Below are 40864 nucleotides of genomic sequence, written 5' to 3' on the forward strand. Positions count from 1 at the left end.
CTCTTCCCCCTCTTCCCCCTCTTCCCCTTCTTCCCCTTCTTCCCTCCTTCATCAAGAATTTATCACGAGGAGAAGTAAGAGAGCCAAGTTTATCGGAAAAATCAAGATTGAGTTTGTCTTTTCAATGACAAAATAGAGTTATGATTGCATAAGTTCGATTTATGAAAAACGCAAGTTAAGGATAAATGATTTATGGCAAATATCTATCAACTATCTAATACTACCTTGACGAAACAAAGAGTTTTAAAAGATTGTATTTTAGGTGCGATCGACATTGGTACAAACTCAATTCACATGGTAGTAGTACAGATTAACGCTCAGATTCCCTCTTTTAGTATCATCGCTAAAGAAAAGGATACCGTAAGATTGGGCGATCGAGATCCAGAAACAGGAAATTTGACGAAAGAAGCCATAAATCGCTCTTTAGCAGCGCTCAAACGTTGTAAAAATTTGGCTCAAGCAATGAAAGCCGATCAAATTATTGCAGTAGCCACAAGTGCCACAAGAGAAGCCCCCAACGGGCAAGAATTTTTAAGACGCATAGAAGATGAATTAGGCATTGTAGTTGACTTAATTTCTGGACAGGAAGAAGCCCGAAGAATTTATTTAGGAGTATTATCGGGCATGGATTTTGGCGGTAAAGTTCACTCTCTGATTGACATTGGCGGAGGCTCAACGGAGATAGTATTAGGTGACAGTCAAGAGATGAGATGTTTGAGTAGCACTAAAGTAGGGGCGGTTCGTCTTACTCAAGATTTTATTCATACTGATCCCATCAATCCCAAAGAATTTATAGCTTTACAGGCTTATGTGAGGGGAGTATTAGAGCGCCCCGTGGAAGAGTTCAAAAACGCCTTGAAAATAGGGGAAAAACCGATATTTGTGGGTACTTCTGGCACGGCGGAAACCATTGCCTTAATTCACTCCTCCGAAACTCTAGGAAATGAGCCTTTAACCCTCAATGGCTATCAAATTCCTCGAAAAGATATTGAGGCTATTTTACAGCGTCTGGTATCTATGAATTATAACCAACGATCGACCTTAGCAGGGATGTCTGAGCGCCGTGCAGAAATTATCATTGCTGGAGTCGTTATCTTAGTGGAAGCCATGAAAATGCTGAATATCGACACTCTTACTATTTGTGAAAGGGCATTGAGAGAAGGGGTTATTGTGGACTGGATGTTGCAAAATGGATACATTGAAGATCGTCTTGCCTTTCAAGGAGAAGTGCGCCCTCGTAATGTCTATAAAATCGCCCATAAATACCAAGTGGACTTATCTCATGCGGAAAAAATAGCCGATTTTGCCCTCAATATTTTCGATCGAACCCGTTATCAATTACACTATTGGGGGGAATTAGAAAGAGAATATCTTTGGTCAGCTACGATACTTCATAATTCGGGTTTATACATATCTCATTCAGCGCATCATAAACATTCCTACTATTTAATTCGCAATGCGGAGTTATTAGGATTTAGTGAAATAGAGATAGAGTTAATCGCCCAAATAGCCCGTTATCACCGCAAAAGTAAGCCCAAACGCAAACATGAAACCTACGCTACTCTTTCAGACAATCATCGTAAAATGATTAAACAATTAAGCGCTATTCTGCGGTTAGCCATCGCGCTCGATCGAAGACAAATAGGGGCTATAAAAGAGTTAGAATGTCAGTATGATAGTGAGTATCGTCAGTTGCATTTACATTTAACTCCAGCTCAATCAGGGGATGATTGCTCATTGGAATTATGGAATTTAGACTATAAAAAACCTATTTTTGAACAGGAATTTCAAGTTAAAGTATTAGCGACATTACATATCGGCGTATAGTCTTTGATTACTAACGGTAAACTATACTCTATGATTTGATGTTGAGTTTTTTCCGAAGGCATCTTGCACTTTTTAAATTTATTTGCTATAATAAAAAATGTGATTAAGGGCGATTAGCTCAGTGGTAGAGCGCCTGCCTTACAAGCAGGACGTCACTGGTTCAAATCCAGTATCGCCCATTTATTCTTTTTTTATTGTTTTAACAATAGATTCAATGAAGCTAATATTAAAACTTTCAACATCTGGGATATTTTCCAAGTTTTATCAATGACTAAATAGGGTTTGCTGAATAAATCAAAAGGTTATTAAAATCAATGGTTTAGGCACACTATATTCATAAAAAAGTGCGAATTTTTGGCAATTTTTACTCAAAAACAGGGCATTTTAAATCTAATTATTCACAATACACCTGTGTATTTGTTGAAGAGATAACGCTTCAACACCTTGATTTTTCATTCTTTAACCTGACACCTGACACCTGATACCTGATACCTGATACCTACCCTCATCAAAATACTTTTTCAGCAGACCCTAAATAAATCACTTATATAGTAAACTTAAATACAAATTAGTTTGTTATTTTTTGTTGAAGATAATTATACCAGTCCTCCATACCTTCGCTCGATCGAGACGACACTAGGAAAATTTTAGCATGGGGGACAATTTTTTTGATATTTTCTAAGGCTAAATCTTGATTAAATTCCACCACTTCAGCAATATCCATTTTATTGATAATTACCACATTTGCTGATTTAAAAAGAGTAGGATATTTTAAGGGTTTATCTTCTCCTTCGGTGACGGATAATAATGCAATTCTTTCATGTTCTCCTAAGTCGTAAGCACTAGGACATACTAAGTTACCGACATTTTCAATAATTAATAATTGGCAATTATCTAAGTCTATTTGAGCAAGAGAATTATTGATCATTTCTGCCTCTAAATGGCATATATCCCCCGTAGTTATTTGCACGACTTGGGCTTGACTTCGGCGTAATCTTTGGGCATCGTTATCGGTAGCTAAATCTCCCACAATTACGGCACTTTTATAGGTAGAATTTAAGTCCGTTAAAGTTTTTTCAATAAAGGTTGTTTTTCCCGAACCGGGAGAGGATAAAATGTTAAAAACATAGATATTTTTTTCCCTGAATAATTCTCGATTATGATAGGCTAAATGATCATTTTTTGCTAAGATCGATCGATGAATGTCAAGAGTTTGATGATCATGATGAGAATGATGTTTTTCATGGTGATGATGGCTATGAATAGTAACATTTTGAGGGGTAACGCTACAACCGCAATTAGTACACATAATTTATTGATGATGTATAAAGATTTAACTTTATTATAGAAAATTTCTCAGTTTTTCCATCTTCTCTTATTTCATTCAACCATATTTAAAACTTGAGGAGGGTTGAATATTATTCAACCCCTACAAAACCATAAAAAATTTATTGCAACATTTTAAATTTCATCCCAGCCACCTACACCAGAAGACATCATATAACTGGTGACACTGGCTTCAAAAAAGTTCGCCTTCGTGTTACCTTCTTTTTTGGTGTCCGAAAATTTCTCTAAATGAGTGTAAGGACTTTTGCTATACTGAGGATCAGTGTAAAGTGGATCAAGTCCGATGGCTCGTAAACGACTATTGGCAAGGTATTTAGTATAACGCTCAGTGCTAGATTTTGTGATACCTAAAATGTTGTCACCGACAATGTGATTAGTCCATTTACACTCATGCTCTACCGCAGTATCAAACATTTCATAAATTTGCTCAAGGGAATAATTAAAAGTCTGCATGGCTTCGGGGATAAGTTTTTGATACAATCTCACATGGCTTAATTCATCCCGATTAATCATTTTAAATATATCAGCCGAACCCGGCATTAACATTCTAGCGGCTAAATTATAGAAATAAATAAACCCGTTATAAAAGTATAAACCTTCTAATAAATAGTCACTTAAAAGGGCAATAAAATAATTTTCTTTGGTGGGATTATCAATATATTTTTGATAGAATCCTGCAATAAATTCACACCTAGCAGATAAGACTTTATCTGTGCGCCAAAAGTCGTAAACTTGATCTCTTTTATCACTAGGAATAATTGTCTCAATCATATACTGATAGGCGTGGTTGTGCATTCCTTCTTGGGATATTTGTTCCGCCATACAAAGGCTTATTTCTGGGGCGGTAATAGTGCTTTTTAAGTGGGGAATATTGCAGGTTTGAACGGAGTCTAAAAAGGTTAAATAGGATAAAATTCCATCGAAGGCACGGCGCTCATCATTAGTTAAATTCCAATAGTCTGTAACGTCTTGGGTTATATCTAATTTCTGAGGAATCCAGAAGTTTTCTCGCATTTGTTGATACAGTCCGATCGCCCATGTATAACGAACGTCATTTAACTGCATCAAATTAGTTGTATTACCAAACCAGATGGTTCTGTTTTCAATTCGATCGTCTCCCAAGGGGTTGAAAATGGGAGTTAGGGGCATTTTTTGATTAGTTCCGTTGAATATTGCTACCATGATATTTGTCTATAATTTATAATGACACGATCGAGATTAGAGGTTCGATCAAATTTGATAAGATAAATAAAATATTTGGCTCATTATCATTAAAAAATATTAACACATTTTCAGATTTGTTTTAAAAGTAATTAACTGATACTTTTTTACTATTTAAAAAATCTAAATATAGATGAGTATTTTTGACCTAAAGCCTAATACCTAAAGCCTAACACCTGTTGTCATCAAAAAACTTTTTTCTCAATCTCTAGTTAATAGTAATTGTGCCTTTCATTCCAGCTTCTTTATGTCCTTTAATAGAGCAATATAGTTCGTAAACTCCTCGCTTTTCTGGGATAAAAACCCATTCTGCAACCCCTTCGGGCTTTAATTCTAATTCGTGAATTGCACCTTTTACCTCAACTTTTCCTGCTTGTACTTTTTGAGTCCAACTAGCATCGGCAAAATCTTTTGCTGTAAAATAGTGTTTTTCTGGACTAGGATTATCTAACACTAATTTATATTTTTGTCCTGCTGAAAACTTTAATTCATTGGGAGTAAATATTAATTGTCCTTGCTGATTTCCTAAGCTAACATTAATAATTTCAAAATCTATATTTGCCGTCACAGGAGAGATAAAGTTAAAGTAAAAAATTAGGGTAATAGAAAGAATAATTAGTAATTTTTTCATGTTTTTTATTATGGTAATTGTGGATAATCAAGATTTAGGAGATTGCTTCGTTACCTCGCAATGACATAATTAGACTTTAGGTATTAGACAAAAGATGTACAAATAAAGATTTTAAAGATATTTAGTAAGAATGGCGTTTAATTTTTCTTTTGTCTCAGGAGAAACTTTCTCTAAGGGAGTGAGAATCGCTGTTTGTAAGGCAGAATGGGCATCGCTGATGAAGGGATTTTCTGCTATCAGTTTGACGGTTTCTCGAATGACTTTTTGAGCATTGATAGCGTTTTGATGGAGATTCTGGATAACGGTTTCTACAGTAACATGATCATGTTCGGGATTCCAACAGTCATAATCGGTGACTAAGGCAAGGGTTGCGTAAGCTATTTCCGCTTCTCTGGCAAGTTTGGCTTCGGTTAAGTTTGTCATGCCAATAATGCTTCCTCCCCAACTGCGATATAAGTTTGACTCGGCAATGGTGGAAAATGCGGGTCCTTCCATACAGATATAAGTACCCCCTTCGTGTAAACTAACATCGGGAAGGTTTAAGTTTTTCATGGCTTGGGCGATGACATTACCTAATTTACCACAGACGGGATGTCCGAAGGCAATATGCGCCACGATTCCTTCTCCAAAAAATGTGGCTTGACGGTTTTTAGTTCGATCGATAAACTGATCAGGTATAACAAAGTCTAAGGGTTTAATTTCTTTTTGTAATGAGCCGACTGCTGAAGCGGAAAGAATATACTTAACCCCTAGTTGTTTTAAGGCGTAAATATTTGCCTGAAAAGGCAATTCAGAAGGTAAAAGATGGTGATTTCTACCGTGACGGGGTAAAAAGACAACTCTCGTATTATCTAAAGTTCCTGTAATAAAACTATCGGAGGGTGAGCCAAAGGGAGTTTCGAGGGTTACTTCTTTTATATCTTGTAAGGCTTCCATTTTATATAACCCACTACCGCCAATAATTCCGATCGTAATTGCTTCCATCTTTGTTGTGATCCTCTAAAATTAACTCTTATCTATTCTACCGAAGTTAGACAGAAAAAGTTTATCTCTCAAAAAAATGATCATAATTACAATGAAAAATGAGTCTTAATACTGAAGGAAGGCGAAGTCTGAATTAACCTTCAAAACCATTATTTAGCAAAATTAAATATAAATTTAAGCTAGATTTTCACAGGCTATACCATCTTTATCTCTATCTAATTTATAGGGATCATTAGGAAAAGCGTCAAACACTTTTTGAGCTTCTTCTTGAGTAGAAAAATCTTTACAATTACAGTCAGTATTGATACAAGGGGGAAATTTCTCTACTTTTTTTTGAGAATAGCTAGATGCATTCTCTTGTTTAGAGTTATAACTTTTCTGTGTATCTCGATCGTTTGTTTTAGCAAAGGCTGGATTATTTACACTGAGAAAATATAAACAAATAATAATGGTTAAACAAATAATTAGTGTGATTTTTTTCTTCATATTTTATCAATTTTTGTAAAACATATTTTCGCAATTCATCTAAATTCATCTCTTCAAAATTTATTTTTGTCATGGTTCGTAGCCTCCAGATTTTTTTATTTCAAAATCCAAACCATGGCGTATCAACCACTGCCCGTAGGAAAATCCCACGAGCCCCATTCAAATCCCCCTATTTATACAAGTTTAAGTCAGTGACAGCACCTAAACTACTAGAAGATACTAATTTGGCATATTTGCCTAAGACTCCTCTACGGTAGCGAGGTTGGCGAGGTTGCCATGATTTTCTCCGTTGGGCTAATTCTTCTTCTGATACATTGATTTGTAATAGCTTTTTATGGGCATCGATCGAAATACTATCACCTTCTTGCACTAAAGCAATATTACCACCAACCGCCGCTTCTGGTGCAACATGACCAACTACTAAGCCATAAGTACCGCCAGAAAAACGTCCATCGGTAATTAAGCCAACTTTATCTCCTAAACCTGCACCAATAATGGCTGAGGTAGGGGCTAACATTTCACGCATACCCGGTCCGCCCACAGGTCCTTCATAACGTACAATGACAACATCACCCTCTTTAATTTTTCCTGCTAAGATAGCGTCTAAACATTCTTCCTCTGACTCAAACACTCTAGCAGGTCCTGTTATGGTAGGATTTTTTACACCGCTAATTTTGGCAACTGCACCTTCGGAGGCTAAGTTTCCTTTTAAGATAGCTAAATGTCCTTCTTGATATAAAGGATTACCCCATTGACGGATTACGTCTTGATTTTCGGGAGGATTTTCGGGAATATCTGCTAATACTTCCGCTACAGTTTGCCCACTGATAGTTAATGCGTCTCCATGTAATAAGCCATTAACTAACAACATTTTCATTACTTGAGGAATACCTCCAGCTTTGTGTAAGTCCACAGTCACATAACGTCCTGATGGTTTTAAGTCACAAATGACGGGTACTTTTTGACGAATAGCCTCAAAGTCATCGAGGGTTAAGGGTACACCAATAGTATTAGCGATCGCAAGTAAATGCAATACTGAATTAGTTGAGCCTCCCACTGCCATAATCACAGCGATGGCATTTTCAAAGGCTTTACGGGTAAGAATGTCACGGGGTAAAATTTGTTTGCGGATGGCTTCCACTAAAACTTCGGCGGATTTGCCTGTACTTTCTAGCTTCTCTTGATCTTCGGCTGCCATAGTGGAAGAATAGGGTAAACTAATGCCCATGGCTTCAAAGGCAGAAGACATAGTATTAGCTGTAAACATTCCACCACACGAACCTGCCCCCGGACAGGCTTTTTTCTCAATGGCAAGTAATTCTTCTTCGTCAATTTTTCCTGCACTATATTGCCCAACGGCTTCAAAGGCACTAACTACCGTTAAATCTTTACCATTGTGATGCCCCGGTTTGATTGTACCACCATAGACGAAAATAGCGGGAATATTCATACGAGCGATGGCAATCATTGCCCCCGGCATATTTTTATCGCAACCACCAATGGCGATTACCGCATCCATACTTTCTCCAGTACAAGCGGTTTCGATCGAATCCGCAATGACATCTCTGGAAACGAGGGAGTATTTCATGCCTTCTGTACCCATGGAGATACCATCACTAATGGTAATAGTACCGAACATTTGGGGCATTCCACCTGCTTGACGTAAACTCGCTTCTGCCTTTAAAGCTAAGTCATTTAAACCCATATTGCAGGGAGTGATGGTACTAAATCCATTCGCTATACCAACAATAGGCTTGGTAAAATCATCATCCCCAAAACCAACGGCTCTAAGCATAGCACGATTAGGCGATCGTTGGACTCCTTGGGTAATAGCTTTACTTTTTAAATTTTCTGTCATGAGATTTACAATATTAAGATTATTTCTATTTTCTCACGATCGGTATGTAGTTAACAATGGAAATTAGTATGATAAATTATTGATCAAGGTAGGGGGAATAAGCTAAGACGCATTTAACTTACATTTTCGAGAATAATTAGGGTTTATGGAGACAGGAGAACAGGAGGACAGGAGGACAGGTAGAATTAACAAACATTGATGATTTTCTGAATATTAAAGCTATACATTCTTAATTTCTAATTGATAGAATAGTATAATTCTGCGGCGATGCCACCATATTGATTTAATTTTTCAGCACCTTCACCATAAACAAACTCAATATCTGCACCTGATAAAACTACTTCTACAATCAGAGAATCAAATTCTTCGGTATCCATAGGATAAGGGATGACTAAGGTTTTTACTCTACCCTCACTTAAGGCTTTTTCAACTCCTTGTTTTTCTAATACCGCAGTACGATTTTTGTTGAATTTATATACCAAGTTTTCGACTACACTAACATCATGATCTTGTTCGTAAGCATAGGCAATCGGTTTAATAATTTCCGCAATTTCGTTATCTGCTAGTTTGAAATCCATCGGCTCAATGGCAACCACTAAGTCTCTTACCGCAGGATTAAGGGCATTATTGATTTTAGCCGCTTGTTTTAAATTACCACCAAAGACTAACCTTCCTGTTTCTAAGTGTTCAAGAAAATACTGATTAATTTCTTGTGCTATTTCTCTGACAAAACGCATTTCAAATTCTTTGTCTCGTCTATCACTGGCTAGGGTAGTGGCTTTACGACCAAATCTACGAGATAATTCATGATCTGTCTCTATTTTAATTTCATTCGTCGATCGAGTTAAAAACACCTCTACCATTCTCGCTTCTGAGCCTGAGAAAAGGATAGCAGAATATTCTTTATACTGATCTAAGGCGAATAAAAGATGTTTAACCTGTGGTAATCCGTAATAGATTGCCGTTTTCATGGGTACAGCTAAATCCACTATAATCCTCGATCGAGGTATCATAAAATATTAAGTTTTATAATTTTGTTGTTAATCTAGGGAATATCTTTCACAGTTGTACTTACTTAAGCAATTACTTAGTTGAGGTTATTTGTTACATTTGTTAACAAAAAAGCCAAAAAATGTAAAAAAATAGAGAAAAACTAGAATTTTTAATCATTTCAGCGATTAATCATGTAATATCAGATTTAGTGTGAAAAAGAGTAAAACACTTAATTGATGGTAATTTCAGCTAATTAAGATTTTTAACTCTATTTTCAGACTGACACAGTTAAACAATCGGAGATCAATTTATGAACAAAGGTGAATTAGTAGATGCAGTATCAGCTAAGGCTGACGTAACTAAAAAACAAGCAGATGCCGTTATTAGTGCTACCGTAGAAGCCATTATGGAAGCGGTATCTTCTGGAGATAAAGTTACTTTGGTAGGTTTTGGCTCATTTGAAAGTCGTGAGAGAAAAGCACGGGAAGGGCGCAATCCTAAAACGGGCGAAAAAATGGATATTCCTGCAACCAAAGTACCTGCTTTTTCTGCTGGTAAACTTTTCAAAGAAAGAGTTGCACCACCTAAAGCCTAGTTTTTCTGCATAACGGCAAAAATCGCTCTTTTTGGGTTGGTTTTTGCTTAAATTTACTATTTTTACCCTATTTGACTAGACCAACTCACGGAGGCAACTTGGATTGGGCAGTGACACTTATTAACTGTCCAAATTCTGCTGTGCTAGATTTTTCTGCTAGTATTAATCCATTAGGACCTCCTCAGAGTACGATCGAAGCTATAATCAAAGGGATAAAACAATTAGCTCATTATCCAAACCCTGACTATCCACAATTTCGTCAAGCCATTGGGCAACATCATCATATCTGTCAAGATTGGGTGTTACCGAGTAATGGGGCGGCGGAGTTGCTAACATGGATAGCATGGGAAGCCCACAATTTAGAAGGGGTTTTGCTTCCTTCTCCTTGTTTTGCGGATTATAAACGGGCGTTAAATACTTTTAATATTCCCTTTGAGTCTTATGGGTTAGATGAATTAGCAATGGGGTTAAAATATCGAGGTAATGTTGCTTTATTAGTCAACAACCCTCACAATCCCACAGGAAAACTATGGGATAAAAAGACTCTAATCCCCTACTTACAACAATTTCCTCTAGTGGTGATAGATGAAGCGTTTATGGATTTTCTACCACCGAATGAGCAAGAAAGTCTCATAGACTTAATTCCAGACTATGATAATTTAATTGTAGTTCGATCGATCACCAAATTTTATAGCCTTCCTGCGTTGAGAATTGGCTACGGTATTACTCATCCTGATAGAATAAAAAAATGGCAAAAATGGCGCGATCCTTGGACTGTAAATAGTTTAGCTCAATTAGCAGGAATAGAAGCCTTAAAAGATACGGAATTTCAACAAAAAACGTGGCAATGGTTAAAACCAAGCCGTGAAAAATTAAAGGATGATTTAGCACAAATAAAAGGACTAAAACCCCTCCCTAGTAGTGCTAACTTTATCTTAGTGGAAACTAGAATCCCTAGCCCACAATTACAGTTAGAGTTACTTCAACGAGAACAAATTTTAATTCGTGACTGCCTGAGTTTCCCCGAATTAGGAGAAAAGTATTTTCGTGTTGCTGTTAGAACACAAGAAGATAATCAAAGATTAAGTAATGCCATAACACAAACTTATCAAGAGATAAATTCGATTTGATGATAATGGAGATTGCTTCGTTACCTCGCAATGACAAAATAAAAATCTTAACTTACTTTCTAGTCGTTATCCCAATTTTCAGAGGCGATTAAATCTCCAATTTGATCTCTTAATAAATAATCACATTGTTCTAATTCACATTCGACACATACCCACTCTCTAGCAGGAATATATTGGCATAAGATATATATCGGTTGATGACGACTAACAGTACCTTTTTCCACTAAATGACGAGCTTCGTCTTTAATCATTTCGATGGAGTAATGTGTTGCAGTTTTTTCTAATGTTTTCATCTGCTTTTTCCCCATAAACTTATTTGGTTATTCTCAATATAGTCTAACAAACAATTATCGTAAAGACTTGCTTAATGTATCTTTAGATACATATTTTTGATAAATTCTCAGTAAAAACCCTGAAATGGTCAAGGTTTCTGTAAATTTTGTTACAAAAAATTACCTTTATCAATGTCATCATTTGTTGACAAATTAAACAGACGTTGGCAGGTTAATTCTTGGGCTTGAGGCATTTGCCCATAGGTGAAAACCCAAGGGGTATTTTCTTTGATGCGAGGCAAAAACCACTCTAAAATATAAGGACTACCATAAATAATCATACCCTCTACTCGATCGAACTCCAGTAATTGTTCATAAAAAGTTTTCGCAGAATCCGTTAAACCGCCGTTACCCAAGAAAGGATTACCTCGAATAAATGCTTGTAAGAGAATGGGTTGTTCTTGATATTGTGCTAAATGTAAGTTGCGTTGATCAAAAAGTTGAGTTTGATAACCATACTTTTCAGGAATGGTGATAGCTGGTGCTTGTCGATCGAGAAAATCGCAGTTTAACAAGTCCTGTACCACTACTAAATTTATGCCCTTAGCTACTGTTTTTGTTAGCATTTTGCCCTGAAAGCTCATGCTTAGTTTTAAAACTTCCTTTACAGTTTTTCTATCCTCTTCAGAGCTAATTTCTAATAAGTTGGGTTGAGCAAAAGATAACTTATTTTTAGCATGGGCAATGCGTTGTAAACTCTCGTCAATGCGTGATTCTGACAGAATACCATCTTTAACAGCTCGTTCGATCGAACTGACTGCAACTTCAGGATTCTCAGGCATTAAAAGAATATCAGCACCAGCGAGGAGGGCTTTGACGGCGATTTCTTCTTGAGAGGCGTATTTTGCGACTCCCCCCATAATTAGCGCATCAGTAACAATCAATCCTGAAAAATTTAGTTCATCTCTTAAAAGTTGTGTTAGTATCGAAAAAGATAAAGTAGCCGGATTAATAGCATCTAATTTCTCTACTAATAGATGTGCCGTCATAATACTGTCCACATTATGCTCGATCGATCGTTGAAAGGGAACTAACTCAATTTGCTGTAAACGCTTTTTACTGTGGTTAATTTGAGGTAAGTGTAAATGAGAATCCGTTGCCGTGTCACCATGCCCTGGAAAATGCTTGGCGGTGGTTAAAACGGGATATTCTTGACAACCTTGAATAAAAGCTGTTGCCAAATCTGCTACCAAGTCTGGATTATCGCCAAAAGAGCGAATATTGATAACGGGATTGTCAGGATTATTATTAACATCGGTGATGGGCGCTAAAACCCAATTAATTCCGATAGCTAAAGCCTCTCTGGCGGTAATTTCTCCCATTTTTTTTGCATATTCTCTTGCTAAAGAAGGATTTTTTTGAGCAATGGTAGATAATGCCATCGGAGGGGGAAACCAAGTTGCACCACTAAATCTCTGTCCTACTCCTTCTTCTATATCCGCCGCAATGAGTAAGGGAGTTTTTGCCCAAGACTGTAACTGTTTTGTTCGATCGGCAATTTCTGAACAACTACCGCCTAATAGAATCACCCCCCCAAGATTTAACTCCTGTAACCATTTCTTTAATTGAGGTTGAGTCGCTTCCCAAGCTGGATAACGAATTTGATGATCAAAAATATAACCCGTAGTGCGTACAATGATTAATTGACCTATTTTTTCTCTTAAACTGAGATTTTGCATTACCTTTAATAAGTAGAATCCATTTAAGTTTACTGATGAACATAGACAACAGGCAAGAGGTAAAAGATAAAATTTAGCAGTTGTACATTTTGTTAAAATGAATAAAAATTTAAAAAAATAAGTTTGCCCTAAAATTAAATCAAATTAAAAGAACATTAAGATAATATAATTTTATGTTAAATAACCAAGAAATAAAACATATTTTATCAACTTTTAAAAAGCAATTAAAAGAGATTTATAAAGACAAATTAATTAATTTAATCTTATTTGGTTCTTATGCAAAAGGCACGGAAAAAGAAGACTCAGATATTGACGTTTTAATTCTTTTAAAAGATCAAGATATAAATATAGGTAAGGAAATAGAAAAAACCAGTAAAATTACTTGTAACTTATCGTTAAAATATGACAAGACAATTAGTCGTTTATTTATGTCAGAAAATTATTTTAATACTTATGATAGTGCCTTACTTAGAAACATTCGTGAAGAAGGAATTATAATATTATGACTCCAAGACAAAAAGAATTATTAGATAAGGCGGAAGAAAGTTTATTAGCATCAAAATTATTGTTAGAAAATAAGTTTTATGATTATTCTGTTTCCCGTTCTTACTATACAATGTTTTATGTTGCAGAGGCTTTTTTAGAAGGAGAAGGAAAAAATTTTTCTAGTCATAGTGCCGTTATTTCTGCTTTTGGAAAAGAGTTTACTAAAACAAACAAAGTTCCATTAAAATTACACGGCTTTTTACTAGATGCTCAAGATTTAAGACATACGGGAGATTATGGTCAATTTCATGCTCTTAATTATCAACAGGCACAACAACAAATAACTAATGCAGAATTATTTTTAAGTATAGCAAAAAATAGTCTTATTTAAAGAAAAATAAAATTGAGGTTAACTTTACCATGTTTTTGCTAAAACGAGATGCCTCCAATTCAACGAATAAAATATCAACTGCTGTTGATCAAAAAAATAGAAGTTTGTTATATAATGTATCAATAATTCACATAATCTATCTGGAGTTAGTTAAATGTTCGACAAACTTTTCGGCAAAAGATTAAAAAATACTCCTACTTTATCTGAAAATTCGGCAAAAGATGAAAAACAAATAGAGACAAAAATTATTCCCCAATATACCAGAGTTTCGATCGAAGAACAAAGAGAATTGCAAAGACAAAGAAAAACAAAAATTATCAATGAATTTGGAAAATCTTTACTTAATTTACAAATAGAAACAGGGATTTGGACTCCCGTATATATTGTTGATTTATATAAACTAGATTTTAGCGAAGCTCAAACAGATTTTGCTCCTCTTATTGAAGAATCTTTAGAAATAAGTTTTGCTATCCATAAAGAGAATTTAAAACATAAAATTTATCGAGAATCTTTTAACTTACAACCAGCAGAAACTCTTATTGTAATTAAAGAAATAAGCGGAGAAATTTTCTTATCTTTTAAAAAATTTTCTTTTAATATTGAGAAATTAGTAGAGCTTTTAAACGTGGGATTTTTAACAGTAAATACCCATCAAATTTTTCTCCTAACATACTTTATTCCTCCTATTCCTGACGATTTATATAAGTTTGATAATATTACTATTCCCCAAAACTTTGAACAAGCAGTTAAAGATATTGTTAACTATTGCGATCGAAATTTTAGCACAGATAATCTAACCTTTGAAAAATGGAAAAATTTAATTTTAGGATTAAATGCCCAAGGAATGATTCTCAAATTTCCTGATACAGAAGAAACCGTTACATTAGATAAAATTTTGACAGAAGATTATAGTAATATTGGTTATCATCGCCTCAAAGTAGAAGAAATAGTCAAAGATACCGTAGAAAAAAATCCTATTGTTATCCCTATTTTTATCTTATTTTTAGCCTTCTTTTGTTCAGACAAATCCGATAGTCAAATTTTCACTTATCATTATCTATTTTCTCCCACAGGTTTTGCTAAACAAAGATTAATGGAAAGTGGTAATATTTCCTATCCAAAACTGTTTAATAAATTATTAGATGAATCTTTATTACCTAATCAGTTTAGAAAATGTCTTTCCACTATTTATTATGAAGGATTCATTTTACATCAATACGAAGTGGATGATTTATTATTCAAATTTAGAGAAAAATATAAAGAATCTCTTGGTAATTATGAGCAGTGTTAAACGTCTTTAGATGTACGGTTTTTTCCAAATTCACAGTAAAATTTATGACTTGCGTACCTTTGACGATATTTTGTCATTCCGAGAGTAGCGAAGGAATCTCAACCCTTGATTTTTGGTACAAGTGCGTAACTTCTAAATAATCGAAAATAGTGGTTTTGAGGCTTTTTGTAAAGTTTTAATAAGTTACCTTGCCTATCAACAATTAATCACTTTATAGTTATAAAAAAGTAAAGTGTTTTAAAAAATAAAGATTCATGACAAGCGTATTAATTCAAGGACAAACAACCCAACAAAATAACTTACCCCCTAGCAATTCCAGAGAAAAAGCTAGAGAATTTGTGAAAACCTTACAAGATAACATTTGCCAAGGCTTAGAAGCAATAGATGGAAAAGCTAAATTCCATGAAGACAACTGGCAAAGAGAAGAAGGAGGCGGAGGACGCACAAGAGTAATCCGTGATGGTGGTGTGTTTGAGCAAGGCGGAGTTAATTTTTCAGAAGTGTGGGGCGATACTTTACCCCCTTCCATTTTAGTACAACGCCCCGAAGCCGCAGGTCATGGTTTTTATGCTACGGGTACATCTATGGTATTACATCCTAAAAATCCTTATGTACCTACAGTACACCTCAATTATCGTTACTTTGAAGCTGGTCCTGTATGGTGGTTTGGCGGTGGTGCAGATTTAACTCCTTACTATGGTTTTGAGGAGGATGCCATTCATTTTCACAAAACTTTAAAACAAGCCTGTGACAAGCATCACCCCGAATATTATCCTGCTTTTAAGCGTTGGTGTGATGAGTATTTTTACTTAAAACATCGTCAAGAAGCTCGTGGTATTGGTGGTATCTTCTTTGATTATTTGGACGATCGAGGTATATTATATGGAGGTTCTGATCATAATGGATTAGCCCATCAGTATAGCGAAAAAGTGGGTCGTGTGTCTCACTCTTGGGAAGATTTATTTAATTTTGCTCAAAGTTGCGGTAATGCCTTTTTACCTTCCTATATTCCCATTGTGGAACGCCGTAATAGTATGGAGTATAGCGATCGAGAACGTCAATTTCAATTATATCGTCGTGGGCGCTATGTCGAATTTAATTTAGTGTACGATCGAGGTACTATTTTTGGATTGCAAACTAACGGACGCACGGAATCTATTTTAATGTCTTTACCTCCTCTCACTCGTTGGGAATATGGCTATAAACCCGAAGCAGGAAGCCCTGAAGCCAAGTTGACAGAATACTTCTTACAATCGAGAGATTGGGCGTAAAATAATAATTTCTGGAGAAGTCTAATAAACTTAAATACAAACTAACTTAATAATTGACGGCGTTTTTGTTCAAATTCATACTCAGAAATTAAACCGTCTTGACGCAATTTTTCTAATTCCCTAATAGCTGTAGCAATTTCTGTTACCTGTTGGGGATTTCCTGTTATTTGAGCAGGTGAAGATGAAGCCGTTATACTATTAAATCTTCCTGTGAATAAGTCATTATCTTGGGCTAAATACAATACAACATCGATCGCACAAGCAATACGAGCGATCGGACTTTGCCAACTCAAAAGAAAATAAATTACACCCCATAAAGGTTGCCCTAAGTAAAATTTATGTAAACCAACCACAGGGGTGACACTACCAATTAAGGCTAAAATAATACCGATCGATCTTTTTTTGGGTTGATTTAAAAAACTCATATTCTCAAATATTTATTTTCACGATAACAATATTCAATCTTACCTGAGTTCAAGAGGTAGTTAAAAAACTTTTTCATTCTCCCTATTAAGCGGTTTTTCGGTAAAATATGGGCAACCCTTAGAGATTTATTGTTACAATGCCTATTCTTGATGTTACTGATTTACAAGTAGTTTTCACTAATGATGAAGGTAAAAGTTCGATCGCAGTGGACAGAATTTCGTTTACTCTACAAAAAGGCGAAATCATGGGAATTGTAGGGGAATCAGGTTCAGGAAAATCCGTTACATCCCTTGCTATGATGGGATTATTACCAGCCACAGGCAAAATTGCGGATGGGCAAATTAACTTTCAAGACAATCCAGAAACATCAGCGATAAATCTTGTCACCCTCAACTCTAAACAAAAAAGAGATTATCGTGGTGGTAAAATAGCGATGATATTTCAAGAACCCATGAGTTCACTTAATCCCGTCTATAATATCGGTTTTCAGATTATAGAGGCAATTAGGTTACATCAAAACGTATCAGAAAAAGACGCAAAGCGCCAAGCCTCTAGTTTATTACAAGAAGTGAAACTGTTACCTAGTGATAAAGAGTTAACAGAGGAATTTTTACAACAAAATCAAGATAAAAACCCTACGGATACAGATATTGCTATTTATATTAACCAAAGAAAACGATCGATCCTGCAAAAATATCCCCACGAGATGAGTGGCGGACAACTACAAAGGGTAATGATTGCCATAGCTATTTCTTGTCAACCGAGTATTTTAATCGCTGACGAGCCTACCACAGCATTAGATGTAACAGTTCAAGCTACCATTTTAGAACTATTAAAAGAATTATGCCGTAGTCGCCAAATGTCCTTAATTTTCATTACCCATGACTTAGCCGTGGTTGCCAATATTGCCGATAGTTTAGCGGTGATGTATCAAGGGAAAATAGTCGAATACGGCAAAACTAGGGATATTTTATTTAACCCTCAACAAGCCTATACCAAAGGTTTACTTGCCTGTCGTCCTCGTTTAGAAGAAACTAGAACTTATCTACCCACCGTAGCGGATTTTATGGAAAATAATAGGGATACTCCCTCTGTGATTTCTGCTGTTAAACCTAGAGAAATTCAGCTAAATGAACCTTTATTGAGAGTGGATAACTTAAAAGTCGGATTTCGCAAAAAAGGCGGTTTACCTTGGCAAAAAGACTATTTTTGGGCGATCGATGATGTCAGTTTTCAGCTATTTGCAGGAGAAACATTGGGATTAGTAGGGGAATCTGGTTGCGGTAAATCCACCCTAGCTAGAACTATTTTAAGGTTAATTCCCACTTTAGAAGGCAAAATTCAGTTTTTAGGACAAGATTTAACGACATTGCCTCCCCGTAGTCAACGATTAAGACAATTACGCCGAGAAATGCAGATTGTCTTCCAAAATCCCTATAATTCTCTCAATCCCCGTATTTCGATCGGCAGTACGATCGCTGAACCGATGGTAATTCATGGCATGGGAGGAAATCATAGCAAACGCCAAGAAAGAGTAAGATACCTGTTAGATAGAGTCGGTTTAAATCCTAATTGGTATAATCGTTATCCCCACGAATTATCAGGAGGGCAACGCCAGAGAGTATGTATTGCAAGGGCTTTAGCTTTAAATCCCCAATTAATTATCTGTGATGAATCCGTATCCGCTTTAGATGTATCTATCCAAGCACAAGTTTTAAACTTGTTGAAAGAATTACAAGCCGAATTTGGCTTAACCTATATTTTCATTTCCCATGACTTAAGTGTAGTAAAATTTATGAGCGATCGAATTATGGTAATGAATCGAGGTAAAATAGAAGAAATGTCCACAGCAGAACAAATTATCGATAATCCTCAAAGGGAATATACCAGAAAACTGATTGCATCTATTCCTCAATTTCCCACCGCCGTTTAGGTATTGGGGAGATTTAAAATCATCATAAAATCAATATGGAAAAAAATTAAAGGATTAGTCAGTGAGTAAAGGTGTATCATAGACAGGAAACTTCGTATCAAGAGTAATAATGATTAAGCCCTCAATCATAGCTTGAGCAATTAACATTCTGTCAAAAGGATCTTTGTGGTGCAATGGTAAATCTGTTACTTTTAATCCATGCTCTGCTGTAATATCTAAAACTATAAAATTATTATCTTTCAGCTTTTCTAATAAATTATTAGGCACAGACAGCTTACCCAAAGACTTTTTTATTGACATTTCCCACACCGTCGCCGCACTAACAAAGATTGTATTTTTAGGGTGACAAATAACTGCCCTTATTTGAGATGATAATTTTGGTTCATCTCCTAACCACCATAAGAGAATATGAGTATCTAACAAAAACTTCATTCATCTTCTCCATAAAACATAGCATTAATTTCGGAAGACTCATCGTCAAAATCGTCCGCCATCCAAATTTGTCCTTCCCAACCACCAGCAGTGCGAGGCTTTAATAACTTATTCTCTCCAGTTACTTTTTCCTCATTAGATGGAAAAGGTAAAACTTTAGCCAAAGGTACACCATCATGGGTTAAAGTAACCTCTACCTGATTGTGAATAGCTGATAATAACTCTGACAAACTATCTTGTAATAAATTGACATCAAAAGTTTTTTTCAACATAATCAAAACTTAATTGTTGGTATAAAGTAAAATTAAAGCACACTACAGCATTGTTTAATAACATCATCTTCATTATGAGCTAAATAGTGGGCAAAATGTCTTGCTAGAGGCGGTACAAAAACAAAAGGACTCGTAAACCCCGAAAATATCGATAATCCTTCGATTTGCTCAATTTTTCTTACCTGAAAGGGCATTCCCTGAGTAAAGGCAACTTGACAATTATGCCATGTACCTTGTAACTGAGATAACACGGGTAAAACTTGCTCGATCGAACTGCGAATCCTTCTCTCACTAGCTATAGCATCAATTTTAACATCGATATTAGTGATAATTTGACTGATTTGACCTAAACAAAAACTACCGTCTAAAAACTGCGTTGCCCCTGCTTCTAAAACATCTCCCCGTAGTATATCATTAGAATCCTGCCAAATATCAGAATCTAACTGTTTTTCAGTATCAAGGCGTTTTGTGGTTGCAGGCATCACCAAAGTTCTTAATTTGATGTCTGAAGGAGGAGTTTTTATTAATTGGGCATGACTAAAATAGATAGGTAAATTAATACCTAAATTTAGTAAAATTTGACGGGAAAAACCCCCTGCACAAACAATTACTTTTTCTGCTAAATAATCATTATTTTTAGTCTTAATTCCTTGAACTTTATCCTGTTTTTTATCAATAGAAATTACTAAATCTTGAGCTATTTTTCCCCCTAACTTTAAGAAGGCTTTTTGATAGGCTAAAATTAGTTTTTCTGGGTTAACATGACCTTGAGGAAATTTTAGTGATCCTTTAACAAAATCCTTATTAATTAAAGGTTCTAATTCCACTGTTGTCGATGAATCTAATAATTCTGGTTTGATATGAAAACATTGATAATTATTATAAATTTCTTCAGGGTTTTGAGTCGGATCGATCGAAAACAATAAATCAATTTCTCTAAACTCAATATCCGCATCCAATTCTGCACTTAATTGACGATAAATATTAATCCCTTCATTACATAATTGATTTGTTAAATTATCAGTACCACACCAATAGGCAATACCACCATAACTATAAACAGTGGCGTTGTTAAAAATAGTATCTTTTTCTAACAATAAAACATCAAAATTTTGTTTAACTAATTCATAGGCTAAAGCCGAACCAGTTAAGCCTCCACCAATAATAATAACGTCATAGGATGATTCATTTTGCTTCATATTTGTTCTATAGATTCACGCAATAATAACCTAACCATATTATATTAATTATGTCATTGCGAGACACGAAGCAATCTCAAAACCCTATATTAATTTTGTCATTGCGAGGCACGAAGCAATCTCAAAGCCTTATATTAATTTTGTCATTACGAGGCACGAAGTAATCTCCTTAGTCTTGAAAAAATTTCTCTGTGTCATTGCGAGGTAGGAAGCAATCTCCTTAGTCTTCAAAATTTTTTTGTTAAACATTCTTAACAATAGCTGAAATTCTTTACTCAAAAGGGTTTGAATAATTTATTTGAAGATTAATTAGGTGATTTACCATTTTTTCAAAAAAAGAGTTGTCAAATCTGATACTTTTTTGTTATATTAAAAGAGTAAGGATAAATCGTTCATCTGTTGACACAGACGGAAGTAAGAAGTTCATCTTCTGAAGGAACGCGCCTCGAATCTAAACCCATCGAAAATTAGAGGAGGCGACATTATGAACGCTAAACAAAACAACAATATCGGTTCTATCAGTCAACAAGCACGTTTATTAATGGTTGATACCCGTCAACGTAAACAAAACCGTCAAGCTAGTATGTTAGAAAGATCCGCTAAACAAGTTGGTCTTGAATAATTACTCTTCAGGGTGTTTTTAGTAGAAGTTTAGTTCTGAAAATTTTTACTAGAAATCTCCCCCATTTCGATCGATTATTTAGTTATTTATTTAAGTTATAGGTGAAAATATATGATTAATCAAAAAACAGTAGAAAACGCAAGACAAGCTCATAGAAACGCTTTATTAGAAACTTTAGAACGCCGTTTAGAAGTTGCTAAAGCAAAAGGACAAACTGCATTAGTTAGCCAATTAGAAGCTGAAAGAAATTATTATCTTAAATAGGCTTCTCCAAAAAAGATTGTTAGTTTCAGGGGGTTGAATTTCACATTCAGCCCCTATATTATTTTATCATTTAAAGATAGTTCGATCGAGTCTAATAAGCCCTAACAAAAGAGTTGGTATTGTTGTCATAACCAATTTCTATTTTTGCTTGATAATAAACAAATTAGTTAAAATTTAATTTTTATTTAGTACTCAATGAAATCTCCTCCGCTAAAATCTTGTTATTAAAGTAATATTGATTCTGTTAGTTAAAATGACCAATCTTCTATCTTTAATTCTGTAATTTTAGTAAAATCTTGATTATTCCTAGTTAATAAGATAGCATTATTAGTAATAGTTATTGAGGCAATTTTTAAATCCATACTCCCTAAACGGGGATATTTTTTTCTAAGTTTTTGATATTCGATAATTGCTTCATATTTGAATGGAATAACTATGATGGATTGATAATTAATGAGCAAATTTTGCAACCCTTGATAGCCTAATAATTGTTGTTCAGTATTTTTGGCTTTTGCGATAAATAAAAGTCTTCCTCTAACCTGTTCTTCATAGGTTATAATCGTCACCGCTATTCGTGGATTTTCAACAGCCATTAATTTTTTTAGGATATTTTTTCCTTCTTGATTATTTCTTTGAATTAAACTTAGATGATCGGTATCGAATATATAATTAATCAAAATTAAATCGCTCCTAATTATTTTGTTTAATCAGCAGATTTCCGCCATTCTTGTCCAAGTTTTTCAACTTCATCAAAAGTAGGATCATTTTCAAAAGTTCCAGCGATTTTTAACCACCAGTTATATTTTTGAGAATTAGAGTTTAAAATATTTTTGACTTCAGATAATTCTTGTTCTAAATTGCTTAATCTTTGCTCAATTAGGGTGGCATTTTCAGGTAATTGTAAATTAGACATATTTTGTTTTTGTTTTAATTAAATCAACAAGATTATTATATCATTACATTATCGATAGTTATAATTGGATACGCCGTCAAAATATACTCAATACGGCAAAGGTTAAGTAGATAGGCAAAATTAATTGTATGTTTACTTTTAAAATATACAATCTATTTTGTACTTATCTATGAATCGAGACAAATCCTATCTGCTTGATATTCTTAAACTATGTCAGACAATTATCAGGTTAATTGATGATATGACAGAACAAAAAAATTTAAACACAAAAAAGCCCCTATTTAGGGGCTTTAATATGAGATATTATCCTTTCAGTTTAGAGAGCGTTACCACGAGGTAATACTTCTTCAGGAAATTCAAATTTCTCATGGGGTTGATCTTGAGGCGCCATCCATGCGCGTAAACCTTCATTTAATAAGATATTTTTAGTATAGAAAGTTTCAAACTCAGGGTCTTCAGCAGCTCTCAATTCTTGAGAAACAAAATCATAGGCACGGAGGTTAAAGGCTAAACCGACAATTCCGATCGAACTCATCCATAAACCAGTCACGGGTACAAACAACATAAAGAAGTGTAACCAACGTTTGTTAGAGAATGCGATACCAAAAATTTGTGACCAGAAACGGTTAGCTGTTACCATGGAATAGGTTTCTTCTGCTTGGGTAGGTTCAAACGCACGGAAAGTGTTAGCTTGTTCACCATCTTGGAATAAGGTGTTTTCTACCGTTGCACCGTGAATAGCACAGAGTAAAGCACCTCCAAGAATACCTGCAACACCCATCATGTGAAAGGGGTTGAGAGTCCAGTTATGGAAACCTTGTAAGAACAAAATAAAACGGAAGATTCCCGCTACTCCGAAGGAAGGAGCAAAGAACCAGCTAGATTGTCCTAAAGGATACATCAAGAAAACACTAACAAATACAGCGATGGGACCAGAGAAAGCGATAGCGTTGTAAGGACGAATACCTACAAGACGAGCGATCTCAAACTGACGTAACATGAAGCCGATTAAAGCAAAAGCTCCGTGTAATGCTACGAAAGGCCATAAACCACCGATTTGAAACCAACGAGTTAAACTACCTTGAGCTTCAGGTCCCCAAAGGAATAATAAAGAATGTCCGAAAACATCAGCAGGAGAAGAAACCGCAACGGTTAGGAAGTTAGCACCTTCTAAGTAGGAACTAGCTAAACCGTGAGTGTACCAAGAAGTAACAAAAGTTGTACCTGTTAACCAACCGCCCAAAGCCAAATAGGCACAAGGGAATAAAAGGATACCAGACCAACCTACGAACACAAAACGGTCTCTTTTGAGCCAGTCATCGAGGGCATCAAACCAGCCTCTTTCTGGCGCGCGGCCTACTGCAATGGTCATAAAACGAACTCCGAATGAATATGATTACTAAAAACGTTATTCAAGCAGTTTCTTTAGTAGCCTTTTATATTTTTGGCTATTCTGAGAAATATTTACTTTTCTTAACGTTAACTTATAGTAACATTTTATGGGAAAATTGCAATGTTTGACAACTAAATTGTTAAAAAAACCTTAAAAATATTAAAATTGTTTAATATACAAAAGTATTTTCTGTAATCCTACATTAACACACAAAAATATGTTTACGATCGATTTATTAGTTAGATATATTCCCATGCCTATTTCCGTAGAGAAAAAAGAGGAAACGGAGGCAAAAGCTCTTTATGATAGTATTTTAAAGGCTATTAAGGGGGAAGATGTACAAGTTATTGAGTTAACCTGTGATAAACAAACCGATAAAAAAATAGCCATTTTGAGTAACCAAGTTACGGGAGTGATTATTTCTCAGAAGGATGGTGTAGCACAAGGGGCAAAAGCTCCCGGTTTTTTTGCGGCTTTAGCTGACAAGAGTTAATTAGGAATTAGGAATTAGGAATTAAAAACTACTGACTATTCATTATCTGTTGAATAGACTTCTCCAATAATTATTTTTACCAGATTAAAAATGACGATAAACTATATTAATTTAACGATTTCAATATCTAAATTGATTTAATTTTTCATTTCTGGAGATGTCTAATGATGACTTGTGCTAATTCGATCGAACTTGCCAAGGGAGATAGTAGAGTTAAGTTAGTCTGGGGTTTTGTTTGTAATAATTTAATTTCTTGCTCGATCGAGTCGATAATTTTTCCTGAGAATAAGAAGTAGGGTAAAATCACAATATTTTGACTACCATCATTAATCATATTTTCCATTACAGTAGATAAATCGGGAGAAATTGCCCAATAAGCTACATTTGCTCTTAATTTCTCCGCCATAATTCGTGATTCTTGATAACCCTGCTCAAGTTTTGTGCCGTGACAAAATAAAATTCGCTGACAAAGTGGTGCTGCTCGATCGAAATCCTGATATTGTTGATATTGAGACTCTAACATAGGAATTAAATCTGGACTTTTCCCCAAAATCGGCATTACTTCAAGGGTGATAGGACAATTTTGTTGAGCAATACTAACTTCTCTGGGAATATCCTCTAAAACGTGAGTACCAGAAAACAAAAATAAGGGAAAGATTTTTAACGTTTTATACCCGTATGTGACGCATTCTAAAGCAAACTCAACTATTTTAACCGATAAAGCTCGATCGTCTAACTCTAAATAAGCCGTAGTCAAAAGGCAAGATTCATTTAAGCCTTGTATAACTAAATTTTGTAACTCGTCTAATTGTTGACGATAACTAGGGTTTCGACTACCATGTACCACTAAAAGATAAGCTGAATTAGACATAGATAAAGAATGAAAAATGAAGAATGAAGAATGAAGAATGAAGAATTAGGAATGGCTAAATAGAGTTTACTGATCAATTCAGAAGAGGATTATATCGTTTACGCTTGGTAACATTTAAGGTAAACTAACCCATGCAGAGTTTATTATTAATATCACTATTTTAAATAAGATGGAACTATTACCCCCTAATTTTCAAAGATTAAAAGATCAAGTAGCTATTGTAACAGGTGCATCCAGAGGTATCGGAAAAGCCACCGCCTTAGCTTTAGCTTCCGAAGGTGCAAAAGTTGTGGTTAACTATGCCAGTAATAATCAAGCCGCCGATGAAGTGGTAAAAGAAATCATCGAAGCAGGAGGAGAAGCCATTGCCGTTGGTGCAGATGTGAGTGAATTAGAAGCAGTGGAAGCCATGTTTAAAACCACTATGGATAAATGGGGGAGAGTTGATGTTTTAGTCAACAATGCAGGAATTACGAGAGATACCCTTTTATTGCGCATGAAATTGGAAGACTGGCAAAAAGTTATTAACCTTAACTTAACAGGGGTGTTTTTATGTTGTAAATCCGCTAGTAAAATTATGCTCAAACAAAAAAGCGGTAGAATTATTAATATTTCATCGGTAGCAGGAGTAATGGGCAATCCCGGACAAGCTAACTACAGTGCGGCAAAAGCTGGAGTTATCGGGTTAACTAAAACCCTTGCTAAAGAATTTGCTAGTCGTGGTGTCACCGTTAATGCTGTTGCGCCCGGATTTATTGAAACAGATATGACTCAAGGGTTACAAGCCGAAGAAATTTTAAAAGCTATACCTTTAAATCGTTATGGTAAACCTGAAGAAATAGCAGGGATGATTCGTTTTCTGGCGTGCGATCGAGCTTCTAACTATATTACAGGGCAAGTATTCAACGTTGACGGCGGAATGGTAATTTAATAAACGAAAACCCATCTAAGTCTATTAGTTTGTAGTAAAGGGCTTCAGCCCTTGTATAACCAATTACTGCAAACATCTATTATTTAGTTTTAAAAGAATCTTTATTTAGGGGTTGCTGAATAAATCAGAAGTCTATTAAAATCAAGAGTTTAGACAAACTACATTACTAAAAAAGTGCGCAGTTTTAGCAATTTTTACTCAAAAAATGAGCATTTTTTACTAAATTTCATTACTAATAACTGTGTATTCATATGCTAATACAAAGCCTCAAAACCTCGATTTTTGTAACTTATTCACTCTTCCCTTTTCCCTTTTCCCTCTTCCCTATCATCATCAAAAGACTTTTTCAGCATCCCCTATTTATTTAACAAATGCGCGGTAATTGTTCACCACTGAGCATATCAACAACCCTTTTACCGCCGATTTTATTGTTCATCACCACGATCGAATTACTCGTTTTTTTTACTTGTCCAATGACATTAGCAAAGGCATTTTTTTGCTGTAAAATAGCTAAAGTTTTAGTGACATCTTGTTCAGGAATAAACATAATAAATCTTCCTTCATTAGCCACATAAAGAGGATCAAAACCAAGAATTTCACAAGCGCCTTTGACTTCTTCAATCACATGAATTGCATCATCATTAATGGTGATTTCTAAAGTAGTAGAAAAAGCAATTTCATTCAAGGCACTAGCTAATCCTCCCCTAGTTAAATCCCTTAAACAATGAATGTTAATACCAGCATTTAATAACTCTAAAATGGTATCGGCTAAAGGTTCACTATCACTTTCGATGGTAGTTTCAAACTCTAAACCCTCTCTAATTGCCATAATCGCAATGCCATGTCTGCCAATATCACCGCTAATTAAAATGACATCATTAGGTTTTATAGAAGTAGGATTTATGTCTAAATTATGGTTAATAATTCCAATGCCTGAAGTATTAATAAAAATACCATCTCCTTTGCCTTTTTCTACAACCTTAGTATCCCCCGTAATAATTTTTACTTTGGCAATTTCTGAAGCCTTTTTTATGGATTGAATAATTTGCCATAAAGTATTAATTTCTAAACCTTCTTCTAAGATAAAACTGAGACTTAAATACTGAGGAATTGCTCCCCCCATTGCTAAATCATTTACTGTACCATAAACCGCCATTGAACCAATATCTCCTCCTGTGAAAAATAGAGGATTTACCACATAAGAATCAGTCGTAAAAGCAATTTTTTTACTAGAAAGATTAACTACGGCACAATCATGCTCAATATTATTTTCGGGAGGAAAAGTTAACAAAAACATCTCATTGATTAACTGTCTCATTAATTTACCTCCGCTACCATGACCCAGTAAAATATGAGGATATTTATTAATAGGTAAAGGGCAATTAATTTGAAATTGTGATTGATTATTCATGCTTTTATCAAGAAATTTTATAGATATTTTGTTGGGTTACGCTATCACTAACCCAACCTACAAATTAAATGTAACTAATTATTAATTGATAATTGCTTCTTTGAATCGAATTTCATCTCTTTGAGGATCACAGAAATGCACTTGTAATCTAAGCTGTTCACCAATTTTCACAACTCGATCGAAACGATGAGCAAATTCTAAGCCCAAGTCTTCCAATAAAATCAAGGCTAAACTCTCGTCTTCCCGTAACCATCGCAACACTAAACCGTGCCAAACTTCGCTACTATGTTTGAGTAAATATTGTAAACTCCAATAACGATTCGTTTGTCTTTCCACTAATACCGCTTCGGAGGAGGTTGCCATGACTTCAAAAATCATCTCTTGCATTCTATCCCGTGAGAAAGGTAATTCATCCCCTCGTAAATAGGCTTTAATTTGAAAATGGGCGAGTAAATCCGTATAACGGCGAATGGGAGAGGTAACTTGAGTATAGGTTTCCAAGCCTAAACTAGCATGACGGGCGGCGGATAATCCCGTTTCACTTTTTGGCATACAACGTCTTAAAGCACATGATCTTACAGGACCAGGGGGTAAAAGTATTAATTCTTCTTCTGGAGGTAATTCGGGTTGAGGTTGACTGCGAAACGCCACGGGAATACTGTTTTCTTGACAGAATTTTCCTGCTACTTCTCCTGTTAAAATCATCATCTCTGCTACTAAGGAGCGAGAAAATGAGGGATCAAGTAGTTCGATCGAAACCTCCTCATTATCCTTAACTTTAATGATAGCTTCTGGCATGGAAATCATCACCGCACCATTCTCTTTACGCCATTGCGATCGTTTTTTGGAGGCTTCCGCTAACTGTTTTACTTCTTTTTCCGCTTGAATATCTAAGTGCAACATCTCATCAACATCGTGATAGGTTAAACGATAGGTTGGCTTAATGAGGGTAGAGTGAATTTCATAGTCTATAACCTCACCAGCATCCCCTAGAGTGACCCCAAAACTCAATGCAGGGCAAATTTGACCTTGAACCAAACTCATCGGTCCTGTAGCCAATTCTGGGGGAAACATGGGAATCATCCCTGTCGGTAGGTATAAACTGGTACTGCGTTTACGCGCTTCTTTGTCTAAAATGTCGTCGGGCTTGATTAAACGGCTAGGGTCTGCTATATGTATCCAATACTTTAAAGTGCCGTCTTCTAGGGTTTCCACACTTAAGCCGTCGTCGATTTCTTCGGTGGTTTCGTCATCGATGGTATAAACTTTATGGTGAGTCAAATCTAGTCGATGGTTGCTATCTTCGATCGAACCCGTACTAATTTGTTCTAAGATATTATGAGCAATTTCGGATACTTGTAAAGGGAAGTAACTAGGGTACGAACTACGGCGTAAAAAGATGTTTTCGTGTTTATCCCATAGTCTTAAATCTATGAGTAATTGTACCGCAGAATCACCACTTTTTTGTCGATCGAGGGCTTCTAAAATTTCTTGAGCTTGTTTCGGAGGATTATCGGGTTGTAGGGCATATTTTTCTAAAAAATTGAGCTTCACAGAATCGCTATCTTGCCATTTCACCGTTTCTCCTGCTAAAACTTTTTGTAATTTTAAGATAAATCCTTCTTTTTCCTGTTTTCTTTGGGCTTCTATTTCAATTTGACGCTTGATTTCTTCTACTTGAGCGCTCGATCGAGGTTCATAAATATCCCCTTTTTTCTTAAAATAAATTTTATCCTCCGACAGCAGAATATGAGTTGCGTAACATACGGCGGGAGAATCATCGGAAAAAATCAAAGAGGCTAACTCTGAAGGGGTAACGGCTGTTGAATCTTCCACCAATAACTCCCATGCTATCTCTAAATTGGAACTATCCAAATAAGGCTCTATTTCTGCCTTAAACTGGGGTATTTCAGTGTATTTAAAACTTTGTCCTTCAATTTGATAATCTACTCTCTGAGGACGAATTTTGTGGGGATTTCCTCTTTCATCTATGGCTATCCAATCTTTTTTTCCCTCAGGTTTTTCTACTACAGCTAAACGACGATCGTTGTTGACTCTAAATTCAACTAAAGTACCTTTTTCCACCCTTTCCTTCCTTAATGCTTAATTTTGGGATATTAATTTAATTTACCTCAAATCGTGAATAATGAATAGTTAATAGTTAATAGTGAATAGAATAAGAGTTTTAGTTATTTTTCAGAATTAATAAAAAACACAATTAGTTTCAGAATTAATAAAAAACACAATTAAGGGTTCTTCAAATTACAATTCTACTGTAGAACGGGCATCTTGCCCGTAATTAGGGTAATCAGGCTAAGAAAGTCCGAGAAAATCGATTAATTGTTTAACCTGATTCGGTTTGGTTACTGCTAAGATAGTTGAGCCACATTCTAAGACTGTGTTACCGTTGGGAATGCTTAGGCTATCGTTGGGATTTTTCTGATAACCGATAATCAGTGTACCTGCTGGAAAGTTAGAATCTTGAGCTATCTGTGCGATCGTACGCCCCACAATATCACAATGATTGAGTAGGGATAATTTTAGCACTTCTATTTCTCCTTGTTCAAAGTGCATCATGGCTTCCACTTGTGGATATTCTATAGCGTTGATGACACGGTTAATGGCTAGTTCTGTTGTACTAATAATATGGGTAGCCCCTGCTAATTGATAAGGTTGGGCAAAATCTCGATCGCTCATTCTGACGACAATCTGAGGTACATTATAATATTTACAGAGAGTAACTAAGGCAAGGTTAAGGGCATCTTCTTGTAAAGTAGCAATAACGGCATTAGCTTTCTGGATACCTGCTTCGATTAAAATATTGGTGTTGACGGCGCTACCCTCAAAAGCCATAACTCCAATTTTCTCTCTTGCATATTGACAAGCTGATGAGTCTATATCCACCACTGCCACAGTATGCCCCATTTTGACAAGGGTTTTCGCTAAATCTGCCCCCATCATGCCAACTCCGCCAATGATAACGTACATTTTTACCCTCCTTAATAGTTATAAGATAGAATTATAAAATATTTATTGACAAAAAATTGATTTTTTATTCTTAATTATGACTAAAATTTTATTGTTTGGTAGTCAAGGACAAGTAGGCACAGAATTAACTTATACTTTACCCCATATAGGAGATTTAATTAAGTTCGATCGAACCTCCCTTGACTTAACTAATGAGGAAAAACTTAGGGAAACTATCCACACGATTAAACCAGATATTATTGTTAATTCTTCTGCTTATACTGCCGTTGATAAAGCCGAATCAGAGTTAAATTTAGCTTATCAGATAAACTCGATCGTGCCTCAAATAATGGCTCAAGAAAGTGCTAAAATTAAAGCAAAATTAATTCATATTTCCACTGATTATGTTTTTGATGGCAAAGCAAATACTCCTTATTTAGAGACAGATTTAACTAATCCATTAGGAGTTTATGGTAAAAGTAAACTAGCAGGAGAAGAAAATATTAAGCAAAATACTGATAATTATATTATTTTAAGAACGGCATGGGTTTATGGAGTTTATGGTAAGGGAAATTTTCTGAAAACTATGATGAGATTAGCTAAAGAAAGAGAGGAAATAAAAGTAGTAATAGATCAAATTGGATGCCCTACTTATGCCGAAGATATAGCTTTAGTGATTAATAAATTAATCAGTCAATTATCGAATGAAAAAAACAGTCAAAAAACTTATCATTTTACTAATTTAGGAGTTTGCAGTTGGTATGATTTTGCCGTAAATATTATTAAGTTAGCTCGAAAATTAGGCTACGATTTAACAGTCAAAGAGATATTGCCTATTTCCACATCCGAATATCCAACCCCCGCAAAACGTCCTGCTTATTCTGTCTTAAATACCAGAAAAATTAGTCAAGATTTAGACTTTATTCCTACCTATTGGCAAGATTCTTTAACTAAGTATTTTGAAAAAATTAGTGATATTTAATCTTTTATACCATAGTATTTATTTTTCTCTCGCAAAGTCGCAAAGAGAAACAAAGAGAAAGGGAAAAAATATGCACATATATTCTCATTTTATTTATTATTATGAGAGAAGTTATTATATATAGCAATCAGAAATTATTTATGAGAAATAAATTACTAGCAAACAAATATCAAAGATACCATAAATGTTGTTTCTTGTCTTCTATAATAAGATATTTTCACAACTTATAAATGACTGCTATATTTAAGAATAACCTAGTATTTAATTTATGATTTATAATGTTTTTGACTAAATTTAATTGCTAAAAAGTTACCCAATTCAAAACTAATAATTCCTAAGATTATACTGCCTAACCAATAAACTGAAGTTTGTAATAATTTTCCTCTCTCTAAAAGAATTTCTGTTTCTAACTCATAGGTAGAAAAAGTTGTATATGAGCCTAAAAAACCGACTATAAATAGATAACGAAAATCATGGGTAATCATATTCATTTTAAAGTGAAAATGTGCTATAAATCCCATTAAAAAAGCTCCTGAAATATTAATTATAACGGTACTAAAGGGAAAGTTATACTGTAACCATTCATTGATATTCTGAATTAAATAATAACGCATTAATGCCCCTAATATTGAGCCTAAACTTATGGCTATAGGTATTCTAATTAAGGGATGTTTTAGTAAAATTAATGAGGTTAATAATAATTTTTTATTATTCATTGATATTTTTTTCTAATAATTTATCATACTCAAAGTAGAAGAACCATAATTTTTAAAAACCCTATATTTTAGATTAATTATATTTGGTGGTGGGCATTGCCCACCCTACTTTATATTTTTTAGTTATTTAATATTAAATATACTTGAAGATAAATTTAGTTAAATTAATTCCTATTTCTAAAGCTAAAATTCCTATAAAAACACTGCCAATGCCATATAATAGACTATGATTTTTTTGACTATTTTTCCACAATTTAGAACTTTCGAGAATATAAGTAGAAAAGGTTGTATAAGAGCCTAAAAATCCTGTTACAAATAATAACTGAAATGGAGAAGATACGATCGATTCTTGCACCAGAAAGGCAAAAATACCGATGAAAAAACAACCAGAAATATTAATAAAAAATGTGCCAAAGGGAAAATGTTTACTATAGTCAGCAAAATATATTGTTAAATAATAACGGCTTAATGCCCCTAATATCGCACCAAGGGAAATTAATAAGGGTATTTTTAAAGCAAAATCATTCATTGGTTAGGATACATTTAAAGGAAAGAAGTAATAACTACCTAGGTTCGATCGATCTCAAATGTTGATAAAATTAGGTAAATTATAAAATAATTCTTTAATTCTAGTTCCATGACTGCAAATAATTCTACTATTGACAGGTTAACCACAGAAACAGCGATTAAAAAAGCCCAAGATTATCTTTTCTCTCTACAACAAGATGATGGTCATTGGTGCGCCTATTTAGAGTCTAATGTTACTATTACCGCCGAAGCTGTCTTGCTTTATAAAATTTGGGGTATCGATAATCAAAAACCTTTACATAAAATTGAGCATTATCTTCGATCGAAACAGTGTAGTCATGGCGGTTGGGAGTTATACTATGGTGATGGCGGAGATTTAAGCACTTCGGTAGAAGCCTACATGGCATTAAGATTACTGGGAGTTAGTGTCGATGATGGTGCATTGGAAAGGGCAAAAAAATTTATTCTCAGTAAAGGCGGTATCAGCAAAAGTCGTATTTTCACTAAGTTTCACCTTGCTTTAATCGGTTGTTATGATTGGCGTGGTGTGCCTTCTATTCCACCTTGGATTATGTTATTGCCTAATAATCCCTTCTTTACTATCTATGAAATGTCTAGTTGGGCAAGAAGTAGCACTGTACCCTTATTAATTGTATTCGATCGAAAGCCCGTTTTTGCCATCGAGCCGAGAATTAAATTAAACGAGTTATACAGCGAAGGCATCGAAAACGTTATCTACGAAATGCCCCGTAATGGCGATTGGACTGATATATTTGGACAATTAGACAACCTATTTAAACTAGCAGAAGACTGGAATCTTGTACCCTTCAAAGATGAAAGTATCCGTGTCGCTGAAAAATGGATTATCGAAAGAGAAGAAATAACAGGGGATTGGGGAGGTATTATTCCTGCTATGCTTAACTCCCTTTTAGCCTTTAAAGCCTTACGATACCACGTTAACGATCCTATGGTAGCACGAGGTTTACAAGCCGTAGAAAATTTTGCCATAGAAACCCATGATGATTATTTTGTACAAGCCTGTGTTTCTCCTGTGTGGGATACAACTTGGAGTTTACGCGCCCTCGTAGAGTCTGGAGTTGCACCAAATCACCCCAATTTAGTCAAGGGAGGAGAGTGGCTACTAGATAAACAAATCTTTGATTATGGAGATTGGGTGGTTAAGAATCCTCATGGCAAACCCGGAGGTTGGGCGTTTGAATACGAAAACCGTTTTTATCCCGATATGGATGATTCCTGTGTGGTAATGATGACTTTACATCAATTGCAGTTACCCGATGAAAACCTGAAACGGGAAGCGATTTTGCGTTGTTTACGGTGGGTTGAGTCGATGCAATGTCATAATCACGGTTGGGCGGCATTTGATATTAATAATGATGCCAATTGGTTAAATTACCTCCCCTATGCTGACTTAAAAGCCATGATTGATCCTGCTACTGCGGACATTACTGCTAGAGTATTAGAATCGGTGGGAAGCTGTGACTTGCCTATGAGTGCCAGTAGAGTGCAAAATGCTATTGGTTATCTGATTCGTCAACAGGAGGAAGATGGTAGCTGGTTTGGTCGTTGGGGTGTAAACTATATTTACGGCACATCAGGCGTTTTATCGGCTTTAGCAGTAATTGCGCCCAAAGTCGAAAAAAATGTTATCCAAAAAGGAATTAATTGGTTAGTTAGTTGTCAAAATTCCGATGGTGGTTGGGGTGAAACCTGCGAAAGTTATAAAAATCCTGCTTTGAAAGGTAAGGGTAAATCCACCGCTTCTCAAACGGCTTGGGCTTTAATTGGTTTATTAGACGGGGGAAGTTCGATCGAATTTTTACCAGAAAATAGTATTAAAAAGGGCATCGAATATCTTTTGAGTCAACAAACAAATGAAGGCACATGGGAAGAAAAAGAATTTACAGGCACAGGCTTTCCAGCGCATTTTTATATCAACTATCATTTATATCGTCATTACTTCCCTTTAATTGCCCTAGGAAAATACCATGACATCTTTTTATCCGCCAATCATTGATGGTGATGTAATCTCAATTCGAGATAAAATTTATGATTTTGCTACCGTAAAACAGGCATCTTGCCTGTTGCTTCTTGCCTTTTGCTTCTTGCCTTTTGCCTACTATTTATTTTCTCGAATATACAAATTTGAATGATTACTTTTAAACAATTAATATTAGAAAACTTTGGTCCCTATAAAGGTAAAAATATTATTAATTTAGTGCCAGAAAATCCCGAAAATCAAAGTCCGATCGTACTTATAGGGGGGATGAATGGAGGCGGTAAAACAACTTTAATGGATGCTATTAGATTAGCACTTTATGGCAAACGATCGAGCTTTTCTAGTCGAGATAATATAAGTTATAACGAATATTTAATTCAATCAATTAATAACAAAATTGACTTAGGAGAAAAAACCAGAATAGAATTGACATTTGAACATATTGTTAATGAAAAATGGACAGAATTAAAAATAGTCCGTTATTGGGATAAAAATGTAAGAGATGGAAATGATAATTTAGGAATTATTGAGGGAGATTTTCCTGAACTTAATTTAACAGAAAATTGGGAAGAATATATCGAAAATTTTTTGCCTTTAGGTATATCTAATTTATTCTTATTTGACGGTGAACAAGTTAAAGAATTAGCGGAACAAGACGAGCCGACTAATGATGTTAAAAAAGCGATAAAAGCCTTATTAGGTTTAGAATTAGCGACTCAATTAATCACCGATTTAGATATTTTAATTAGTCGCAAACAAAAAGATATTGATAACAACAAAGAAAAGGAAGAAAACTTAGAGAATATTCAAGCAGAATTAGCTTATTTAGAAAAAAATAAAAATACTTTATTACAGGAGTTAACGGAAGAAGAAAAAAAATTAAAATTAGCTACTAAAAATTATAACGAAGCCTCTAGCAATCTTAGAGATATAGGAGGTAAAATTGCCACTGAAAAAGAAAAACTTAGGATTGAAAAAGAGTCCGTAGAGAAAAAAATAGTAGAGATTGAAAAAAGTTTAATTCATTTAGCAACTCAAGTTACTCCTTTAGGTTTAATTTCAGATTTATTAATAGACTTAATTAGACAAATTGAAAAAGAATCTAAGTTAACTCAAATCAAAAATGCTCAAGGTTTATGGCAAGAAAAAGATGAAAAATTGTTAGATTTTCTCAACACTTTAGAGATAAAAGGAAATAAGTATGAGCAAATTGCCAATTTTTTAGAGAAAGAAAATCGATTTTTAAGTCAACAATTAGAAGGAGAAAAGATTTATTTAGATGCCGATGAAATAACCTTACCAAAGTTAAATCATATTCTTAATGATTTACTGCCTTTTCAACAAAATCAAGTCAAGGAAAATATTGTGAAATTAACTCAGTTAGAAAAACAATTAATTACCCTTGAGCAAAAAATGTTAATCGTTAACTCTCCTCAAGAATATAAACAATTAGAAAATAAATATAAACAAGAAGAAAAAATTTTAGTTCAAATAAAAAGTAATTGTCACACTATCAAACAAACCTTAACGGCAGTGGAGAAAAAAATCAATGAGGTAAGAAAAAAATTAAGTCATTATGGAGAAGATAATATTCAACAAAAACAGGCTAAACATATCGCCGAATTAATGCCAAAAATTAAACAAACTTTGAGTTTATTTCAACAAAAATTAACCCTCAGAAAATTAAACAAATTAGAGTCAGAAGTTACTAACTGTTTTCGTTATCTACTTCATAAGTCTAATTTTGTGGGAAAAGTGGTTATTTCTACGGAAAGTTTTGCTTTAAGTTTATATGATAATAACGGTTTATTGTTACCTAAAAATCGTCTTTCTGCTGGAGAAAAACAACTTCTTGCCATTGCTTTATTATGGGGATTAGCAAGGGTATCTGAGAAGAATCTTCCTGTGGCTATTGATACTCCATTGGGACGTTTAGACTCATCCCATCGTCATAATTTAATCGATCGATATTTTCCCACAGCATCGCACCAAGTGATATTACTTTCTACAGATACAGAAATCGGAGAAGCAGAGGTAAATTTTTTACGAGAAAAAGAATCGATCGCACTGGAGTACTTATTAGATTATGATAGTAAAATGAATCAAACTACCATTAAATCGGGGTATTTTTCTTTTAATAAAAACAAATCATAAAGTTACATTAGGAAAAAAAAAGATAACGAGCAAACGCTAAAAGCAAAGCAATAATTATCCCTCCAGCCATCGATCGTACCACAAACTCCCAAATCTTTACTTAATTTTATCCTTTTTTACTCAACAATCCCTTAACCGCAATTTTCACACTCATAAACTCTTTTTGAAAGAGGCATTATAGAAGCTATCCTGATGTCCTTTCTTCTTAAATTTTGGTTGTTTAGTATATTTATGAATCCACCAATTTTTAGATGAAAAAGTTGAAATGCTTATCAATTGGTTATGGCGGGAGGCGGAATTGAACCGCCGACACGAGGATTTTCAGTCCTCTGCTCTACCAACTGAGCTATCCTGCCTGACTTTCGTCACTTATATAATATAACTAATTTTTTGATGATTGGCAAGGGTTTTTTGAAAAAATTTTTAGATGAGCTGTGGTGGGCTATGCCCACCCTACTTTTTAGCTGTGGGAGTCGATCGAATTAGTGGTTTTTGAATCAAGTTTTAACATCAAAACACCAAGGGGAGGTAAGCACAAATCAAGAGAATCAGGATAGTTATGGAAGAACCATTTTTCTGTCCATTTACCGCCTAAATTCCCCATATTGCTACCACCGTAATCACGAGAATCGCTGTTAAAGATTTCGCTATAGAATCCTTCTTGGGGAACGCCAATACGATAATGACTATGGGGTTGAGGAGTAAAGTTACAAACAATGACGATAAATTCACCGTTTTTGCCACGACGTAAAAAGGCAACGACACTATGACGATTATCGCTACAGTCAATCCATTGGAAACCTTCTTCCTCAAAATCTAATTCGTATAAGGCTGATTCATTTTTATAAAGGGTGTTGATGTCAGCAAAGAATTTTTTGAGTTGTTGATGTTTTTCGTATTGTAATAAATGCCATTCTAAGTCTGTCCAGACATTCCACTCACTCCATTGTCCAAATTCCATGCTCATAAACATCGTTTTCTTACCCGGATGAGCAAACATATAACTGAAAAGAGTACGCATATTAGCAAATTTTTGCCATTCATCCCCCGGCATTTTGCCAATCATGTTGCTCTTACCGTGTACGATTTCATCGTGGGATAAAGCTAACATATAGTTTTCACTGTGATGATACCACATACTAAAGGTGATACTATTTTGATGGAATTGGCGAAACCAAGGATCCATGCTAAAGTAATCGAGCATATCGTGCATCCAGCCCATATTCCATTTCATGTTGAAGCCTAAACCGCCCATATAAGGGGGGCGAGATACCATTGCCCATGAGGTCGATTCTTCGGCGATCGAAAGGATACCGGGGAAGTAATTAAAGATAGTACCATTGACTTGGCGCAAAAATTCCACTGCTTCGATGTTTTCTCTACCGCCGTATTGGTTTGTCACCCATTCTCCATCTTCTCGATCGTAATCTAAATAAAGCATAGAGGCAACGGCATCAACTCTAATACCGTCAATATGGTATTTATCGAACCAAAATAAAGCATTTGCTACCAAAAAGTTACGAACTTCGTTACGCCCATAATTAAATACTAACGTTCCCCAACCCTTGTGTTCACCCTTGCGAGGATCTTCATGTTCAAATAAATGTGTACCATCAAAGAAGGCTAAACCATGACCGTCTTTAGGAAAATGTCCGGGTACCCAGTCCACGATAACTCCAATACCTTCTTGGTGACATTTATCGATAAAGTACATTAAATCTTCAGGACTGCCGTAGCGAGAGGTGGCGGCGTAATAACCTGTTACTTGATAACCCCATGAGCCATCGAAAGGATGTTCCGCTACGGGTAATAATTCAATGTGGGTATAACCTAATTCTTTGACGTAGGGAATTAATTTTTCGGCAAATTCATAGTAGTTTAAAAATCGGGCTGATGATTTTAATTCGGATACGGGTACGATTTCGGCAGTTTTACCATATTGTTTTACAGGTTCTTCGATCGAAGTGTGCAACCATGAGCCTAAGTGCATTTCATACACAGAAACAGGCTGAGTGAGGGGATCGGTATTTCGTCTTTTTTCGAGCCATTCTTGATCATTCCATTGATAAGAGTCTAAATCAGCGACGATCGAAGCGGTTTTGGGGCGTACTTCTTGATAAAATCCAAAGGGATCAGATTTTTCGTAAATATGCCCTTCCCAATTTTTGATTTCATATTTATAATGAGTGCCATAGTTAAGATCGGGAATAAAGAGTTCCCAAATCATGTTTTGGCGTTTGCGCATTTGATGCTCTCGTCCATCCCAACAGTTGAAATCCCCTAATACTGATACGTTTCTTGCATTGGGCGCCCATACCGCAAAATAAACCCCTTTTACGCCGTTTTGTTCAATAACGTGAGCACCTAGTTTCTCATAAATACGATGATGATTTCCTTCGCCAAACAAGTGTATATCAAAATCGGTTAACTGTCCTTCCTTGAATTGATAGGGATCATAAATGACTTTTTCGTGATCTCCTTCTTTGACGCGCAGTTGATAACTATTTAATTCTTCCGCTTCGATTTCGCACTCGAAAAAATTAGGGTGATGGTTCGATCGCATTTCATACTCTTGACGGCTATCAGGAATCACCACAGAAGCGCTAGTCGCTTTCGGTAAATATGCTCTTACTACCCATAGTTTTTGATTATTGGTTTCTGAAAGAAGATGACAACCAAGTATTTCAAAAGGATCATGATGTAAGTTATGAACAATTTGATTAACTTGATCAGAAGTTATAGTTGTAGGCATTTAATTCTTGATATTTAAACTTTTTTAATATTGTTCTAATCATAATAGCTAGTTTTGCAGTTATGGAAATTTTGTTTTTTTGCGATAACATTTCCCTATGTTGGAAAAATCTGAGTGCAACATAAAATGATGAAGATATGAATATAAGTCTGTGGGCAATTAATTACGGGGTGCTGAAAAAGTATTTTGATGAAGAGAAGTAATAGATAATAGATAATAGGTAATAGGTAATAGGTAATAGTTTTGGAGTTACTAGGTAGATAGACAAAATTATTTACAGTGTTTCTTATTGTAAGAATATCGAAAATAGACAATTAAGCTCATTGCCTTCTGAAATTAATTTTGTCCAATTACTTATACCATAGTGTAAGATTTGTATTTTGTGTTTTTCTGCTTAGTTTTTTATCAAAAAAAAAAAGGGGTTTCCCCCCACTGACTGACTCTAAAAAAGCATTATCTTTTAAACAAGTTAAAAACTTAATTCAAATGTAAATAAGCGGCTTCTCTTTCCAACTGTTCGATTAATTTTTGATCCCCTTGACTTCTGGCAACTTCTAAACGATGCTCTAAATTTTTGCGTAAACTGTCTTTATAGGCTTGTCCTGCATTAGCACTCATTTGATTTTTACGAGCAATATTCATCATTTTTTTATACCCCTTTTTTAAATTAATTAATTATTATTTACTTTTATCTATTTCCATAATAGCAAAAAAAAGAAAAACTGTATCTTTTGTTACAAAAACTTAATACCCCATAGCAATCTTAACATTTTGATATTGAAAACTTGAAACATATTTTAATATAACCGCCGATAAAGAGGTTTAGTTATAATATTCACTGAAAATAAAGATAAATGAAAGTAAAAAAATGTTATTAGGTGCAAGTATCATCACAGTTTCAGCATTATTAGTTTATTTTGTCACGATTCTCAATGTGGGAAAAGCACGGTTCAAATATAATGTATTGCCACCTGCTATGAGTGGAGATGAAAATTTTGAAAGGGCTAACAACAGTTAACAAAAATTTACTTAATTCTTTTTAAAATTACTCATTTATAATGCTAAA

Annotated in this window: 40 protein-coding genes, 2 tRNA genes and 1 riboswitch; of the genes, 17 read left to right on the forward strand and 25 right to left on the reverse strand. The window is 34.9% G+C overall.

From position 1 onward, the window contains the following. Positions 1-192: 192 nt before the first annotated feature. On the forward strand, positions 193-1827 hold the full coding sequence (locus tag ACN4EE_RS10655) for a Ppx/GppA phosphatase family protein (RefSeq protein ID WP_431706428.1): 1635 nt from the start codon (positions 193-195) through the stop codon (positions 1825-1827). A gap of 107 nt (positions 1828-1934) precedes the next feature. Further along, positions 1935-2006 (forward strand) — tRNA-Val (locus tag ACN4EE_RS10660). Between the two features lie 389 nt (positions 2007-2395). Here the strand turns inward: ACN4EE_RS10660 and hypB are convergent. The 7 genes from hypB to ACN4EE_RS10695 form a co-directional block, all read right to left on the reverse strand. Next, positions 2396-3136 (reverse strand): hydrogenase nickel incorporation protein HypB, encoded by a 741-nt coding sequence (gene hypB / locus ACN4EE_RS10665; RefSeq protein ID WP_431706429.1) that lies wholly within the window; start codon positions 3134-3136, stop codon positions 2396-2398. Positions 3137-3288: 152 nt separating this feature from the next. Beyond that, complete coding sequence (locus ACN4EE_RS10670; RefSeq protein ID WP_431706466.1) at positions 3289-4323, reverse strand: ribonucleotide-diphosphate reductase subunit beta; 1035 nt, start codon at positions 4321-4323, stop codon at positions 3289-3291. Between the two features lie 280 nt (positions 4324-4603). Then, complete coding sequence (locus tag ACN4EE_RS10675; RefSeq protein WP_431706430.1) at positions 4604-5026, reverse strand: plastocyanin/azurin family copper-binding protein; 423 nt, start codon at positions 5024-5026, stop codon at positions 4604-4606. 111 nt (positions 5027-5137) lie between these two features. Next, positions 5138-6010, reverse strand: a complete 873-nt coding sequence (locus ACN4EE_RS10680; RefSeq protein ID WP_431706432.1) for an S-methyl-5'-thioadenosine phosphorylase — start codon at positions 6008-6010, stop codon at positions 5138-5140. A gap of 174 nt (positions 6011-6184) precedes the next feature. Further along, positions 6185-6496: an excalibur calcium-binding domain-containing protein gene (locus ACN4EE_RS10685; protein ID WP_431706433.1), complete on the reverse strand. Its 312-nt coding sequence runs from the start codon at positions 6494-6496 to the stop codon at positions 6185-6187. 169 nt (positions 6497-6665) lie between these two features. Then, positions 6666-8354 carry a dihydroxy-acid dehydratase gene (gene ilvD / locus ACN4EE_RS10690; RefSeq protein WP_431706434.1) on the reverse strand — a complete coding sequence of 563 codons (1689 nt, stop codon included), beginning with the start codon at positions 8352-8354 and terminating at the stop codon, positions 6666-6668. A gap of 236 nt (positions 8355-8590) precedes the next feature. Then, the gene (locus ACN4EE_RS10695; RefSeq protein ID WP_431706435.1) at positions 8591-9367 is read right to left on the reverse strand and encodes a baeRF10 domain-containing protein; all 777 of its coding nucleotides are present in this window, start codon (positions 9365-9367) and stop codon (positions 8591-8593) included. A gap of 290 nt (positions 9368-9657) precedes the next feature. Between ACN4EE_RS10695 and ACN4EE_RS10700 the strand changes: the two genes are divergently transcribed. Continuing rightward, positions 9658-9942, forward strand: a complete 285-nt coding sequence (locus ACN4EE_RS10700) for an HU family DNA-binding protein (protein WP_017295372.1) — start codon at positions 9658-9660, stop codon at positions 9940-9942. A 71-nt stretch (positions 9943-10013) separates the two neighbouring features. Then, on the forward strand, positions 10014-11072 hold the full coding sequence (cobD, locus tag ACN4EE_RS10705; protein WP_431706436.1) for a threonine-phosphate decarboxylase CobD: 1059 nt from the start codon (positions 10014-10016) through the stop codon (positions 11070-11072). Between the two features lie 59 nt (positions 11073-11131). On the opposite strand, the gene ACN4EE_RS10710 is transcribed toward cobD, so the two are convergent. Together ACN4EE_RS10710 and ACN4EE_RS10715 are read right to left on the reverse strand one after the other, a co-directional pair. Then, a complete protein-coding gene (locus tag ACN4EE_RS10710) occupies positions 11132-11365 on the reverse strand; it encodes a DUF4327 family protein (RefSeq protein WP_431706437.1) in 234 nt (77 codons plus the stop codon). 149 nt (positions 11366-11514) lie between these two features. After that, positions 11515-13083, reverse strand: coding sequence for a glycoside hydrolase family 3 N-terminal domain-containing protein (locus ACN4EE_RS10715; RefSeq protein ID WP_431706438.1), 1569 nt, complete (start codon positions 13081-13083; stop codon positions 11515-11517). Between the two features lie 173 nt (positions 13084-13256). Here ACN4EE_RS10715 and ACN4EE_RS10720 point away from each other — a divergent pair, with 173 nt between their 5' ends. The 4 genes from ACN4EE_RS10720 (at position 13257) to hemF (ending at position 16522) form a co-directional block, all read left to right on the forward strand. Further along, positions 13257-13589 (forward strand): nucleotidyltransferase domain-containing protein, encoded by a 333-nt coding sequence (locus ACN4EE_RS10720; protein WP_431706439.1) that lies wholly within the window; start codon positions 13257-13259, stop codon positions 13587-13589. Further along, positions 13586-13960 carry a HEPN domain-containing protein gene (locus ACN4EE_RS10725; RefSeq protein ID WP_431706440.1) on the forward strand — a complete coding sequence of 125 codons (375 nt, stop codon included), beginning with the start codon at positions 13586-13588 and terminating at the stop codon, positions 13958-13960. Before ACN4EE_RS10720 ends, ACN4EE_RS10725 begins: the two co-directional genes overlap by 4 nt. Before the next feature lie 154 nt (positions 13961-14114). Beyond that, complete coding sequence (locus ACN4EE_RS10730) at positions 14115-15251, forward strand: hypothetical protein (RefSeq protein ID WP_431706441.1); 1137 nt, start codon at positions 14115-14117, stop codon at positions 15249-15251. 254 nt (positions 15252-15505) lie between these two features. Continuing rightward, entirely contained in the window at positions 15506-16522 is a 1017-nt protein-coding gene (gene hemF / locus ACN4EE_RS10735) for an oxygen-dependent coproporphyrinogen oxidase (protein ID WP_431706442.1), read from the forward strand. A gap of 41 nt (positions 16523-16563) precedes the next feature. Here the strand turns inward: hemF and ACN4EE_RS10740 are convergent, their stop codons facing one another. Then, positions 16564-16947 (reverse strand): NINE protein, encoded by a 384-nt coding sequence (locus ACN4EE_RS10740; RefSeq protein ID WP_431706443.1) that lies wholly within the window; start codon positions 16945-16947, stop codon positions 16564-16566. 137 nt (positions 16948-17084) lie between these two features. Here ACN4EE_RS10740 and ACN4EE_RS10745 point away from each other — a divergent pair, with 137 nt between their 5' ends. After that, positions 17085-18881, forward strand: coding sequence for an ABC transporter ATP-binding protein (locus ACN4EE_RS10745; RefSeq protein WP_431706444.1), 1797 nt, complete (start codon positions 17085-17087; stop codon positions 18879-18881). 54 nt (positions 18882-18935) lie between these two features. On the opposite strand, the gene ACN4EE_RS10750 is transcribed toward ACN4EE_RS10745, so the two are convergent. From ACN4EE_RS10750 to ACN4EE_RS10760, 3 genes are read right to left on the reverse strand one after another with little or no spacing between them, the layout of a single operon-like run. Beyond that, complete coding sequence (locus tag ACN4EE_RS10750) at positions 18936-19313, reverse strand: type II toxin-antitoxin system VapC family toxin (RefSeq protein WP_431706445.1); 378 nt, start codon at positions 19311-19313, stop codon at positions 18936-18938. Continuing rightward, positions 19310-19585: a type II toxin-antitoxin system Phd/YefM family antitoxin gene (locus ACN4EE_RS10755; RefSeq protein ID WP_431706446.1), complete on the reverse strand. Its 276-nt coding sequence runs from the start codon at positions 19583-19585 to the stop codon at positions 19310-19312. The genes ACN4EE_RS10750 and ACN4EE_RS10755 overlap by 4 nt, the downstream gene beginning before the upstream one ends. 32 nt (positions 19586-19617) lie before the next feature. Beyond that, entirely contained in the window at positions 19618-20784 is a 1167-nt protein-coding gene (locus tag ACN4EE_RS10760; protein ID WP_431706447.1) for an NAD(P)/FAD-dependent oxidoreductase, read from the reverse strand. Positions 20785-21171: 387 nt separating this feature from the next. Continuing rightward, a riboswitch (Glutamine riboswitch) is annotated at positions 21172-21229 on the forward strand. A gap of 39 nt (positions 21230-21268) precedes the next feature. On the opposite strand from ACN4EE_RS10760, the gene ACN4EE_RS10765 reads away from it, so the two are divergent. Together ACN4EE_RS10765 and pirA (ACN4EE_RS10770) are read left to right on the forward strand one after the other, a co-directional pair. Then, on the forward strand, positions 21269-21406 hold the full coding sequence (locus ACN4EE_RS10765) for a hypothetical protein (protein ID WP_431706448.1): 138 nt from the start codon (positions 21269-21271) through the stop codon (positions 21404-21406). A 111-nt stretch (positions 21407-21517) separates the two neighbouring features. Continuing rightward, positions 21518-21670 (forward strand): arginine synthesis PII-interacting regulator PirA, encoded by a 153-nt coding sequence (gene pirA / locus ACN4EE_RS10770; protein ID WP_431706449.1) that lies wholly within the window; start codon positions 21518-21520, stop codon positions 21668-21670. Positions 21671-21918: 248 nt separating this feature from the next. On the opposite strand, the gene ACN4EE_RS10775 is transcribed toward pirA (ACN4EE_RS10770), so the two are convergent. From ACN4EE_RS10775 to psbD, 3 genes are all read right to left on the reverse strand, one after another. Continuing rightward, positions 21919-22347 carry a type II toxin-antitoxin system VapC family toxin gene (locus tag ACN4EE_RS10775; RefSeq protein WP_431706450.1) on the reverse strand — a complete coding sequence of 143 codons (429 nt, stop codon included), beginning with the start codon at positions 22345-22347 and terminating at the stop codon, positions 21919-21921. Between the two features lie 26 nt (positions 22348-22373). Further along, entirely contained in the window at positions 22374-22583 is a 210-nt protein-coding gene (locus ACN4EE_RS10780; RefSeq protein WP_431706451.1) for a hypothetical protein, read from the reverse strand. Positions 22584-22899: 316 nt separating this feature from the next. Further along, positions 22900-23955, reverse strand: a complete 1056-nt coding sequence (gene psbD / locus ACN4EE_RS10785; RefSeq protein WP_431706452.1) for a photosystem II D2 protein (photosystem q(a) protein) — start codon at positions 23953-23955, stop codon at positions 22900-22902. Positions 23956-24193: 238 nt separating this feature from the next. Between psbD and ACN4EE_RS10790 the strand changes: the two genes are divergently transcribed. After that, positions 24194-24469 carry a hypothetical protein gene (locus tag ACN4EE_RS10790; RefSeq protein ID WP_431706453.1) on the forward strand — a complete coding sequence of 92 codons (276 nt, stop codon included), beginning with the start codon at positions 24194-24196 and terminating at the stop codon, positions 24467-24469. A 145-nt stretch (positions 24470-24614) separates the two neighbouring features. Here ACN4EE_RS10790 and ACN4EE_RS10795 read toward each other — a convergent pair whose 3' ends face one another. Continuing rightward, positions 24615-25340 carry a sirohydrochlorin chelatase gene (locus ACN4EE_RS10795; RefSeq protein ID WP_431706454.1) on the reverse strand — a complete coding sequence of 242 codons (726 nt, stop codon included), beginning with the start codon at positions 25338-25340 and terminating at the stop codon, positions 24615-24617. A 169-nt stretch (positions 25341-25509) separates the two neighbouring features. On the opposite strand from ACN4EE_RS10795, the gene fabG reads away from it, so the two are divergent. Continuing rightward, complete coding sequence (gene fabG, locus ACN4EE_RS10800) at positions 25510-26271, forward strand: 3-oxoacyl-[acyl-carrier-protein] reductase (protein ID WP_431706455.1); 762 nt, start codon at positions 25510-25512, stop codon at positions 26269-26271. A gap of 364 nt (positions 26272-26635) precedes the next feature. Here fabG and hypE read toward each other — a convergent pair whose 3' ends face one another. From hypE to ACN4EE_RS10815, 3 genes are all read right to left on the reverse strand, one after another. Then, positions 26636-27682, reverse strand: coding sequence for a hydrogenase expression/formation protein HypE (gene hypE, locus ACN4EE_RS10805; protein ID WP_431706456.1), 1047 nt, complete (start codon positions 27680-27682; stop codon positions 26636-26638). A gap of 81 nt (positions 27683-27763) precedes the next feature. Next, on the reverse strand, positions 27764-29767 hold the full coding sequence (locus ACN4EE_RS10810) for a ribonuclease catalytic domain-containing protein (protein WP_431706457.1): 2004 nt from the start codon (positions 29765-29767) through the stop codon (positions 27764-27766). Positions 29768-29995: 228 nt separating this feature from the next. Further along, the gene (locus ACN4EE_RS10815) at positions 29996-30670 is read right to left on the reverse strand and encodes a potassium channel family protein (RefSeq protein WP_431706458.1); all 675 of its coding nucleotides are present in this window, start codon (positions 30668-30670) and stop codon (positions 29996-29998) included. A 76-nt stretch (positions 30671-30746) separates the two neighbouring features. Here ACN4EE_RS10815 and rfbD point away from each other — a divergent pair, with 76 nt between their 5' ends. Further along, entirely contained in the window at positions 30747-31631 is an 885-nt protein-coding gene (rfbD, locus tag ACN4EE_RS10820) for a dTDP-4-dehydrorhamnose reductase (protein WP_431706459.1), read from the forward strand. Positions 31632-31897: 266 nt separating this feature from the next. Here rfbD and crcB (ACN4EE_RS10825) read toward each other — a convergent pair whose 3' ends face one another. Next, positions 31898-32347, reverse strand: a complete 450-nt coding sequence (gene crcB, locus ACN4EE_RS10825; protein WP_431706460.1) for a fluoride efflux transporter CrcB — start codon at positions 32345-32347, stop codon at positions 31898-31900. Positions 32348-32480: 133 nt separating this feature from the next. Continuing rightward, the gene (crcB, locus tag ACN4EE_RS10830) at positions 32481-32876 is read right to left on the reverse strand and encodes a fluoride efflux transporter CrcB (RefSeq protein ID WP_431706461.1); all 396 of its coding nucleotides are present in this window, start codon (positions 32874-32876) and stop codon (positions 32481-32483) included. A gap of 108 nt (positions 32877-32984) precedes the next feature. Here crcB (ACN4EE_RS10830) and shc point away from each other — a divergent pair, with 108 nt between their 5' ends. After that, entirely contained in the window at positions 32985-34910 is a 1926-nt protein-coding gene (gene shc / locus ACN4EE_RS10835) for a squalene--hopene cyclase (RefSeq protein WP_431706462.1), read from the forward strand. Positions 34911-35042: 132 nt separating this feature from the next. After that, a complete protein-coding gene (gene dndD, locus ACN4EE_RS10840; protein ID WP_431706463.1) occupies positions 35043-37046 on the forward strand; it encodes a DNA sulfur modification protein DndD in 2004 nt (667 codons plus the stop codon). A gap of 283 nt (positions 37047-37329) precedes the next feature. Here the strand turns inward: dndD and ACN4EE_RS10845 are convergent. The 3 genes from ACN4EE_RS10845 to pirA (ACN4EE_RS10855) all read right to left on the reverse strand — a co-directional run bounded on the left by ACN4EE_RS10845 (position 37330) and on the right by pirA (ACN4EE_RS10855) (position 40416). After that, a tRNA-Phe gene (locus ACN4EE_RS10845) sits at positions 37330-37402 on the reverse strand. 104 nt (positions 37403-37506) lie between these two features. Next, entirely contained in the window at positions 37507-39798 is a 2292-nt protein-coding gene (gene glgB, locus ACN4EE_RS10850) for a 1,4-alpha-glucan branching enzyme (protein WP_431706464.1), read from the reverse strand. Between the two features lie 477 nt (positions 39799-40275). After that, positions 40276-40416 carry an arginine synthesis PII-interacting regulator PirA gene (gene pirA, locus ACN4EE_RS10855; protein WP_431706467.1) on the reverse strand — a complete coding sequence of 47 codons (141 nt, stop codon included), beginning with the start codon at positions 40414-40416 and terminating at the stop codon, positions 40276-40278. Positions 40417-40666: 250 nt separating this feature from the next. Here pirA (ACN4EE_RS10855) and ACN4EE_RS10860 point away from each other — a divergent pair, with 250 nt between their 5' ends. After that, the gene (locus ACN4EE_RS10860; protein WP_431706465.1) at positions 40667-40816 is read left to right on the forward strand and encodes a hypothetical protein; all 150 of its coding nucleotides are present in this window, start codon (positions 40667-40669) and stop codon (positions 40814-40816) included. The last annotated feature ends 48 nt before the right edge of the window (positions 40817-40864 follow it).

This window comes from Geminocystis sp. CENA526 (assembly GCF_050753365.1).
In the GTDB taxonomy this organism is placed as follows: domain Bacteria; phylum Cyanobacteriota; class Cyanobacteriia; order Cyanobacteriales; family Cyanobacteriaceae; genus Geminocystis.

What these genes read in the sequence shown, in the direction of transcription:
- ACN4EE_RS10710 (WP_431706437.1), bottom strand. Translation starts at nt 11,365, where the DNA reads ATGAAAACATTAGAAAAAACTGCAACACATTACTCCATCGAAATGATT.
- dndD (WP_431706463.1), top strand. Translation starts at nt 35,043, where the DNA reads ATGATTACTTTTAAACAATTAATATTAGAAAACTTTGGTCCCTATAAA.
- pirA (WP_431706449.1), top strand. Translation starts at nt 21,518, where the DNA reads ATGATTAATCAAAAAACAGTAGAAAACGCAAGACAAGCTCATAGAAAC.
- ACN4EE_RS10695 (WP_431706435.1), bottom strand. Translation starts at nt 9,367, where the DNA reads ATGATACCTCGATCGAGGATTATAGTGGATTTAGCTGTACCCATGAAA.
- ACN4EE_RS10760 (WP_431706447.1), bottom strand. Translation starts at nt 20,784, where the DNA reads ATGAAGCAAAATGAATCATCCTATGACGTTATTATTATTGGTGGAGGC.
- ACN4EE_RS10715 (WP_431706438.1), bottom strand. Translation starts at nt 13,083, where the DNA reads ATGCAAAATCTCAGTTTAAGAGAAAAAATAGGTCAATTAATCATTGTA.
- glgB (WP_431706464.1), bottom strand. Translation starts at nt 39,798, where the DNA reads ATGCCTACAACTATAACTTCTGATCAAGTTAATCAAATTGTTCATAAC.
- ACN4EE_RS10685 (WP_431706433.1), bottom strand. Translation starts at nt 6,496, where the DNA reads ATGAAGAAAAAAATCACACTAATTATTTGTTTAACCATTATTATTTGT.
- fabG (WP_431706455.1), top strand. Translation starts at nt 25,510, where the DNA reads ATGGAACTATTACCCCCTAATTTTCAAAGATTAAAAGATCAAGTAGCT.
- hemF (WP_431706442.1), top strand. Translation starts at nt 15,506, where the DNA reads ATGACAAGCGTATTAATTCAAGGACAAACAACCCAACAAAATAACTTA.
- ACN4EE_RS10655 (WP_431706428.1), top strand. Translation starts at nt 193, where the DNA reads ATGGCAAATATCTATCAACTATCTAATACTACCTTGACGAAACAAAGA.
- ACN4EE_RS10700 (WP_017295372.1), top strand. Translation starts at nt 9,658, where the DNA reads ATGAACAAAGGTGAATTAGTAGATGCAGTATCAGCTAAGGCTGACGTA.
- ACN4EE_RS10745 (WP_431706444.1), top strand. Translation starts at nt 17,085, where the DNA reads ATGCCTATTCTTGATGTTACTGATTTACAAGTAGTTTTCACTAATGAT.
- ACN4EE_RS10725 (WP_431706440.1), top strand. Translation starts at nt 13,586, where the DNA reads ATGACTCCAAGACAAAAAGAATTATTAGATAAGGCGGAAGAAAGTTTA.
- ACN4EE_RS10675 (WP_431706430.1), bottom strand. Translation starts at nt 5,026, where the DNA reads ATGAAAAAATTACTAATTATTCTTTCTATTACCCTAATTTTTTACTTT.
- ACN4EE_RS10815 (WP_431706458.1), bottom strand. Translation starts at nt 30,670, where the DNA reads ATGTACGTTATCATTGGCGGAGTTGGCATGATGGGGGCAGATTTAGCG.
- ACN4EE_RS10730 (WP_431706441.1), top strand. Translation starts at nt 14,115, where the DNA reads ATGTTCGACAAACTTTTCGGCAAAAGATTAAAAAATACTCCTACTTTA.
- ACN4EE_RS10780 (WP_431706451.1), bottom strand. Translation starts at nt 22,583, where the DNA reads ATGTCTAATTTACAATTACCTGAAAATGCCACCCTAATTGAGCAAAGA.
- ACN4EE_RS10795 (WP_431706454.1), bottom strand. Translation starts at nt 25,340, where the DNA reads ATGTCTAATTCAGCTTATCTTTTAGTGGTACATGGTAGTCGAAACCCT.
- rfbD (WP_431706459.1), top strand. Translation starts at nt 30,747, where the DNA reads ATGACTAAAATTTTATTGTTTGGTAGTCAAGGACAAGTAGGCACAGAA.
- ACN4EE_RS10755 (WP_431706446.1), bottom strand. Translation starts at nt 19,585, where the DNA reads ATGTTGAAAAAAACTTTTGATGTCAATTTATTACAAGATAGTTTGTCA.
- ACN4EE_RS10740 (WP_431706443.1), bottom strand. Translation starts at nt 16,947, where the DNA reads ATGAGTTTTTTAAATCAACCCAAAAAAAGATCGATCGGTATTATTTTA.
- ilvD (WP_431706434.1), bottom strand. Translation starts at nt 8,354, where the DNA reads ATGACAGAAAATTTAAAAAGTAAAGCTATTACCCAAGGAGTCCAACGA.
- ACN4EE_RS10790 (WP_431706453.1), top strand. Translation starts at nt 24,194, where the DNA reads ATGTTTACGATCGATTTATTAGTTAGATATATTCCCATGCCTATTTCC.
- psbD (WP_431706452.1), bottom strand. Translation starts at nt 23,955, where the DNA reads ATGACCATTGCAGTAGGCCGCGCGCCAGAAAGAGGCTGGTTTGATGCC.
- hypE (WP_431706456.1), bottom strand. Translation starts at nt 27,682, where the DNA reads ATGAATAATCAATCACAATTTCAAATTAATTGCCCTTTACCTATTAAT.
- hypB (WP_431706429.1), bottom strand. Translation starts at nt 3,136, where the DNA reads ATGTGTACTAATTGCGGTTGTAGCGTTACCCCTCAAAATGTTACTATT.
- pirA (WP_431706467.1), bottom strand. Translation starts at nt 40,416, where the DNA reads ATGAGTGCTAATGCAGGACAAGCCTATAAAGACAGTTTACGCAAAAAT.
- ACN4EE_RS10680 (WP_431706432.1), bottom strand. Translation starts at nt 6,010, where the DNA reads ATGGAAGCAATTACGATCGGAATTATTGGCGGTAGTGGGTTATATAAA.
- ACN4EE_RS10720 (WP_431706439.1), top strand. Translation starts at nt 13,257, where the DNA reads ATGTTAAATAACCAAGAAATAAAACATATTTTATCAACTTTTAAAAAG.
- shc (WP_431706462.1), top strand. Translation starts at nt 32,985, where the DNA reads ATGACTGCAAATAATTCTACTATTGACAGGTTAACCACAGAAACAGCG.
- ACN4EE_RS10765 (WP_431706448.1), top strand. Translation starts at nt 21,269, where the DNA reads ATGAACGCTAAACAAAACAACAATATCGGTTCTATCAGTCAACAAGCA.
- ACN4EE_RS10750 (WP_431706445.1), bottom strand. Translation starts at nt 19,313, where the DNA reads ATGAAGTTTTTGTTAGATACTCATATTCTCTTATGGTGGTTAGGAGAT.
- crcB (WP_431706461.1), bottom strand. Translation starts at nt 32,876, where the DNA reads ATGAATGATTTTGCTTTAAAAATACCCTTATTAATTTCCCTTGGTGCG.
- ACN4EE_RS10670 (WP_431706466.1), bottom strand. Translation starts at nt 4,323, where the DNA reads ATGCCCCTAACTCCCATTTTCAACCCCTTGGGAGACGATCGAATTGAA.
- crcB (WP_431706460.1), bottom strand. Translation starts at nt 32,347, where the DNA reads ATGAATAATAAAAAATTATTATTAACCTCATTAATTTTACTAAAACAT.
- ACN4EE_RS10860 (WP_431706465.1), top strand. Translation starts at nt 40,667, where the DNA reads ATGTTATTAGGTGCAAGTATCATCACAGTTTCAGCATTATTAGTTTAT.